This window comes from Psychrobacter sp. S1-30-MNA-CIBAN-0213, from assembly GCF_040309845.1.
In the GTDB taxonomy this organism is placed as follows: Bacteria; Pseudomonadota; Gammaproteobacteria; order Pseudomonadales; family Moraxellaceae; genus Psychrobacter.
The window spans coordinates 115,343-173,013 of the sequence record NZ_JBEOPE010000001.1; the positions used below are offsets into that span (position 1 = coordinate 115,343).

Here is a 57,671-nt window from a genome sequence, read left to right on the forward strand (position 1 = left end):
CATGCGCGCTGCAACGGTTGCTCATTGCGTTTATACGCTTCACGTTTATTTGTCAGTTCAATTAGCTGCGGACGCAATTCTTCTAGCACGTTTTGCTGCTCAACTTGCTCAGTTTCTAAACGCTCAATCTCATCGACTGCTTGCTCACGCTGCTGCTCTAAACTGGCTAGTTGCTGTTCAATAACGGTTAGCTGTGATTTGGCATCACTTAGCTGGTGCTCAGCTTGTTGATAGCTTAGCTGCTGCTGATAATGGCTGCTTTGGGCATCGTCTTTTAGCCACTGTTCTTGATTGATATGCGCTGCAAGCTTATCTTGTTTGGCTTTTAGAGTCTCATAGCTGGCTTGTAATGTGGCGACCTCATTAGCGCTACGCTCATGAGCTATTTTTTGCTGCTGCTGATTATGCTTGGCTTGATACAGTTGCTGAATGGCAAGTTGCTGCTTGATATCAGCAAGTGTTAACGCTAGCTCTTCGTAACGCTGAGCGCTTTCTGCTTGCTTAGATAACCGTTTTTGTTGGGTGACCAGCTCGCTTTGCATGTCGTGCAGGCGTGCTAAATTATCTTTAGTTTTCTCTAACTTTTTTTGCGTTTCTTCGCGGCGCGCTTGATAACGCGAAACCCCAGCCGCCTCTTCGATAAATTCACGCAGCTGCATGGGGCTAGATTCAACAATACGCCCAATCATACCCTGCTCGATGACTGCATAACTGCGTGCACCAAGCCCCGTTCCCAAGAATACATCGACCACATCACGGCGACGACAGCGCGTGCCATTGATAAAGTAGTCTGATCGTCCCTCTTTATTTACTTGACGGCGAACGGATAGCTCTTGATAAAGATTGAATTCATGGCGAATACCTGTCTGTTCATCTTGCGTATGCTCAAAAGTTAGCTCGACACTGGCGACACTTTTGGCAGATTTATCTTGCGTGCCGGCAAAGATGACATCACTCATAGCTCCGCCACGTAACTGCTTGGCAGAGGTCTCACCCAGCACCCAACGAATGGCATCAATCACGTTGGATTTGCCACAGCCGTTTGGCCCGACAATGGCGGTGATACCATGACGGAAGGTAAAAGTCGTTGGATTGGCAAAGGATTTGAATCCTGCCAGCTTTAGAGATTTCAAACGCATGAATAATCAATAAACTTAGCGAAAACAGGCGGCTATTCTACCTGAAATTGTGACGAGTTTTTAGAGTTTATGAGGAATGCTATAATATGGCTGAAAATCTATATAATTCATCTAAACACTAAAAATTAAGAACATTAATATGACTGATTATAATCCGCAAGAGATGCAACAAAAATATGAAGAATGGTGCGAGCTACATCGTAAACAGCTTGAGGCGCAACAGCAGTTCTTAAAAGCTGAAACATTACAAAACGAATTAAAAGACTACTATCTCAACCCGCAATGGATGACGGATCGTGAAGCGGATATGCCAATTGAATACTCAGGTAAAGAGTATTCAATCTTTAGTGAAGATGCGCTATGGAGTATGCTCAGCGACCATGATGAGTTAGCAAGAAAGTGGATGCGTTTAGGGCTGGATGCGATTGATAAGAAATAACTTAAATCACCCCAATCCCACTTAACAATAACTGCCCACCTGCAAATAATAACAACACCCCAAAAGCACGCTTAAGTGTTAGCGCAGGTAATACATGGGCAAGCTTGGCACCGACTTTTGCCATAGCGAAGCTGACAACGGAAATACATAAAAACCCACTAATATGTACAAAGCCTATTGTACCTTCAGGCAGGTTGACCACGTCTTGACCAAACCATGCAAAGCCTGCCGCGCCAGCCAATGCAATCGGTAGCCCGCAAGCCGCTGAAGTGCCAACCGACTGCTTCATTGGCAGTCCCGCCCAATTTAAAAACGGTACGGTCAAACTGCCGCCGCCAATGCCAAAAATAGATGACGCCATACCAATACCCGTACCCGCGCCAAACTGCACACCAGCTGACGGTAACGGCTTACCTATCTGCTCTTTATTAGAAAAGAACAACATCTTTAAAGCAACCAATAACGCGCCGACACCGATGATGGCTTGCAATACCTTACCGTCAATCATGTCAGCAACGCCTGCTCCAACGAGGCTACCGATGACCAAGCCCAACGCCATTTTTCGCCACACTTCCCAGCGTACACCGCCGCGCTTATTATGCGCCGTGAGTGAGCTAATAGAAGTCACTACAATGGTCGCAAGTGAGGTACCAACTGCCAAATGGGTGACCACTTCAGGAGGAAAATGATACGCAGTAAAAATCCATACCAGTGCTGGTACGATAATCATGCCGCCACCGACACCAAACAAACCTGCGCTGACCCCAGCAAATGCCCCTGCAATGACAAACCACACATATAACATTATAGCTCTACCTTTTATTATGGTTATTTTTAGTTGATAATAACCAGCGCCTGCGCGTCATTAGCATCTAAGTCGTGACAATTCTGCCGATGGCTGTCATTCTTAACAATGGCATTAGTATATCAAATGCTATCTCAAAGACTCTATCAAACATTATATGAACTACAGCGACTAAATTTATGCCGTTATCTATATCTATGCCGTCACCAGCCAATCCTTCCGTCCATTTAGCTGAGGTTACGCATCGTCATGTGACCAGCAGTGCCTCTACCAATAGTGAGCTGATAGACGCTGTGCAAGATGGTACGCTGGATGCTACTGAGTTGCATCTACTAACGGCTGAGACCCAGAGTGCAGGGCGCGGACAGCGAGGACGCTCATGGCAATCACCGCGCGGTAATGTTTATCTGTCGTTATACCATCCAGTACACATGCCTATTAGCGGTTTGTTATCGTTAATCATCGGCGTTGAGCTGGCAAAAACGCCTGTTATCCAAACATTGAATGAGCAATTACGCGCGCAAAGTTTAACCCCTATTGGCGTAAAATGGGCCAATGATTTAGGCTTTTATCAAAACTCACCCGAATCAGTTAAAGCTGAACTAGACACGCAAATTATTCAATTTAATAAGCTTGCTGGTATTTTAATTGAACCAGTATGGAAGGCAGGAAAATTGGTTGGTGTAGTCATGGGCGTTGGACTTAATGTACAAGCTGCGCCAAAGCTAACCGCGCAAACTTGTGAAGGCATGAGCTATCAAGCAGTTAGCTTGCAAGATATTTATGGAATGCTGGCGTCAGATAACGCGAACAGTCTACCAACCTTACAAACGCTTTATCAGCAAATTAGTGAAGCGTTACTGGCGGCTATGACCCGCTTTGAGCACTTTGATATCGAAAGGCCAACTGGACATACTTACTATCTGGACAGTTTTTTGCAAGAATTTGCGACGATGGACGCACTGGCAGGTCTGCGATTACGTGTCACCCAAGACCATGATGATAATTCGCATGTAATCACTGGTGACGCCTGCAGTATTGATACAAACGGCTGTTTGCAATTGCGTCAAGATAACGGTAAGATTTCTGCGCTTTTTACCGGTCGTATTGATGTGATTCATGAGGCTTAGACCGCCTACTTAACGAGCACTATATAAAGGGATTTTTATGCTCTGGTTAGATCTTGGAAATACTCGTCTTAAATACTGGCTCACTGATGATATCGGGCAGATAGTCGCGCACGATGCCAAGCAGCATTTACAAGCGCCTGCCGAATTACTCATGGGTCTAACCGATCGCTTTGAGCGTTATGCGCCCGACTTTATCGGTATCTCGTCAGTACTGGGTGACGAGCTGAACGTAAAAGTATCAGAGACTTTGAGTCGTCTAGATATTCCGTTTGAGTTTGTCCATGTTGATGCTGAACACCCATTGATGCGTAGCGCCTACAATGACGAGCAGCTCGGCTGCGATCGTTGGCTACAGATGCTGGGCGCAGTTGATAAGAAAAAGCGTCAATGCGTGATTGGTTGCGGTACAGCGGTGACGATTGATTTGATTGACCATGCTGAGCATTTAGGCGGTTATATTTTCCCAAGCATCTATCTGCAACGCGAGTCCCTATTCTCAGGTACCAAGCAAATCACCATCTCTAACGGTACTTTTGATAGTGTCAGTCAGGGTACCACCACGCAAGATGCGGTACATCGTGGGATATTATTATCCATCGTTGGTGCGATAAATGAGATTAGCCATCGTCATCCCAACTTTGAAGTCATTATGACGGGTGGTGATGCAGCCATTATTGCGCAACATGTCAATCGCCCTGTACGCCTGCGCGATGATTTATTGTTAAATGGTCTGGCACGCTATTTTGACCATAGTAAACTGTCATAGCAATTTTAATCTAAGATCTTTATAAGATATAAGATATAAAATAGAAATAAAAAAAGCAGTACGTTTTAAGCGTACTGCTTTTTTGTTATAGCCTGTTCGATTTCAAACCCATACAGAGTGCTAATGGGATGAGTTTTTCGTAGCCTCTGTCACGCCTGAGAACAGCAAGCAAGAAAAATTTAGCCCATTAGCACGAGGATATTAATGTATCGATTTTATTCTGAAATTAATATCTAACGAACATTCAATAATTTTTACTTAGTCTCGTTAAACAACTCACGACCAACCAGCATACGGCGAATCTCGCTGGTACCTGCGCCGATTTCATAGAGTTTGGCATCACGCCAGAAACGACCTAGCGGATACTCATTGGTATAGCCATTACCGCCAAAGATTTGAATGCCTTCACCTGCCATCCAAGTGGCTTTTTCGGCACACCATAAAATCACACTGGCGCAATCTTTACGCACTTCTCGACTATGACCTGCACCGCGTTGATCTAACATGTCGAGATTTTTACCAACGGTGTATAAGAAGCTACGCCCCGCCTGCAAGATGGTATACATGTCCGCGACTTTACCTTGGATAAGTTGGAACTCACCAATCGCTTGACCAAACTGCTTGCGATCATGAATGTAAGGAACGACATTATCCATCACCGCTTGCATGATGCCGATAGGACCTGCGGCTAATACCGCGCGCTCGTAATCGAGACCACTCATCAGTACCTTAACGCCTTCGTTTAAGCCGCCTAAAATGTTTTCTTTAGGGACTTCAACATTATTAAAAGTCATCTCACCGGTATGACTGCCGCGCATGCCTAATTTATCGAGCTTTTGTGCCGTACCAAAGCCTTCCATGCCTTTTTCAACGATAAATGCGGTCATGCCTTTAGCGCCCATTTCGGGATTGGTTTTAGCATACACCACCATTACATCAGCATCAGGACCATTGGTAATCCACATTTTGCTACCGTTTAAAATGTAGCCGCCGTCTTTTTCTTCGGCTTTTAGCTTCATACTGACCACATCTGAGCCAGCGCCGGTTTCACTCATCGCTAGCGCACCGATGAATTCACCGCTAATGAGTTTCGGCAGATATTTTTGCTTTTGTTCCTCTGAACCATTGCGTTTAATTTGGTTGATACAAAGATTAGAGTGCGCACCGTAGCTCAGCGCCACGGAGGCTGAAGCACGACTGATTTCTTCCATTGCGACCATATGAGCGACGTAGCCCATATCAGCACCACCGTACTCTTCAGGAACAGTGATACCATGTAGACCTAAATCACCCATCTTTTGCCACAAATCCATTGGGAATTCATCGCTGCTGTCAATCTCAGCCGCACGCGGGGCAATTTCTTTCGCTGCAAACTGCTGTACCACATCACGTAACGCGTCGATATCTTCGCCAAGCTGAAAATTCAATCCAGGTAAACTCATAACTATTCCTTGTATTTTGATGTTTTAAATATTAAATATTAATTCGTCTTTAAAGCCATTATATTTTCAGCGCATTTAATTAGGACTGACGCTTATTAATCAACGCACGCGCCACGCTTGACCCATTACGACGACCTAAAAAATCACTGATACGCTCGCCAGCGACGACCAGTTTATCCAAGTCAATACCAGTGCTAATACCCATACCGTGCAGCATATAGACTACATCTTCGGTTGCGACATTACCCGTTGCGCCTTTGGCATACGGACAACCGCCAAGCCCAGCCACTGAGGTATCGAATTCGCTGACGCCCATCTGTAGTGCGGCTAAGGTATTACTGACTGCTTGACCATAAGTATCATGGAAATGTCCTGATAGCATAGCGATGTCGGCATATTCTAATGCGGCTTGTAGCGCGCGCTGTACTTTCAGCGGCGTACCAACACCAATCGTATCAGCAATACCAATCTGTTCTGAACCAATCTCAACCAAGCGCTTAGTCACATAAGCCACTTGGCTAGGATCAATCTCGCCCTCGTAAGGGCAACCGACCGTGCAAGAGATAACACCGCGCACTTTGATGCCCTGTTCTTTAGCGGCAGCAGCAACGGGTGCAAAACGTTCAATACTTTCATCGATACTGCAATTGATGTTTTTTTGACTAAAGGTCTCACTAGCTGAGCCAAAGATAACGATTTCATCAGGACGATGTACGATGGCATTTTCAAAACCGCGCATATTTGGCACGAGTACTGAATAAATAATGTCATCACGCCTATTATCTGCAAGCGCGGTCATCAGCTCACTGTTGTCGCCCATTTGCGGTACCCACTTTGGCGAGACAAAGCTGGTCGCTTCAAGCTTTTTGACGCCTGCCGCGATTAAATCGTTGATAAGCGTTTGCTTAACGGCAGTCGGTACCGTCATCGATTCATTTTGTAAGCCATCACGTGGGCTGACATCCACGATGGTGACGTGCTCTGGATACGAATGGCTCATGGTTATTATCCTTTCATTGTTCTTATACTTCGGTTCTTAAGCTTCGCTAGCTTCCGTGTCAATACGCAGTAACTCATCACCATCTGCAACCGAATCACCCGCCGCAAACAATAATTCTGCCACCACGCCATCAGTCGGTGCGGTAATGGTATGTTCAATTTTCATCGCTTCGATAACGGCGAGTGGCTCGCCTTTCTTCACGCTATCGCCGACAGCTACTTTGAAGGCAACGACCTGCCCTGGCATTGGTGATTTCAAACTACCAACCGCTGCAGACTCTTCGCCCACATGTGCCATGATATCAATTAGCGTAATCTCGTCCCGACCGCTATCTGTGAACACATAAACGGTCTCATTATGTACCCAACTTTGAGCGCTAATACGTGCGCCTTCTAACCATAAAGTATGATTGTGTGCGTCACTGCTGGCGTAGCTAACTTCACCTTGATAAACAGTTTCCAACTCAGCAGCTACATTGATATTGCTATTATCCTGAGTGTTAGCGACCTCTTTTTCAATGACCAACGTAAAGCTGCTGAGAGTATCGCTACCCTTTTTGCTGTCAGCACCATTCGCATTGTGCCAATTACTAATACGGGCGCTATAAGCTTGCTCATCATATATCAAGCTAAACGATCTCGCATAAGCGTTATAAGCACGGAAACCAGTAGGCTTACTAAACGGATCTGTATCTTGTGCAATCCCTTCACTGGCAAGCTGCTGAGCAATGGCTGTCACAGCAAGCGTCGATAACTGCAGTGGATGCTGATTAAACAGCTCGTCCGCCTCACGCTCTATCAATGCCGTATCGAGATTGGCTTGGCTAAACGACTCAGTATTTAGAATATAGCGCAAAAACGCTACGTTAGTCGGCAAACCAACGATGCGTGTTTGTCCGAGTGCTCGATCGAGTTTAGCCAATGCTTGCTCGCGAGTGGGCGCATGAACGATAAGCTTGGCAATCATAGAGTCGTAGAACGGGCTAATCACATCGCCCTCGCGCACCCCATCATCGATACGCACGCCTGCGCTGTCGTTATTAATAACAAAGGTGCTATGCTCAGGTTTTTGATAAGTAAATAAAGTACCTGTCGCTGGCAAAAAGCCATTGTCAGGGTTTTCAGCACAGATACGCGCTTCAATCGCATGACCATTAATCGCCAGCTCATCTTGCTGCTTAGGTAATGGCTTACCCGCTGCGACCAAGAGTTGCCACTCGACCAAATCGACACCAGTAATGGCTTCACTGACTGGATGCTCAACTTGCAGACGAGTATTCATTTCCATGAAATAAAAGTTCATAGAGCCTTCGCGCTGCTCCACGATAAATTCAACCGTGCCTGCACCAAAATAACTAACCGCACGCGCGGCTTCGATTGCCGCTGTTCCCATCGCTTCACGCATTGTAGCGTCAACACCTGGAGCTGGCGCTTCCTCTAATACCTTTTGATGGCGACGTTGTACCGAGCAATCACGCTCAAACAGATGCACATAGTTACCATGCGTATCACCAAATACTTGAATTTCGATATGGCGTGGTTTTAGAGCGTACTTTTCAATCAATACTTGATCATTGCCAAAACTGGTTATCGCTTCGCGGCGACAGGAGTCTAACAGGTCAATAAAATCGCTGCTCTGCTCAACGATACGCATGCCTTTACCGCCACCGCCAGCACTGGCTTTAATCAGTACTGGATAGCCAATGCTATCTGCTTGCTGCTTTAAAAACTCTGCATCTTGATTGTCACCATGATAACCCGGTATCAATGGCACGCCAGCCGCTTCCATCAAACGCTTGGACTCAGATTTACCGCCCATCGCGCGAATAGCATCAGCTGATGGACCAATAAAGACCAGACCAGCATCCTGACAGGCCTGCGCAAAATCTGCATTCTCACTTAGAAAGCCGTAGCCTGGGTGGATCGCTTGTGCGCCTGTCTCTTTAGCAATCGCAATGATAGCATCGCCTTTAAGGTAGCTGTCTTTGGGAGACGATCCGCCCAAATAAACGGCTTCATCACAGACAGCGACATGCTTAGCTTCACGGTCAGCATCAGAATAAACAGCGACGGTATTTACACCCAGACGCTTAGCAGTTGCTGCAACACGGCAGGCAATTTCACCACGGTTGGCGATTAGAATTTTAGAAAACATAACTATCCCTGTGTCTTGTCGTTTTTATCGTTTTTAACATTCGTTTGTGACATTAATTAATAATGATAAATAATAAAATCTAGGTTGATGTTCACGTGTGACTGTTTTAAAAAAATGGCATCTGCTGTTAATTTATCGTCAATTTACCAAATATCTCTTCTATTATTAATCTGCTGTCAGCCAATCAGGCTTCCTTTTTTGCAGAAACGCTTGTACGCCTTCCTTACCTTGCTCTGATGAACGAATATCAGCGATGCCTTTTACCGTATCGGAAATCAACTCATCGCTAATGGGTGCGCCCGCCACTTCATGCAATAAACGTTTGCAAGTCTTAACCGCATCCGGGCTGTTTTTGACCACTTTGGCGCAGAACGTGGCTACCTCATCATTAAGCGCTTCTTCGCTGACGCGCTCATGGATAAAGCCCAGTTGCTGAGCTTTTTTGGCATCAAAAACTTCTGCACTTAAGAAATAGCGCTGTGATGCGCGAGCACCTAGCGCCTTAATAACATAAGGGCTAATCGTTGCAGGAGCCAATCCCAAACGTACTTCGCTTAGGCAAAAGTTCGCAATTTTAACCGCGATGGCTACATCGCAAACGGCAACTAAACCCATACCACCTGCATAGACATCCCCTTGAATAGCGGCAACCGTTGGTTTGGGGCATTCATAAATGGTCTTAAGCATTTGCGCGAGTTTATCAGCGTCTGCTAGGTTCTCTTCATAGCTATAATCTGCCATCGCACGCATCCAATTAAGATCCGCACCAGCACAAAACGCTTTACCAGCAGCAGCTAACACGATGACTCGGACGTTATCATCAGTGCCAAGCTTGTTAAATACATCCGTTAATTCGGCAATCATTTCATCATTAAAAGCATTACGTATTTCAGGGCGGTTTAATGTTACCGTAGCCACGTGCTGCTCAATATCGACCAATAGGCTTTTATAATTATTCATATAGGATTATCTCAATGTTTTGTAGTAACTTTTGCATGTCTTTTTTTACGGACAATTTTGTGTAATGTTTTTTTACTTCTAACACCATCATTCTATCTTCGAAAAAAAATGGGTGACTGGTAGAAATTTTTGCAGCCTCTGTCGGCGTAGGCACAGCACGCAAGAAAGTTTTTACCAGTCACGTGCTGACCTTAGTAACACAGTCTATTTTGTAAACTAAAGCACTCACTCATCAAAAGTAGAATACCAATCTACATTCTAAAGACACCATAGGTAGTCTCTTCAATCGGTGCGTTATAGGCAGCGCTCAAACCTAAGGCTAATACATTACGAGTATCGGCAGGATCAATGACCCCATCATCCCAGAGACGTGCCGTCGCATAATATGGATGGCCTTGTTTCTCGTACATATCAAGAATCGGTGCTTTAAATGCAGCCTCATCCTCGCTACTCCACTCCTCGCCTTTACGGTCAAAATTGTCACGCTTGACGGTCGCCAATACCGAGGCTGCTTGCTCACCGCCCATCACAGAGATACGCGCATTTGGCCACATCCATAAGAAGCGTGGACTATAAGCACGGCCACACATGCCGTAGTTACCGGCACCGAATGAGCCACCGACAATGACGGTAAACTTCGGCACTTTGGCGTTTGCAACCGCCATCACCATTTTGGCGCCATGACGGGCAATACCTTCGTTTTCATATTTACGCCCGACCATAAAGCCAGTGATATTTTGCAGGAATATCAATGGGATTTTACGCTTACAACACAGCTCAATAAAGTGCGTGCCTTTTTGCGCCGACTCACTAAACAAGATGCCGTTGTTGGCAATAATACCGACTGGCATACCTTCGATATGAGCGAAACCACAAACCAGCGTGGTACCAAAGCGCGCTTTAAATTCATCAAAGGCACTGTCATCGACGATACGAGCGATAATTTCTTTAATATCAAATGGCTTACGTTTGTCCGTTGGGATGACGCCGTATAGCTCTTTGGCATCGTAGCGCGGTGGGCGTGGTTTAATTTGATTCGGAACTTGCTTGGCAGGACGGTTGAGATGGCTGACGATATTACGCGCAATCGATAGCGCGTGAGTATCGTTCTGTGCTAAATGGTCGACGACCCCTGACAGACGGGTATGCACATCGCCGCCGCCCAAATCTTCAGCGGTGACCTCTTCGCCCGTTGCTGCTTTCACGAGTGGCGGACCACCCAAAAAGATGGTTCCTTGGTCTTTAACAATAATAGATTCATCACTCATAGCTGGTACATAAGCACCGCCCGCCGTACAGCTACCCATGACTACGGCAATCTGTGGAATGCCTGCAGCACTCATGTTGGCCTGATTAAAAAAGATGCGACCAAAGTGCTCTTTATCTGGGAATACGTCATCTTGGTTGGGTAAGTTAGCACCGCCTGAGTCCACTAAATATACACAAGGCAAGTTGTTTTCTTGGGCGATTTCTTGCGCACGTAGATGTTTTTTTACCGTCAATGGGTAATAAGTTCCGCCTTTTACCGTGGCATCATTACAGACAATCATACATTCAGTGCCGTTAATGCGACCGATACCAGCAATCACGCCAGCAGCTGGAATATCTTCGCCATACATATCGTGCGCTGCCATCGGAGCCACTTCTAAAAATGGCGTACCTACATCAAGCAAACGCTCGACACGCTCACGAGGCAGCAGCTTGCCACGCGCTAGATGCTTAGCACGCGCCCGCTCTGAACCACCTTGGACGACTTTACGCAAGTGCACATATAAGTCATCGACTACCGCTTGCATGGCGGCACTGTTTTGCTGAAATTCAGCAGCGTTTGGACTCAGTTTACTGGTTATGATAGCGCTCATGATATCCCTTTTCTTTTATGCGTAAATGCGAGTAGCTTTTTATATTATGCGAGTTATTTTAACTGTTGTTTATTTTAAGCGTTACTCACATGATTAATCCGTGATGTTTAAAACCTAAATGTTTCAGACCTAAGCAGCAAGCTTACTGTAAGCCCAGCTCATCTTTCATCATCTCAACGATTTTATACTTTTGAATTTTTCCCGTAATGGTCATCGGATATTCTTCGACGAAACGATAGTGAGTTGGTATTTTATAATGGGCAATGTTATTGCGACAGAACTCCTTAACCTCTTCTTCGCTTAAGCAATCAGGCTCTTTGGGAATAATCCAAGCCGCTAATACTTCACCGTACTTAGCGTCAGGTATACCAACGATTTGTACATCGCGAATCTTGGGATGGCGATACAGATAGTTTTCAATCTCTACTGGGTAGATATTCTCGCCACCGCGAATGACCATGTCTTTGCTACGACCGACCACTTTGACATAACCATCTTCATCCATGGTTGCCAAATCCCCGGTATGCATCCAATTATCTTGAATGGACGCGCGGGTTTTGAAGCGGTCGCCCCAATAGCCTTTCATCACCGAATAGCCGCGCGTGAGTAGCTCGCCTTTTTCTCCTAGCGGTACAGTCTCGCCCGTTTCTGTATCGATAATTTTGACTTCAAGCGCTGGCTGCACCAGTCCTACAGTGGAAACCTGCTTTTCAAGCGGTGTATGCTTGTTCGTCTGACAAGATACTGGACTGGTCTCGGTCATGCCATAAGCAATGGTGACTTCACTCATGTGCATCTCATCAATGACGCGGCGCATGACTTCAATCGGACAGCTAGAGCCTGCCATAATACCAGTGCGCAAAGTGGATAAATCGTATTGGTCAAAGTCTGGATGATCAAGCATCGCGATAAACATCGTTGGCACGCCATGCAAACCAGTACATTTTTCTTCTTCGACCGCTTGCAGGACACTTAATGGCTCAAAACCATCGTTGGGATATACGATACAACCGCCATGGGTCAAAATGGCTAAATTCCCGAGTACCATACCAAAACAGTGATAAAGCGGCACAGGAATACACAATATGTCTTCTTCAGTGAGATTCATGGCCTCACCAATGAAGTAGCCATTATTGAGGATATTACGATGGCTTAACGTGGCACCTTTTGGCGTGCCAGTCGTACCGCTAGTGAACTGCACATTAATAGCGTCAGTGTTTTTGAGTTGTGCTTGCCGTTCAGCAACGCGTGGGTCGTTCGGGTCACCCTCACTTATCCAGTCAGAGAACTTTTGCATATAACTAAAGGTTTCATCATTACCTGGTTCATCAATCCAAATAATACGCTCAATCGTCGGTATTTCGACCAAATCCAGCTGATTATAAGTTTTATGATAAATCTCTGGACACAGCTCACGCACCATTTGCGTATAATCGCTGGTCTTGAAGTGGCGCATTAACACCAAAGCCGAGCAGCCAAGTTTATTCAAGGCATACTGCAACTCAAAGGTACGATAGGCAGGATTGATATTGACGAGGATAACGCCGACTTTAGCAGTCGCTAATTGCATTAGCAACCATTCGGCATTGTTATGCGACCAGATACCGACGCGATCACCAATCTCAAGTCCCATCTCAATCATACTGCTCGCCAGTTGATTGACCTTTTCTTGTAGCTGTTTATAAGTCCAGCGGATATTTTGGTGACATGAAACCAACGCTTCGTGCTCTGGACATCTTGCGACAATGGCGTCAAAAAAGTCGCCGATAGTCGCTTCAATCAGCGGCACATCGGGGCCTTTATCATAACTTTGAGAAAGTGGCGCATTTGCTGAGCGTGCACCCATATTGATGCTGGGAATGTTAGCTAAGATAGTATCGAAATCAATATTTTGAGTCATAACGAGTCCTTTCGTTTTACTTTTTTATTCTATATAAAAACAGCCCGTAAGCTAATTTTTCGTCCTTGAATATATATCATATATTATTATCTACTATACCGCTTCAAATGAAAGACTGTCAATGATAGCGATACAATATGTATCATTTAAAAGCATAGCATAAGTTAAATAAATTTTTCATAGATAAATAATGAATATTTAATATAACCTAAAATACAAAAGTCAGCTTTATAGTATAGTAGTATAAAACTGACTTTATCAGTGTTTAACACTTCTGTCTTTAGGCCTTTAGCATTCAGTTGTAAGCCTTTATAATACTAGCGATTATAAATTAATGACTTATGTTTGTTAGCGTCTATCTACTACAGCCTAATCCAAGCTCAATTCCTCTATCATTTGCTCAACGATTTTATATTTCTGAATTTTACCAGTCACGGTCATTGGATATTCAGTCACGAAGCGAAAGTAAGTCGGCACTTTATAATGTGCAATGTGGTCACGACAGAACTGCCTTACCTCATCTTCGGTCAAACTTCCTGGCTCTTTTGGAATAATCCAAGCAGCCAGCACTTCGCCATACTTTTTATCAGGAACCCCGATGATTTGTACATCACGGATTTTAGGATGACGATAGAGATAGTTTTCGACTTCTACTGGATAAATATTTTCGCCACCGCGAATGATCATATCTTTACTACGCCCAACCACCGTGATATAACCATCTTCGTCCATCGTTGCCAAATCACCCGTATGCATCCAGCCATCAGTGATTGCCGCACGTGTTTTAAATCGGCTACCCCAATAGCCTTTCATGACCGCATAGCCGTATATAAGTAATTCGCCTGTCTCTCCAATCGGGACGATATCACCAGTTTCGGTATCGACGATTTTAACTTCAAGCGCTGGCAGTACCATCCCCACTGTGGACACTCTCTTTTCAAGTGGCGTTTGCGAGCTAGTCTGACAAGAAGCTGGACTGGTCTCGGTCATGCCATAAGCAATGGTCACCTCGCTCATGTGCATCTTATCCATGACACGGCGCATAACCTCGATAGGACAGCTTGAACCGCCCATGATACCCGTGCGCAAACTGGACAAATCAAAGCTATTAAATTCTGGATGATCGAGTTCCGCGATAAACATCGTCGGGACGCCAAGTAGAGCAGTACATTTTTCTTCTTCCACTGTTTGCAATACCGTTAGCGGATCAAAACCATCATTGGGATACACCGCGCAACCACCATGGGTTAAAATGGCTAAATTGCCACCCACCATGCCAAAGCAGTGATAAAGCGGCAATGGGATACATAGCCTATCCTCCTCTGTCAGCCTCATTCCTTCGCCCATAAAATAGCCGTTATTTAGGATATTGCGATGCGTTAAGGTAGCGCCTTTCGGTGTGCCGGTCGTGCCACTGGTAAACTGCACACTAATAGCGTCAGTATTCTTAAGCTGAGCTTGGCGTTCCGCTACGCGAGGGTCGTTTGCATCACCCTCTGCCATCCACGTAGAGAACTTTTGCATAAAATTAAAATCCTCATCGCTCTCTGGTTCATCAATCCAAATAATGCGCTCAATCGTTGGAATTTCGACCAAATCAAGCTGATTATAGCTTTTATGATAAATTTCAGGACATAGCTCGCGAATCATTTGCGTATAATCACTGGTTTTAAAATGACGCATCAATACCAAGGCCGAGCAGCCCAGTTTATTCAGCGCATATTGCAGCTCAAAAGTTCGATAAGCAGGATTGATATTGACTAAGATGACGCCGATTTTTGCTGTCGCTAATTGCATCAACAGCCATTCCGCATTGTTATGCGACCAAATAGCGATACGATCACCTATCTCAAGCCCCATCTCAATCATGGTACTGGCTAACTGATTGACTTTCTCCTGTAGCTCGCGATAAGTCCAACGGATATTTTGATGGCGAGAAACCAAGGCTTCACGCTCAGGATATTTATTGACAATGGCATCGAAAAAGTCACCGATGGTCGCTTCAATTAGCGGCACATCAAGTCCTTTATCATGGCTTTGGGTGAGTGGTGCATTCGCTGAGCGCGCGCCTATATTGACTTTGGGAACATTATTAAGAATATTGTCGAAATTGGTGAGCTGAGTCATAACGAGTCCTTTCGTTTTGCTGTTAGTTTTATTATTGCCTTATGAGCATTTGATGCGCTGCTAAGGTAAAAACAATATTCCTCCTTGAATATTCTTTATAACTAGACAGTATAGTTAAATCATGCCCTAACCAATATAGCGCCTTAAACGAAAGACTGTCAATCATAACTGATACAGCACGTATCGATTAGGATTGATGCGACGTATTATCATGTTAACGAGTGATATAAAAGATGCGATAGACATAAAAAAAGCCAATGCTGCATTAGAATTGCAGCACTGGCTATGGTATAGAGATTTTTTAATAATTAAGCTTTGGGCATGACAGGCGCTTTAATAGTAACTGTTGCGCTAACCGCATCGTTATCATCTAGCAAATCCATGATTAACTCATCCTCAGTTTCAGTCTTTACCTGCCAATTGCCAGCAGCTTGCGGCACCCCAGTAACCATCACAGAAATGGCTTTATTTTTTAGACGAATCATCGGCGGCTTATGCTCATAGCCGTCATGCTCATGACCTAAAACATCATCAGCAATGGTCGCTGCCTGCGCCCGCAGCGGTGCAACATAACGACACGCTACCCCATTAATTGACATGCAATCGCCAATGGCATAAATACTAGAAGCATTAGTACGCAACGTTGTCGCATCGACCACGATACCGGTACGTCGATTGAATTCAACCCCAGCAGCAGCAGGCAATTTATCATCAACGAGCAAGCCTGTACTGGCAATCACATGATCGACAATGAGCGGCTCGAGTTGCTGAGCAGTAGCACTGTCAGCGGCTGACGCTAGTGGCTCATAACTGACCTGCAATTTACCATTATCTTTACGAGTAACATCAGACACTTGGCAACTGCCCAAAAAATTAATCCCTTGTGATTTGACCGCTTGAGCAATACGAGCCGTGGCTTTTGGCGGTAGCATTTGTGAAAGTGGTGCATCATTTAAATCGATCAGCGTCACTTCATGACCAGCCTTCAGCAAGTCCTCTGCTATTTCTGTCCCAACCATGCCAGCCCCAACAATGGCAACATGCTGACTACCGGTTGCCAGCTTCTCTTGCAGTTGACCAAAGCGCTCAATATGATTGACATGCCAAACCAAATCCTCTGGCAAGCTTTGCGGAAAGATAGGGTGAGCACCCATTGCTAGCACTAGCTTGTCATAGCTGATCGTTGCGTAACTCGTGTTAGCTGGATCTGAGCGATTAGCAGAGACAAGATATAACTGCTGACTGGCAGCATCAATATCACTAACTTGCGTATTGGCAAGTAAATTGATATTCGCAGCCTCTGCTGCATCATTACCCGTAGCTCTCACTAAATCTGATGCGCTTTTGTTTTGGCTAATTGCCATTGTTAGCATTGGCTTATGATAACGATCGCCACTATCAGCGGTAATCAAGGTAATTGGAATGTCTTTATCTTTTGCCCGAATCGCATCGATGACATGCCAGCCGGCCAATCCTGCACCAATAATGACCACACCTCTCGATGTAGATGAACGTTCTGCACTCATACAAGCTCCTATTAACTTAATTACTGTGTGTATCAGATTTTGCCAAATATAATTACCCTTATTGTATCAGTAAACAGCCATTCACTCATCTATTCTCCTGTATAGCCCTTTATATCAACATCGATATTAATGACATAAACCTACTCCCACAAAAAAGCGCCTATTTATAGACGCTTTAAAAATGACTCACAGGGCTACATGCTAATGATTAAGAATCTTCGATAAGAACATTTGCGCGCGCTCACTTTTCGCACCTTCAAAGAATTCATCTTTACTACAGTTTTCAACGATATAGCCTTCATCCATAAAGATAATACGATTAGCTACCTGACTAGCAAAGCCCATCTCATGAGTGACACACATCATCGTCATACCATCGCGGGTCAGCTCTACCATGACATCCAGCACCTCTTGAATCATCTCCGGATCAAGTGCTGAGGTTGGCTCATCAAACAGCATTGCAACTGGATCCATCGCCAGCGCACGTGCAATCGCTACCCGCTGCTGCTGACCACCGGACAATTCGGCCGGATACTTCGCTGCTTGTACGGTCAGTCCTACGCGATCCAGATACGCCATCGCTTTTTGTTTAGCCTCACTTTCTTTACGGCCTAATACTTTAATTTGCGCGACCATTAAGTTATCAATAATAGTCAAATGCGGGAACAATTCGAAATGTTGAAACACCATGCCAACGCTACTGCGCAGCTTAGGTAAATCGGTCTTTGGCGCACCGACTGAGATGCCATTGACCATAATCTGACCTTTTTGAAAAGGCTCAAGTCCATTGACGGTCTTAATCAAAGTAGATTTACCACTACCCGATGGCCCACAGACCACCACCACATCGCCCTTGTGCACGTGGGCAGAACAGTCGCTCAAAACTTGAAAGTCACCATACCATTTGCTGACGTCAGTCATTTGAATGACCATCTCATCACTAGCATGGCCGTTATTGGTAACCAGTCCGCCAAAGTCATTTGTATACGTATCAGCACTACTCATCACTGGCTCCTAACCGTCGTATTTTGGATAATTTTATTAAATATCTTATGAAATATAGTTATATTTCATAAGATATTTATTGGTTACTCTCATAAATTCTAGGTAATAGCTTTTTATTAAAATTTATTCATAAATAGCTATTACTAGAACCTGTAATTAAAATCTCAGAAATTCAAACTTCAGTTATTAGAACCTCAAACGTTTTTGCACTTGTTGTACGCCAATAGAAGCGCTTAAGCTGATGATAAAATACACCGCTCCTGCCCCTAAAATATAAGGCGTTAATAAGCCCATCAGCTCACCACGTACGTAGGCTGCACGGAAAAAGTCTGTCAAACCGATAGCAAATACCAATGTCGTATCTTGGAATAAAATAATACATTGCTGCAAAATAAGTGGCAGCATCTTCCGAAAGGCTTGTGGTAGCACGACTAAGCGCATGGTCTGCCCATAAGTCATACCCAAAGCTTTTGCGGCATTTACTTGCCCACTACCGATAGACTGAATACCCGCACGCACCACTTCTGAAAAATAGGCGGCTTCGAACATCATAAAGGCAACGACGCACGAGGCAAAGGCTGCATCAAGTTGTAAGTATTTACCAGCTACCCAAAAGTAGATCATCGGTACGGCAAAATAAAACCATAGCAATACTAATAGCAACGGTACAGAACGAAAGTAATTGACGTACAGCTTGGCTGGTACTTCTAATATCTTAATACCAGATAGCCGCATCAAAGCGAGTACCGTTCCTAAACTGATACCACCGATGATGGCTAAGAATAATACTTTTAAGGTGGTCAGCATTCCACCCATTAGACCTGGATAGGCCGTTGCAAGTTCGGTCATCATACTCATTTCTGACTCCCTGCAATAAGCCCTGGTACACGCAGTTTGCGCTCAATCAAACCCATGATAGCTATCAAAGACAGGTTAAACACCAAATAAATCACGGTCGCGTAAGTATAAATTTCAAGGTTATTTTGCGTATATTCGCTAATGGTTTTGGTCTGGCTAATCAGCTCCATTACGCCAACCAAAGATGCCACTGAAGCATTCTTGAAGCAGTTTGTCAGCTCAGAGCTAAGTGGCGGTAGAATGACGCGAAATGCCTGTGGTAACAAGACTTCTTTATAAGCTTGCGGGACGCTAAAGCCTAATGCATAAGCGGCGTTGATTTGACCTTGTGGCAATGACTGTATACCCGTACGCACTTGCTCAACGATACGCGCAGCGGTAAATAAGCCAAGACCAATACTCGCTGAGAGCATAGCTGAGGTATTTGGAGATAAGTCTTTATACCACCATTCTTGTAAGGCAGGTGTTAGCCAGCCGGGAGCGACATAGAACCAAAAGAATAATTGAACTAATAGAGGGATATTACGAAAAAAAGTCACATAGGCGGTGCCGATACTGCGAGCCGTCTTGCTTGGCAAAGTGCGCATGATACCAAAGATGGTACCAATAACCATGGCAATCGCCCATGCAATACTACCAATCAATAACAACCAGCCAAGGCCGGTAATCATCCAATGTATGTACAGCTCATTACCAATACCAGTGTGCTCAAAGAGCACACCCCAGTTCCAGCTATAATTCATTTTTGTCTCTCCGAGCAACGGAAGATAGACTCATGCGCTAGGTTGAACTTAATGACTACCTAATACCTAAGCGCATGAGTCGGCTATATTGAGGGACAAAATGTCGTTATTGTGCAGCGTCTTTTGGCTGGGCACTATCATGTGGATTAGAAATTAAAGCTTTTAAGTTATCTGACATCTCAAAGTTTAGATTGACGTTCTTCGGTGGAATAGGGTTCAAGAACCACTTGTCATAAATGCTATTAATCTCACCTGAACTAAAGGTATTAGCCAATGCTTCATCGACCACAGCTTTAAACTCAGGATCGTCTTTACGCATCATACAGCCATAGATTTCAAACGATTGCGGCGTACCAACGATTACCCATTCATCAGGATTTTTTGCTTTGGCTTTTTCGCCTGCAAGCAGTACATCATCCATCATAAACGCATCAGCACGACCATTCTCTAACATCAAGAAGCCTTCGCCATGATCTTTGGCAGAGATGATATCGGTATCCATCTTCTTCTCGTCGTTATATTGGCGAATATAACGCTCTGAGGTCGTACCTGCAGTCGTGACGAGCGTTTTACCTTTTAAGTCTTCAAAGTCTTGAATGCCAGAGTCGGTCTTGGTTAATAAGCGCGTCCCAATCTCAAAAAAGCCATTAGAGAAAGCCACTTGTTTTTGGCGCTCTTCATTATTAGTCGTTGAGCCACACTCAAAATCTACCGTACCGTTTTGTACTAATGGAATACGAGTCTGCGAGGTAATTAGGTTATAGCGAATGTTTAGGTCTGGCATGTTTAGCTTTTGCTTAACCGCTTCGACCACTTTCATCTCTAAATCATGCGCATAACCCATCGGCTGGTTAGGGTCATCTGCGATGTAAGAAAATGGAATAGAGGAGTCACGATAACCGACGACAATAGTGCCCGAATCTTTTATTTTTTGTAGGGTGCCGTTAGGATTTGCTGCGGCCTCTGTAGTCGCTGCATCGTCTGCTGGAGCAGCATCATCGGCAGTTTGGTTACTGTTATTACAGCCAGCCAAGCCAAGTGCCATAAAAGCAGCTAACGTTAGAGGTTTTGAGATTGAATAAGCCATAAGATACATCCTTTTATCAAACTATTACAAATCGGTGAAAAGCTTGGACATTTTCTACATCACTGCCCAGCATCCTTGCTGTTACTTTCAGTTATCATAGAGCAACTTAATGTTACTGTACAACACTTTTACCGACCTTAGTAAACTTTCTTACATATATCCATAATATCTCATATTCAATAAGAAAATTTAAATGGAATGGGTAAACTACTATCAACTCTAGAACTTCGAATCAATATTAGCGCTTTCTCTATCGTTGATAAATTATGGATAATCCCCATAAAGCTAGCAACTTCTTAACCATACTAATGACTTATGACTCAAGCCAATCAAAACTTTCAGATAGCAAAAACTGACACCGTATCTACCGATAATGATGTGCGTCAGCGCTTTTTTATTCAAGATTCGCCTGTGCGTGGCGACGTCGTACGCCTATCACGTAGTTACGCCAGCACTATCGCTCAAAAGCCCTACCCTGAAGCCATCAAACGCTTATTGGGTGAGATGTTGACGGCTGCCAGCTTACTTATCGGTACTGTTAAAATTGATGGCCACCTGTCCATTCAATTGCAGTCGTCAGACAGTGACAGCTTACTGAATTGGGCAATGGCTGAATGCGATCAAGACGGTATTATTCGCGCCCTTGCTAGCTGGAAAGCGGATACTGATGAGCAAGTACAAGCATGGGAAGATATGACCAGTGCTAATGAAGCTTTTGCTGAGCTTGGCGCTATGGGTCAAGGCGTGTTATTTATTAACATTCAGCCTAATGGCGGTGAAGCATACCAAGGTATCGTTGAGCGTAGCCATGACAATTTAGCTGACTGCTTAGCACATTATCAAAAGCAATCTGCACAGATTCCAACGCTAATTAATTTGGCTTCTGACGGCTTGCAAGCAGGTGGTATATTGGTACAGATGCTGCCTCGTACCGCTGAGGAAACCTATGAAGTAGAGCAAAACGAAGATGCGGGTATCGATGACGACTTGTGGACGCGTTTAAGCGTTTTGACTCGTACTGTCAAAGCCGAAGAGCTAACCACACTTGATACTAATGAAGTTTTGTATCGCTTATATAACGAAGAAAATGTCGTTGCACCCGACCCAGTTGCCTTATCATTTGGCTGTACATGCTCACGTGAAAAATGCGAAATGGCAATTGAGCAAATCGGCGAAGCGGAAGCGTTGGATATCATCGAGGAACAAGGCGGTACATTCGAGATGGATTGCGGATTTTGCGGTGAAGTCTATAAATTTAATAAAGACGATGTTGCCACAATATTTGCTGAGTAGTTTTTATTAAATTGATTTGTTTAATTTGCAATGATAATCAAAACCCTCAAGTGTGATGCTTGGGGGTTTTTTGTTTTACTGGATAAATCTAGGTGCTGTAATAGATAAAAGCGAATGTTAGGACAAGCCACCCTAACTATATAAGCATAAAAATATAAAATAAGCACAAAAGTATAAGCAAAAAGGCTAAAAAACTAGACCACCACCTCAACATTTTCAGGATAAGAATGTATGCAAGCACCAAATGCATCACCTTCTTGATTAGAGCTACTTTGCCCATTGTCCAACAGCCATGCAACGACTTGCTTATGTACCCTATCGTTGTAAAGTAAATTGTAATGACTTACGCCATAAAAAATGGCCTTGTGCCCTTCAGGTACCGACAAAGCATGCTCGCCATCATACTCCCCTAGCGCAGATTCTATTGTTACCAGACCATCGCCCAATAAGCTTGTGGCTTTGGAGTCGTAATGAGCCTCAACCAGCGTGGCCGCGATAAAGTAAGTATTCACATGTAGCGGCAGACGAGCAGGATGATGAAAGTCTTGCGGTAGCACACTGCGGCCTTCTAAAGACTTCCAATCATCGTCACGAATACTACCATGTCGCAAATCGATAATGCCTGTACTACGTAAATCACCCAGTTTGGCAAGCGACCCTGCAAAAAGCAGCTTGGCGATCATATCTTGCACAAAATAACCGATACGCTCTAGGCTTGCACCATGATGCGGTGAGCCAAGAGTAATGAGGTTACTAACTCGTTTCACCCAGTTAAAACCTTGTTGTTTGCCATAGAACAGCGCACTGCGAGCGACCAATCCACCCATGCTATGCCCAACCAAATCTATCTGACTGATATTTGGGTTATTATCTACTAACTGTTGTAGCACTTTAGAGAAGTTGCGACCATTGAGTGAGATGCGCCGTCCAGTATTGTAATCAAGGTATAGAACGGTAGATTTTGGCAGACTGCGACTAATACACGCGCCAAGACTATTACCTGCAGTTGGTTGCCAGCTCAAGTGACTCATACAAAGACCATGGCATAAAACAATAACGCGCCCTGATATCTCTTTGTTTTTTAGATGTCCATATCTTGGGCGTAAAGAGCTGTCGTATAAAATCATCGGGATAGCGAGAGGGTTATTATGTGTGACAAGATGGTCGCCCATTACGCCATTTAGAACGTTGATAAGCTGTTTTAGTGTTTCAGGTAGCGGGCGCGAGTCTTTTTGATTGAGCAGGCTTTTATATATTCGCAGCGCTGAGGCTAGATTGTTGCCTACTAGCCGTGTTACTTGGCGTACTGCCCCATAGATTCGCCCGGTAAGACCACGTTGCCATTTACTGACATTGCCTTCGTTAAAACGTCCCAAAGGACGTAGAATAATCTCACGATGGATGGCTTCTACAATGTCAGTAACCTCAACCACACCCATTGTCGCAAGCTGTGCCAATCCTTCAAAGAAATCACTCAAAGAGATAGGTTTGTGCGAGGTCATGGTTTTACTGTCTTCGGTATTTAATCCAATTTCATCATCGACATAGATATATTCAAGCTGTGCCAACTCTTCATACACGTCACCCTGAAATTTCGCGCTAGCTTCAGAGTTAGAATTAGCATTAACATTAAACTTAGGCTGATTTTTAGCAAATAAATCGTGAATGCTATCGATAGAATCTGGATTGTTCATAGTTTTGATGTATTTAGTGATAAGGATACTCTTACATATTATCCTGTAAATGCGGTAAACAAAACATTTATACTGTCACGCTAGCTTTCTAAAATATCGCTTAGTGAAAATACCTAATAAAAAATCCCAAGTCATGGCTTGAGATTATTTATTAGGTATTTACTAAATACGAACAGCTTAACTTCTATGTCGTTTTTATATCCGTTGCAAACGATTCTGCTAGTATGACATCTCCATCCTCGCGAGTAATCATGACTGTAGCTGAGCGCGGAGTACTGCCACCAGCGACTGCGCCCCAATTATTACCAGGATGCTGAATGTTAATGAATAACGTTTTAAAGTCTGGGGTCATGGTAATACCGGTCACCTCACAGCCTTCAGGACCGACAAAAAATCGTTTAATATTGTCATTATTTGCTTTCATACCGACACGAGTTTGCTGTCCTGCCGAAGTAGTTTTGAGCGTGCCATCGCTGACATTACCCGGTAGTGCTGCGAGCAACATGCAACTGCTGGTATCGGTATAAGCGCCGTCATCAGTCTGAATCCACAATACCCCACGTGGGTCGAAATACAAACCATCTGGCGAAGAAAAATCGTTATTATCATTTAATTGCGATAAGTTTTCTGCTGACAAAGCACTCGGTGCAGCAAATAGATAAATATCCCACTCAAAGCTCGTTGCCGCATGCTCGCCTCCTGCTTCTGCCCAGCGAATAATATGACCATTGTCATTGCCGCGCGCTTTACCACGAGCCTGATAACTGCGCGGGTTGGTTGCAGACACTGGTTGATCATCACGTTCACCGCGATATTTATTATTGGTCAAAGTCACATAAACTTCACCAGTAATGGGACTGACCGATACCCATTCAGGACGATCCATCTTGGTTGCCCCTAACGTGTCAGCAGCAGCACGCGCAAACACTAAAACGTCATCTTGTCCATTGAAGGGCAGCACGCTATTAGAGGCATCTAGTCCGTTTTGACCATGAACTAGCGGCTGCCACTCACCACTACCATCGTCATGGAAGATTGCAACGTATAGCGTGCCCTCATTCATATACTTGTCACCAGCTTTTAAGCCCGCTCCTATGTCTTTATTTGACCACAGGGCTTTAGAGACAAACTTATAGATATACTCACCGCGGGCATCATCACCCATATAAAAAACCACTGGTTTGCCTTGCTCAACAGGCGCATAGGCGCAGTTTTCGTGAGCAAAACGACCCAGCGCTGTACGTTTTTGTGGCATAGAATGTTGGTCAAAAGGGTCAATTTCGGTGATATAACCAAAGGTGTTAAAACCATTGCGGTAATCGTCAGTCGCGGTTGCACCGACAGCAGTCATGTCCCAGCGGGAAAATTCATCAGAGATTTTGGCGTCTTTGGCTTCTGGGGTATGCCATAAGTACCCTGAGCTGGCAAAATTTTCTGTTGCACCGTAACGCTCACGACCGTAATTCTGTGCGACAGTTAATTGACTGGCATCTTGACCACGGGCAAAAACTCCTAAAAAATTCTCTTCGGTCGTCAAATACGTGCCCCAAGGCGATAGTCCTGCACCGCAATTATTATTGATTCCACGAGTCTGAAAGCCTGTCGGATCAAACTTGGTCTTGACCAAATCAGAGCCAGCAACTGGCCCTGCCAACTGCGATTGAGTACTGCTAGTAATGCGGCGATTGTATTTTGAATTGAGCACCATCTCATAACCTATGCCATTGGCGCGGCGAGTCATCTCAACCACAGCCACGCCATGACAATTGGCTTCACGGCGCACATCACTGGCGAGGCGACGATTTTTAAATATGGGTGCAGCATTATTATTTTGGATTACATGGTAGCCAAACGGGCTTAGCTCGCTACTATTCACGTACTCATGGTTCATGACCAGCAGACCATTCTCTGACGCTTTAGCATCGTATCCATGGCCCTTTTTGCCAAAGAACCACATGCCATCATGGTTGTCACCCATACGCCAATCAAACGACTCAGCAGACTGCTCACGATTGTCTTTCCAATCATCAATGCCAGAAATTAATGGCGTGCCGAGTGGCAATATAATCTCAGCCTGATAACCTTCCGCCACGCTCATTGTTTCGGCAGTGGAATGCGCGCCTGCTTTAAACTTTAAAATCTCAGGACGCTTTAAATCACCTTGCGCAGGAATAGCAGCATTATTATCATTATTGACAAGGGGGCTTCCAGCACTACTTTCATCATTGTCAGCACATCCGACTAAAGGAAGTGCGCCAAAGAAAGCAGCAGCTGTCAATCCTGTACCACCTTTTAGAATACTACGGCGGTTCAGACGACGATTGATAATGCTTTGAAAGTCAGTATTATGAGTAGGATTGGAGTCTTCAACAACTTCGTGGGCAAGATTTTGCTTATCATTCAGTAATGTCATTTTATTCAATAATGTCATAGTCAATCACCTTGCTGTTAGGCTAGATTAGCATAAAGGGTTCAGTCGCAGCTTTGTAATTACCACTACGAAAATGCGGATTACGCTTGAGTCTATTGAACTTTCATGACGATAAGATGACATTTAAATAACAGGCTTTATTTAAACAAAAAAAATCCTAAGTATTGGCTCAGGATTTTGTATTTTCAGACATCAAATTTTTATTTAAGCCTATATTTAAAGTAACGCTATTGCACCCGCGTCTGCCACTCATGCGCGCCCAATACCAATTTTAACTCATCGCCTGCATGCAGTATACCAACGCCGCTTGGGGTGCCAGTCATAATCACATCACCTGCTTGCAAACTAAAAGCATGACTAATCTCAGCAAGTAATTCATACACAGGGAAAAGCATCAACGTACTGTCACCATCTTGCTTAAGCTCATCATTAATATAAAGCTGATAATGCACATTGCTAAAATCACCAAATGCTTGTGGGTCAACCCAATCAGCGAGTACGCACGCGCCATCAAAGCACTTCGCACGCTCCCAAGGATGACCTTTTTGTTTAAGCTCAGTCTGTAAATCGCGTAAGGTCAAGTCAAGCCCTATAGTGACGCTACCGATTGCTTGCTGTGCTTGCGCTACCGTTGCATTGCTCAAGTCAGCAGATAACTGAATACAAAGCTCTGCTTCATAATGAGTATCACCATAGCGATCTGAATCTGGTCGTATGATATCGTTGCGCATAGAAGCCACTGATGATGCAGGCTTCATAAATAAAATTGGCGACTTTGGTATCTCGTTGCCTAACTCCTGCGCATGGGCAGCATAGTTACGACCGACGCAGACAACTTTACCAATCGAGATACGGCCAGTTTTGACTTTAACATCTCCCTCGTCAGCATGAGCGAAAACGTCATTAATCAAAGACACATGGGGTGATTCACTCATAGTAGGTTCTCACAAACAGGGGAAGTCATAGGGTCATTTATAGTACGCTATCTTTTACCGCTTCGATTGCGACTACTTGATAAACTTATCATAATTCACAATCATCATAGCTCGTACTGATACATTTAGCAGAAATGTATTTTCTGACTATGGAATAGTACGCGTCACGACATCTGGCGGTACATAACTGGCATGGCGGTTCATTCTTTTTTCAAACATGCCAAAAGTGAATAAAATAACCCATGACAATAGCAAGTAGACGATACCAGCAGCAAAAAACAGCTCCATTAAGGTATAGGTACGCGCGCTGATCGTACGTGCCACTCCAGTGATATCCATCAGTGCAATAGTTGATGCCAAGGCACTACCTTTAAGCATAAAGATAACTTCGTTACTATAAGCTGGAATCACAATACCAAATGCTCGCGGTAAGGTAATACGGGTAAGCTTCTGCCATTTTGACATACCGACAGCATCGGCAGCCTCAAGCTCACCAACTGGGATGGTTTGAATAGCACCACGAATAATCTCAGCGAGGTAGGCGCTAGTATTCATGGTAAAGGCAATAATAGCGCACCAATAAGCTTGGCTCAGTACTGGCTCCCATAAGAATGAATCACGTACGGCTTCAAACTGCCCGAGACCATAGTAGATCAAAAATATCTGTACTAGCAGCGGTGTGCCACGGAAGAAGAAGATATAAAGAAAGGGTATTATTTGTACTACCCAGCTTTTGGACAGTCGCAATAACGCCAAAATCAAACCAAAAAATAGTCCAATAATGCCTGAGATTACGACTAGCTGTACAGTTAATACTGCGCCGCCTAGTAAATCTGGGATATGATCAAAAATAACCTGCCAATTCCAATCCATGAGTATCTCTCCTCTACCCTGTGGTCGATTGACGGGGATTTGGTTGACGGCTAAGCTTTTTGGCATAGCGCGCTGCTGGATTAGCACGCCATTCAAGCCACATCATAAAGCCTGTAATAAGCATCGTCAGCCCTAAATAAATAATCGCTGCTGCCATATAAAAGGTAAATGGCTGCTGCGTCGACTGGGCGGCGCGCGATGACTGATACATAATATCTTTAAGACCGATGACCGATACTAGCGCAGTATCTTTTAGCAATACCAAGAATAAGTTACCTAGACCAGGTAAGGCAATTTGCCATACTTGCGGTAAAGTAATACGGTAAAAGGTCTGAAAAGGACGCATACCAATCGCTTGCGCAGCCTCACTCTGCCCTATAGGAATCTCTTGAATAGACATCCGAAAGATTTCAGTCGCATAAGCACCAAAGGCAATGGATAGCGCCATGACCCCACCCCAAAACGCACTAATCTCGACATAGTCGTTGTAACCGAATTTTTTGAGGATGCTCATCAGCAGAATAGAGCCGCCATAATAAATGAACAGTACCAATAGCAACTCAGGAATACCACGCATTGTCGCTGTATAAACAGTCGCAATTTTACGTAGTATCCAGACATTGGACAGCTTGGCTGTGGCACCTAAAAGCCCTAAGACCATACCTATAATTAAGCTGGTCATAGCAAGCTTGATAGTGACGGTTGCGCCGCTCAGTAATAGCGCGCCAAATCCTTGTAAGTCAAACACAGTTGTCCACTCAGTCTCTTTATATCAGCAAATTAGCAGAATATTAGTTGAACGAATCAGTACCAATAGCCTTGCACCATGTATGGCAACACCGCGTTTGAGCTCGCGTATAGACTATGATTCATTGACTCGGCAAAAATGAGCCGTGATTTTATCATAATCGGCAAGCTCTATGTTACTGCTCATACGCAAAACCTGTATCTAGACGGATGCTAATCGTGCCAAAACGACACTGCTAAGACCAATCTAGCGATACTGTGCAGTCAGTTTTATCAGAGCAGTTGCTCTTTATAGATAAAAACAAAAAATTCATAAATAAAAAAGGATATCACCAATATGGCAATATCCTTCTGACTAATAAAATAAGTATTTCGTGACTAGCTAGTAAATTACTACTGACCAGCGGTATCCGTTGCGGGCTCAGCAGCTACCGTTGTTTCGGTCGCTGGCATCGCGAAGTATTTTTGATTAAGTTCATCATAAGTCCCATTAGCTTTTATATTAGCCAATGATTGATTAATCTTAGCTTGCAAAGCATCACCAGGACGAACAGCTATTGCGAAGTTATCATTAATATCAATCTCATCACCTTTAATCATATAAGGACTACCTGATGGTGAGCTTAACCATTCCAGCGCTGGTACTTTGTCAGAGATCATCGCATCAACGCGACCGGATCCTAAATCCAGAAACGCATTGCTCAACGTATCATATAACTTCATGTTGGCTTTTGGATATTCGCCTTCTAACCACTGTGAGGAGATTGTTGAGCGTTGGGCGGCGATAGAATGGGCATCAATATCGCTACTTTTACTTGGATCAAAGCTACTCTCTTTTTTAGCTAAAAACACCAAAGTATTACTAAAATAGGGATCGGTAAAGCTGACTTGTTGTGCACGTTCTGGTGTTATAGACATCGCAGCTACAATCGCATCATACTTGCCAGCTTTAAGTCCAGGAATGATACCATCCCAATCTTGCGCCGTAATCTCACAAGTGACTTGCATATCGGCACAGATAGCGTTGGCCATATCGACATCGAAGCCGCCAAGTGTCCCATCTGCATTGGTATAGTTAAAAGGCGCATAGGCACCTTCGGTACCAATCCGTAGCACATCACCTGTTTCAGAAACTGTCGTCGTCTCAGTAGCGCTCTGATTAACATCATCAGTGCTATCTTGGCTGTTGCTGCAACCAGCTAATGTAAAGACAGCAGCCATGGCCAGCAAAGATGCTGAAAAACGACTCATCCTAACCGATTTGATGACTGATGCACGAGTCATGACGATGACTGGGACAAAATAGTTGCTCATAATCATCCTTGATGTTTACTTAGTAAAAAACAATATCTACCTTTATAAGGTAGACGCTGTATTAGTTGGTCGCCGCTTCTGTCTGTTCTTCTTTAGCAATCATGGCATTAGCATCGACATCACCATCATCGACGACAACTACTTTCTCAACACCACCAGTTGTAACTGCTTTCTGGGCAGCAGCTGTAGTGCTAGTACCAAAGTAGCTACCAGTGATTTGATCATAGACGCCATTAGCTTTTAACTCAGTCAAAGCCTGATTGAATTTAGCAACTAAAGGATCACCTTTACGAAAGGCAATACCCATTGCGTCTTCTTCAGTACTGATCTCTTGCCCTTTGACTTCATAGTCCTTGCCAGCTTCTGTCTTTAGCCAATCAATACCCGTCACTTTATCTGACATCATCGCACGTACGCGACCTGAAGTTAGATCTAAATAAGCATTATCTTGGGTATCATAAAGCTTTATATCAGCGTCTGGATATTCATCTTGCAAGTACTGTGATGAAACCGTTGAGCGCTGTGAAGCAACAGGCTGCCCTTTTAGATCTGCAACACTAATAGCGTCACCTTTTTTACCGATCAAAATAATACCAGTATGAAAGTACGGATCAGTAAATTCCACCACTTCTTTACGTTCAGGCGTAATCGACATACCAGCAATAATGGCATCGAATTTTTGTGCGTTGAGACCAGGAATGAGGCCATCCCAGTCTTGTGATATTAGCTCACATTCTGCTTTCATTTGCGCACATAGCGCATCGACCAGTTCTACCTCATAACCGATAAGCTTGCCATCAGCGTCAGTATAACTAAATGGCTTGTAGCTTGATTCCGTAGCAATTTTTATATTGATAGGAGTGTCAGTAGTCGCTGTATCAGATGCGGTACTTTCCTCTGGTGCAGAGCTATTATTACAGCCAGCCAGCATTAGCATCGCTGCACTAAGCGGTGCCAACCATTTGGCTCTATTTACGAATGATGATGTCATAGATATTGTCATAATTGCTATTCTCTTATTTCTAAATCAGAAGATTATTGACCAAAATTCTCTTGCTCAAGACGGGCAAGCTCACCGTTACTACGGATTTCGCTTAATGCCTTATTGAAGTCATCTCTGAGAGAATCGTTTTTACGCACAGCAATAGCAATATTGTCATCATTGTCTATTTCATCACCAACAATACCAAAGCCTTCAGTATTATCCGCTAACCAAGATTTGGCAGAGACTTTTTCAGCCAATACTGCATCGCTACGGCCTGATTTTAAATCTAAGTAGGCGTTGTCATAATTGTCGTATAACTGAACGGTATTACCATCTTTACCTTCGTAATTCTCTTGCAGATAAGCGCCTGGAGTCGTTGAACGCTGGCCACCTAAAGTCAGGTTTTTCATAGCCATTGGATTAAAGCTACTGTTAGTATCGGTCAGCCATACCATCGTATTAGCAAAGTAAGGTTCAGTAAAATCGACTTTTTCTTGACGTTCAGGAGTAATTGACATACCAGCGACTACGGCATCGTATTTTTGTGCTAGTAGACCTGGAATAATACCGTCCCAATCTTGAGCGACAATCTCACACTTTGCTTGCATTTGCGTACATAAAGCATTAGCAACATCGATATCAAAACCTGCCAGGCTACCATCAGCATTAGTATAGTTAAAAGGAGGATAAGCGCCCTCAGTCGCGATGCGAATGGTCTTACCAGCCGCGTCCGCCGCAGGTGCATCAGCATTAGTATCAGTGGCTTCATTAGCAGGTTGGCTACAAGCACTAAGCGCAATGGCTGCAGTGATGGTCATTGACGACCACAATAGACGAGAGTTCGACATCATACGTTCCTCATTTTTTAATAGGGTTTCTGATAGATAATTATGTTGTTTTAACTTTTGACATCCTTGCCAAATAATAAATGTAATAACAAATATTGACATTTTATAGACTACTCGATAATACCTGACTAAAATATCAAAAACAAACGTTTTGCATATTGACTGTCATTATTGAGTAATAAAGTATTAAGCAAGGACGGATAGCATGATGAATAACTATTTGATGCCATCGATATTTGGCGATATCAAATAGTTATTTAATGATTTAATGCTTGAAGGTGTTGAGTATTGAACAAATTATTATGACTGGTTTTAACTATGCGATGCCATAAACTCTTTAACTCGCTCTGAGGTTGGATTGTCAAAGACTTGCTCAGGCGTGCCAATCTCTTCAATAACGCCTTGATGCAAAAACACCACTTTGCTTGACACTTCACGGGCAAAGCGCATTTCATGGGTGACAATTAGCATCGTACGTCCCTCTTCTGCCAAATCTCGCATGACAGCGAGTACCTCATTAACCAGCTCAGGATCGAGCGCAGAAGTTGGCTCATCAAATAATAATACACGCGGCTGCATAGCTAGCGCACGAGCGATAGCAACACGCTGACGTTGACCGCCTGATAAGTTGGCAGGATAAGCGTCTTTTTTGTCCAGTAAGCCGACTTTATCTAGTAGCTTTTCAGCATCACTGATGGCCTGATCTTTTTTAATTTTTAAGACCTGCGTTGGCCCTTCAATAATGTTTTGAAGGATGGTTTTATGCGGCCATAGATTGAAGTTTTGAAATACAAAACCCACGCGTGCACGTAAACTCTCAAGCTGTTTGTTGTCTACTGCTTGCATCTCACCGGACTTTGTTGGTTTTAGCATGAGCTCATCATTGCCGATAATAATACGGCCTTGATTTGGCTTTTCGAGCAAATTAACACAACGTAATAAAGTAGATTTTCCAGAGCCAGAAGACCCCAAGATAGAGATCACATCACCATCATAGGCAGTCAGTGATACACCTTTGAGCACAGCCAATGAGCCGAAGCTTTTATGAAGATCTTGTAACTCTAAGGCGATAGGGCGAGTCGAGTTTGCGGCAGTCTCAAGCATGGGTTAGCGGATTTCCATTAAAAATGATTAAAAAGAGAAGCGTAATAACAAAGTTATGATAACTTAAAAAAATAGGGACTGGTAGCGTATCAATATAATGACAAGTCTCATCAGTCGTTTGCGCCACATTGTCGCTTAAAACAGGGCTAAAAGGCAAACTTTCTATCTTTTTTCGTGCTTAATATTTCCAATTACGTCATCCATAAAAATAGCTCAGATCGCATTAACGTGTCTGAGCTTTTTTTATATTATCAGCTTTATTTTATGAAAAATACTAATAGGTAGAAACATGCTCTTCTGATTCGCTACCATCTAGCATCTCGGAGTCATCAACACCTACCGCTACGCCATCATTAGCTTCGGCAACCGCGACATCGTCGTTCATCATATCGGTATTGGCATCATTAGCCATATCCATATCTTCAGAGGCTACTGCAACATCTTCATTTGCCATATGATTATCATTAGCCACACCAGTTGCACCCTGCTCTACTTCTGCCTGAGCATCCATAGCGGTTTCGTCTTCACTCATAGGTGCTTCTTTATCTGCACAAGCACTCAATGTTAAAGCCGCTGCTGCTAGTGATGCATACAACCATTTTTTATGCATAGATTTATGAGTGGTCTTCTCTATCATTTTCATGTTTTTAGTGGTATTCATCTCAACTCTCCGTCGCTCAATCAGCAGTAATGGGATTTAAAAGTTTTATAAACACACTCAATCAATATTGAGCCTAGTGCATACTTAACGATTTAGTGTTCAACTATACTGACAACTTCCGATTACTACCTTAGTAGTTACAGCATAGTTGTGTTAAAAATGCGTAACTGTATAAGTATCAAATGTTTATCATAAAATATTATTAATGAAAATTTCTTTGATAAGGGCCTCTTTAATAAAAGCACTTTATAACCCAACTTCAATACAAAGCTAAATACATGCCTTTAAAAGCCAGTAACTATAGGTTAGAAGCAGATATTGTTCACAAATTCGTCTTTACTATCGACTGTAACTCCTCTATGTTAAATAGCATAACGCTGTAACAGTGATAAAACTTACCTTTTCACCCATTATTAGCGCTTCTTTGTGCACTTTTGCCTTCTTTGGCATGTTTATTTTGTATAACCTATTATTATGACGAACAATAACTTCTATCCACAGATATAAGGAAAATGATCTATGAGTCAACCAAATACCACAGATATCACCGCTTACATGCAACAAGTTGGCAAACAAGCCCGTGCAGCATCTCGTGCTCTTGCCGCTGCTAATACTGGCGATAAAAATTCAGCACTTATGGCGATTCATGATGTATTAGTTGATGCCAAACAAGATATTTTATCCGCCAATCAAATTGATATGGACAATGGTCAAAAAAATGACCTTGATGCTGCCCTACTGGATCGTTTAGAGCTAAACGACGCTCGGTTTGAGGGTATGCTACAAGGTCTTAAAGACGTCTCTACCCTACCTGACCCTATTGGCGAAGTGACTGACATGACCTTTCGTCCATCAGGTATTCACTTAGGTAAAATGCGTGTGCCACTTGGCGTAGTCGGCATGATTTATGAATCACGTCCAAACGTTACTTTAGAAGCGGCATCTCTTGCCCTAAAATCTGGCAACGCTATTATTTTGCGTGGTGGCTCAGAGGCATTCGAATCTAATCAAGCAATTGCTAAGTGTATTTACCAAGGCCTAAAAAATGTGGGTCTATCTGAACATAGTGTCCAAGTACTACAAACGACAGATCGCGCTGCGGTTGGCGAGCTTATCACCATGACAGAGTATGTAGATGTAATTGTACCGCGTGGTGGTAAAAGTTTGATTGCACGTATCAGTAATGACGCTAAAGTTCCAGTTATCAAACATTTAGACGGTAACTGTCATACCTTTATTGATAGCGATGCCAAGCCTAATATCGCCATCGAAGTCAGCGTCAACGCTAAAACCCATCGTTACGGTACTTGCAATACGATGGAGACATTGCTGGTCGATGAAGCAGTTGCAGATGAGCTACTACCACAGATCGCTGAAGCTATTATCCAAGCTGATGACGCTATGCAACTGCGTCTTGATGATAAGTCGCAAGCTATCTTAAATGACAACGCTAAGCTTGATGGACATTTATCAGCAGCGACAGATGAGGATTGGGATACCGAATATCTAGCACCTATTTTAGCGATTAAAATCGTGGCAGGCCTTGATGAAGCGATTGAACATATCAACACCCATGGCAGCCATCATACCGATGTCATTATCACTGATAACTATACTAAGTCGCAGCGCTTTATCCGTGAAGTAGACTCAGCTAGCGTGATGATTAATGCCTCTAGCCGATTTGCTGATGGCTTTGAATATGGTTTGGGTGCAGAGATTGGCATCTCAACCGACAAGATTCATGCGCGTGGTCCTGTAGGTCTTGAAGGTTTGACCTCACAAAAATGGATCGTCTATGGACATGGTGAGACCCGCGCCTAACTTATTATGCTTTAACCTACCATTTGTAGCTTAACCTAAAGTATAATCCACAAAAAACGTCAGCCTAATTGCTGGCGTTTTTTATTAGTTATAAAAACAGGAAGCTTACAGGACGACATACGCATGCAAAGTGGCGAAATCAAACACTGGAAACAAGATAAAGGCTATGGCTTTATCGACGTAGATAATCAAAGTGAAGACGTGTTTTTTCATGTTAGTAAAGTGAAGTTGTCGCAACCAATCACCGTAGGTCAAAGAGTCTATTTCAATAGTGAACGTAACGATAAAAATCAATTACGTGCCACTGAAGTCACTGATGTTTCATTAAGCCTTAAGGAAAGCGCAGATTCAGATTACCCCACGCGCTCGTCAAGTAATATCGGTCAAAATAATGGCTTTCACAATAGTCAGAATAATCGAAACAATCATAGCAATCGCAACCACCATCGTAGTAGCCAAGATAAGAAAAGCTCGCTATCTACCCTATTTAGTTTGATAACTATCATTGCAATCGCTGTTTATTTCTTTGCAGATTTAAAGTCTACTTTCTTTACAGATAGCGTCCAACCGACCTCTATATCACAAACCTCATCGGAAACGAGCCAATCAAAGGCACGTGGCATAACTGGCGACCCTCAGATAGACCAAACCATCGCGCTTATTCAACAAGGTGGACCTTTTCCATATCCTAATAAGGACGGTACTACTTTTTATAATCGAGAAGGCAGACTACCCGCGCAGTCCCAAGGCTACTACCGTGAATATACCGTACCTACGCCTGGGGTTTCTCATCGCGGGGCGCGGCGCATTGTCACTGGTGGTAATCCTCCAACCATATATTATTTGACCGTCGACCACTACGATAGCTTTCGAAAATTGGAGGTAAATTAATATGAGCCAAGCCATTTATTATATTAACCAAAACGGTACAACACTTAGTGACAGCATTCCTGAGCAGGCTGTTAACATCCCCATCGGTAAAGTGCTTGATAAAGAAAATCTCTTAACCAGCTTAGACAAAGCGTGCGATTTTCCTAGCTACTTTGCCCATAATTGGGACAGTGCTTGGGACTGCTTGACGGATAGTGATGTCACTCATTTACAGCTCAGTTTAACTAAGACAGAAACCATCAATACTGAAGACTTTAACGTTTTTAAAAGCATTATTGAAGATGCCTACAAAGATTTTGGTAAGCCGCAATTGTGGGTGATTGTTTCGTCCGAAATTATGTCGTCCGAAGATAAGGACTAGTCGCTAATTATCACAAAAACCTGATTTCGAGATAAAGCCATATTTATCCCGGATTCAGGTTAATTAATATTTAGAGAAAGGATTAACGTATGGAAATTACTTTAAACGGCTATTACACATTGATATTAGCCACCTTAGTGCTACTGCTGGGACGCTTTTTGGTTAAGAGAATTAAGTTTTTAGAAGACTTTAACATTCCAGAGCCAGTTGCTGGTGGCTTGGTTGCTGCAATTGTTGTCTATATTTTGAATATCTTTTGGGGATATACCTTTAACTTTCATCAAGGTTTGCAGACGGCAACTATGCTCATGTTCTTTGCCTCTATTGGACTCAGTGCTGACTTTGGTAGGCTTAAAGCGGGTGGTTCGCCGTTATTAATTTTCACTATTGTGGTATCAGTTTTTATTGTCTTGCAAGATGTCGTTGGCGTGGCCATGGCAAGCGCATTGGGACTTGATCCTCTACTCGGATTAGTAACAGGTTCTATTGCTCTTACCGGAGGACACGGCACAGCAGGTGCTTGGGGCATTACTTTAGAAGAAGATTATGGCGTGGTTGGAGCGACGACGCTTGGTATCGCGGTTGCAACCTATGGTTTGGTAGCAGGTGGTATCGTTGGTGGTCCTGTTGCGCGGCGCTTGATTCAAAGGCTTGGTCTAAAACCAACACCAGCCAATCCAAATCCTAGCGACATCGAAAAGGTCGCTGGTGCGCAGTCATTGTACAGTACCAAACATGATGAAGATTCAGCGCATAGCAATAAAGAAATCTTTGAAAGACCTGACAGTATGCGCTTTATTACTGCCTCCTCTACCATTGAGACCTTGGCGCTATTTGCTGGTGCATTGGCATTTGCAGATGCCATGACACTCGTTGCAGCAGATACTTGGTTTGAGTTACCCACCTTCGTTTGGGCACTGGCAGGCGGTGTCATTATCCGTAATGTGTTAACGATGGTGTTTGATTTTGATATGTTCGACCGCTCCATTGATGTGTTTGGTAACGCTTCTTTGAGTCTATTCTTAGCGATGGCATTGCTGTCATTAAAACTTTGGCAGTTGACTGATCTAGCGGGTCCTGTATTAATTATCTTGCTGGTGCAGACAGCGATTATGATTGTGTATGTCTACTTTATAACGTTCAAAGTAATGGGCAAAAACTATGATGCAGCTGTGTTATCAGCAGGACATTGTGGTTTTGGTATGGGCGCAACGCCGACTGCGATTGCCAATATGCAGGCAGTCACCGATCGCTACTTGCCATCACCTAAAGCGTTTTTGATTGTGCCAATGGTTGGTGCTTTCTTCGTTGATATCGTCAACGCTACGATATTGCAGATATTTACGAAGTTGCCGTTTATGTAAGTTAAGAGTGTAATAGCATCAGATCTAATTGCTTAAGAAAACAAAAAAACCGCCTAGCAAAAGCTAAGCGGTTTTTATATTATCTGATTTTATTTATTTAAAGTTTACTGGTTTTTTTCGTAAACTGGCAGCTCTTTACAGATAGCTTCTACTTTGCCACGTATTTCAGCAAGGACTTTTTCATCACCACGGCTGTCTAGGACATCGCAGATCCAACCAGCTAAATCACTAGCTTGTGCTTCGTTAAAGCCGCGAGTAGTAATTGCTGGAGTACCAATACGGATACCAGAAGTGACGAACGGAGATTTTGGATCATTTGGTACGGCGTTTTTATTCACAGTGATATGTGCATCGCCAAGCCATTTGTCCGCTTCTTTACCAGTCATTTCTTGCTTAACTAAGCTGATAAGCATCAGATGGTTTTCAGTACCACCAGAGATGATTTCATAACCACGCTCTTGGATGACTTTAGCCATTGCTTGGGCGTTTTTAACGACTTGCTGCTGGTAAGTTTTGAAGTTATCTTCCAAGGCTTCTTTAAAGCAGATCGCTTTAGCAGCGATTACATGCATCAACGGGCCACCTTGGTTGCCTGGGAATACAGCAGAATTGAGCTTTTTCGCAAGCTTCTCATCACGTGCCAAGATCATACCTGAACGCGGGCCACGTAAGGTTTTGTGGGTTGTAGTAGTCACTACATCAGCAAACGGTACTGGGCTTGGGTAAACGCCACCAGCGATAAGACCTGCAACGTGTGCCATATCTACCAGTAAGTACGCACCTACTTCGTCGGCGATTTCACGGAAACGCGCCCAATCAACCACTTGTGAATACGCTGAAAAACCAGCAATAATCATTTTAGGCTTATGCTCTTTTGCCAAACGCTCAACTTCGTCATAATCGATCAGACCTGTTTCTTCAACTAGGCCATATTGTACGGCATTATAGTTAAGGCCTGAGAAGTTGATATGCGCGCCATGAGTCAAGTGACCACCCGCATCTAGACTCATTCCTAGTACCGTATCGTTGGCATCAAGTAATGCTAAAAATACCGCTGAGTTTGCTTGGCTACCTGAATGCGGCTGTACGTTTACATACTCGGCACCGAACAATTCTTTTGCGCGATCAATAGCCAATTGCTCAACGATATCAACGTGCTCACAGCCACCATAATAACGCTTGCCTGGATAGCCTTCAGCATATTTGTTGGTTAGATCTGTGCCTTGTGCTTCCATCACTGCTTGCGAGCAATAGTTCTCTGATGCAATAAGCTCAATGTGGTTTTCTTGACGCACGCTTTCAGCTTCCATGGCTTTAGAAAGTTCTGGATCATAATCCTTGATAGATATATCTTTAAACATATTAATGTCCTATATATTGACTATTTTTAGAGGGGAGCTAGTAGAAGGAAGACGCCTAGAATCGGCGTCTCGGTATCAGCAATAGTTTTGATGTGCTTCTGCATTCAGAGTATCGCTATGACCAAGTGTAACATGAAATTTCACGTTATGAGCGCAAAAAAACCTTGCCTTAAGCTGAATGAATTAAACGCCTTTATAACGGGCATAAATTGCCAACGAAATAACTGTTTTACTTATTTTTCTAGATACTAAATGGTTAATAATTCTTGATAAACAAAAAAAGCAATCATCCGAAGATGACTGCTTTTAATCTATGGATAAACATTATCCCTGAAGAAATTTTTTTAATAATCTACTTTGTTACTGCATGCTGACTAACGGCTTTGACACCCAACCTTCGCCTTTATCACTCTGTACATGATAATAGCCATTTTGCTCAGCACCCATGTATATCATAATATCCTGCTGAGATAAAATAGCGACCGAGTTTGAAGCTTTATTTGCTTGCGAATGTAGTTTAGTCGTTTTTAATTTACCAGATAAAACTGTGCCAGAGCTGAGTTGCCCTATGCTGTTTTGGTTATTCTGGCTATATTGATCGTTTTGAGCCCCTTGATCATTGAAACCGACCTCTTCACCTAGGTCAGTAACCGCCTGCTTACTCCCTCTGAGCATGTCAGCCGTCTTTCCGATTGAATTAATAGTTTGCTGCACTTCATAAATACTATCTAAAAATCCAGCATTAGCACTAATAGATAAACCAAGCATGGATGTACCTACTGTTAATAGGATAATAGATTTTGAAAAAAAAGATAACGACGTGTTTGATGAGGGCGCCATAAAAAGTTCCTAATGTTAAGATAAGTATAAAATGTTACTGAATTGTATTTATAACATAACTATAAATTACCAAACAAGTGTTATTTACCCTATATCTAAAAACTAACGACTTTTGTTCAAAATATACACTATATAGATTATTTTTGCTTATCTTAGAATAAGACATTTCCCATTGGGCAAAATAGTTTGTACTAAAAAAATTAAGCATCACCGGACAAAAATGCTGGTAAAAAGGTCTCGCTGATAAGTAACTTGCGTCCATACCAATTATAACGTGTTTGGCGTTGCCAACCATCTTCGGTGAAGCAGACAAAACGCTTATTAGGTAAGGTTCGACTACGTTTGAATAGAACGTAGCCGATAGGAGTACCTTTTAGTTGCTGTAGACGGCGCGCGTGTCCTTTTAGACTTGATAAAGGAAAGACACTTTGCGCCTGTACCCAAGGCCTGTCATCATTACCATACAGCTGAACTTCACGTACCCATGCTAGCATCGGACGATTAAGTGCTGAGCGATGTAGACCTAGTTGCTGCTTTTGACGTAACGTAAGCTGACGATAGCCTTCAAAACTACGCTCTACGCGTAATGGCTGTCCTGCCCTTTCTTCGAGCATTGCAGTCAAAGAGCCTTCGGCATTGAGCCACGATAGTAGCTCAATTGGTGGTATCAAAGTATTGGAATAATCAAAGGAGTGACTGGGCATAAGTGACTAAATGTGAGAGGTTAGAAAAGAAAAACCAATATTGATCATGATTATCAAACCTTATTGATCATGATCAATAAACTTGGGCATATTATCAATATTAAATGGTAATGCATCATGTGCTTGCTGGCGATATCGCGTCATTTGTAGTCGATCTTTTGTACAGAAGTCTGCAATCGCTGGTACAAAACGCGGATCATAAATACGGTGCAAAGAATGCGTTTTGGTTGGAATAAAACCCCGTATTAATTTGTGCTCGCCTTGAGTACCTGGATCAAAATTTTTCAGACCCTGCTCAATGGCAAACTCAATGCCTTGATAATAGCACAGCTCAAAATGCAAGCTATCATACTCGCCAAGCGCTCCCCAATAACGACCATATAAAGTCGCATTTTCGCTATGAGGTTTGTCATATAAGAACAAACTACTGGCAATAATCTTATCATTACTATCATAAGCTTGCGCCAAAAAAAGATACTCCGACATCTCTTTTGCTAATGCCATAAAAAACGCTTCTTTTAGATATGGCTGCTGTCCGCGAACGGCATAGGTCATCACATAGCAATGATAAAACGCCTTCCAATCCGCATCAGTAATCTCATCTCCGCACTTACGAACACAGTAAATTTCTTGTGCAGCAACCTTCCTACGCTCAGCGCGAATATTTTTACGTTTTTTAGCAGTCAATGTCATTAAGAACGCATCGAAGTCCGCAAAGGGCTGACCATCTTGCAGTAAGTCCTCATTTTGCCATAGGAACTGACAGCCTTGGCGCTCAAGGATAGGATTGTTTGCAGTAAGCTCTACTATTTCAGTATTGGTTACTTGCGCTGGATCAACCATATGATTGGCAGGCATTGATGACGTCGCAAGTTTGGCTAATTCTGGCTTCACAAACAACCCATGCCAGCCTGATGCTCCTACTTGCTGCGCGATATCATCCACCCCTGCTATCGCAGTTTTTACAATATCGGCATTAAGGGTTTCACCAGCTGCCAACCACAATCGCTGACCGGTAATCGGTGTATAAGGCGAGCTTGTCACCAGACGCGGGTAATAATCGATGCCGTAATGCGCATAAGCCTGTGCCCATGCGTGATCAAAGACGAATTCGCCACGATGATGGTCTTTTACAAAGACTGGCATGACAGCGACAGGCTGAGAGATGTCCACTGGTGCTGTGGTTGTTGTGGTTGGATCATCTAACGCTTCACTCTCAGCACCATCTGTACGATAGACCAAAATGAAGATAGGCAACCATCCTGCCCGCTCACCAATCGCACCGGTGTCTATCAATGCCTGCCAAAAGGCAAACGACATAAAAGGGGTATCAGGCAGTTGCCAATCGGCTCGACTCTGCCAACTGGTATCGTTAAGTAGCGCATACTGTAGATTCATAAGGCTCACACTGTTTTCTCTTTATCGTCTAGCCTACCAAACGTCAGATATTTTGCTGTCACAATTTGCAAAAAATGCAGATAAAATAAACATCGCAAATAGATAATTTATCATAATGGTTTACAACCAAGCATAAAAAAGCCACCTACAAAAATGCAGATGACTTTACTTGACGTTTTATTATTTAATAACAATATTAAGTGCTGTTTGTCTGTCAATTGTATTTGCAATGTGTATATATATACCGGTTTTATCGCTTTTACTTTAAAAAACAGGGTTAAAGAGCGGTACTTGAATGGAAAAGATGATATCGAGGCTGATGACTGGTAGAATAACGTTGTTATTAGCTTAATATAATTCCGATACATAGGATATGAGCGAAAACGGTACACTTAGTTCATTATATAAGATTGACATCGTATCGTATTTATAGTGGATTCACTATGATATGCCGTCAACAGTTCACTTTCAAACAGTTTAGAGCGTATGTTCTAAGTCTTATTTTAGTGAATGTTAGCGACTGAAGATTTTCAGAAGTTTCCAAGTGTTTTAAGACTACCTACGATTTGTTCAAATTAACCGCATAATCATTATTGCATAGACTTGTTAAGTCATATTTAAGCTCTATTATTCACTACAGACTAGAGGAACAATTATAAATGTCAAAGATTATTTATACCAAAACTGATGAGGCCCCTGCTCTAGCAACCCTATCCTTCTTACCTATTGTTGAAGCTTTTACAAAAACAGCAGGGATTGCTGTTGAAACCAGTGATATCTCTGTTGCCGCGCGAGTATTGGCTGAATTCCCTGAATACCTAACAGAAGAACAACGCGTTCCAGATAATTTAGCTGAGCTTGGTCGTCTAACACAAGACCCTAACACCAATATTATCAAGCTGCCAAACATTAGTGCTTCTGTGCAGCAGCTTAAAGCTGCTATCAAAGAGCTGCAAAGCAAAGGCTTCGCGTTACCTGATTTTCCTGAAGATCCACAATCTGACGAAGAAAAAGAGCTACGTAAGCGTTATGGTAAAAGCCTAGGCAGTTCGGTTAACCCCGTATTGCGTGAGGGTAACTCAGACCGCCGCGCTCCTAAAGCCGTCAAGAACTATGCTCGCAAACATCCGCATTCTATGGGTGAATGGAAACAGTGGTCAAGCACGCACGTTTCGCACATGCATGGCGGCGACTTCTATGATGGCGAACAATCGATGACCTTGGACAAAGCCCGTAATGTACGTATGGACTTGTTACTTGATGATGGCACCAGTAAGGTCTTGAAGCCTAAAATTGCGCTACAAGATAAAGAAGTCATTGATTTGATGGTCATGAGCAAAAAATCATTATTAGAGTTTTATGAGCAAGAAATGGAAGATTGCCGCGAAGCTGGCATCTTGTTTTCACTGCACGTAAAAGCAACTATGATGAAAGTGTCACACCCTATCGTGTTTGGACATGCCGTCAGAATTTATTATAAAGATGCATTTGACAAGCATGGTGCTTTCTTCGATGAGTTAGGCATTAACGTCAACAACGGTATGGCTGACCTATACGACAAAATCTCAACATTGCCAGCATCAAAGCGTGAAGAGATTGAGCAAGATTTGCATGCTTGTCAAGAGCATCGCCCACGTCTGGCCATGGTTGATTCTGCAAAAGGTATCACCAACTTCCATTCACCAAGCGACATTATTGTCGATGCATCTATGCCTGCTATGATTCGCAATGGTGGTAAAATGTGGGGCGCTGATGGCAAACTATATGATTGTAAAGCCGTTATGCCTGAATCTACCTTTGCCCGTATTTATCAAGAGATGATCAACTTCTGTAAATGGCATGGTAACTTTGACCCAACTACTATGGGTACTGTTCCTAACGTAGGCCTCATGGCACAAAAAGCCGAAGAGTATGGCTCGCACGATAAGACCTTTGAATCTAGCGATGCAGGTATTGCACGTATTGTTGACGTTGATACTGATGAAGTATTGCTTGAAAAACGTGTTGAGAAAGGCGATATCTGGCGCATGTGTCAAGTCAAAGACTTACCTATCCAAGATTGGGTTAAGCTTGCCGTACGCCGCGCACGTGAATCAGACACCCCAGTCATCTTTTGGTTAGACCCATACCGTCCACATGAGAATGAGCTGATCAAAAAAGTTAACACTTATTTGAAAGATCATGACACTGACGGCCTGCATATTGAAATCATGTCACAGGTTCGCGCCATGCGTTATACCTTAGAGCGCGTTGCTCGTGGTCTTGATACCATCTCTGCGACAGGTAACATTTTACGTGACTATCTAACTGATTTATTCCCAATTTTAGAGTTGGGAACCAGTGCCAAGATGCTATCCGTCGTACCGTTGATGAAAGGCGGTGGTTTGTTTGAAACGGGCGCAGGTGGTTCTGCTCCGAAGCACGTTGAGCAGCTAGTAGAAGAAAACCACTTACGTTGGGATTCACTAGGTGAGTTTTTAGCATTGACGGTATCTTTAGAACACTTGGCTAGCAACGATGACAATGCTAAAGCTAAGGTATTGGCAGATACGCTAGATAAAGCGACAGAAAAACTGTTGCTAAATGACAAGTCACCATCACGTAAAACTGGTGAAATAGATAACCGTGGCAGCCACTTCTATCTAGCCATGTACTGGGCCGAAGAGCTAGCGGCACAAGAGCAAGATAGCGAACTAAAAGCGCAATTTACGCCATTTGCGCAAAAGCTTAAAGACAATGAAGACGCAATTGTTAAAGAGCTTAGTAAGGTTCAAGGCAAGTCTGTAGACATCAAAGGCTACTACTATGCAGATGAAGAATTAGCCAAGCAAGTAATGCGTCCAAGTGCTTTATTCAATGACACTTTAGCATCGTTATAATTTATTGTTAGAGTTATTAGTCTTATGTAGGTAAGGTTAGGTAGATTTGCACCTTAACTTATCAAGCCTGTAGAACGCCCCAAAGGTCTTAGATCTTTGGGGCGTTTTTTTGTGCTAGTTATAAAACTTTCGTAAAAACTAATTGTGAAAAAACAGCATTAAAAACGACGATAAAAAAAGCCACCTACATTATTGTAGATGGCTTTTTTAACAGCTGATATTAAATTGCTTTTAGCTCATGATTAAGCGATGATTATGCATCCATGTGCTTAATTATCGCCTTACCAAACTCAGAAGTACTAAGCAAGATAGCATCTGGCATCAAGCGTTCAAAGTCGTAAGTGACCGTCTTATTAGCGATAGCACCTTGAATGCCTTCGATAATGAGGTCTGCTGCTTCGACCCAGCCCATATCACGTAACATCATCTCAGCTGATAGAATTAATGACCCTGGGTTTACTTTGTTCTGGCCAGCATACTTAGGCGCAGTACCATGAGTCGCTTCATAGACAGAGACAGCTCCACCTTTATTAGCTCCCGGTGCGATACCAATACCACCAACCTCAGCTGCTAGTGCATCCGAGATATAGTCACCGTTCAGGTTCAATGTTGCGACTACTGAGTAATCAGCAGGGCGCATCAAAATCTGTTGTAAGAACGCATCAGCGATCACGTCTTTGATGATAATATCATTACCCGTTTTTGGGTTTTTCATCGTCATCCAAGGACCACCATCTAATAGCTCAGCACCGAAACGCTCTGCGGCTATCTCATAGCCCCACTCTTTAAACGCACCTTCGGTGAACTTCATAATATTACCTTTGTGAACCAGCGTCACACTTGGCAAATCATTATCGATAGCATGTTGAATGGCCTTACGCACTAGGCGCTGAGAGCCTTCTTTTGATACTGGCTTGATACCGATACCACAGTCATCAGAGAAGCGAATCTTCGTGACACCCATTTCTTCTTTTAAGAATTTGATGATTTTCTTGGCTTCATCACTGCCCGCTTTCCACTCAATACCTGCATAGATATCTTCTGAGTTTTCGCGGAAGATAACCATATCAGTTAGCTCCGGATGGTGAACTGGGCTTGGTACGCCTTCAAACCAACGTACTGGACGCTGACAGACATATAAATCAAGCTCTTGACGTACCGCCACGTTCAACGAGCGAAAGCCGCCGCCAACAGGCGTAGTCAATGGGCCTTTAATACTGATAACATAGTCTTTTAAAATCTCTAGCGTTTCACTTGGCAGGTAATCACCATCGTAAATTTTGGCTGCTTTTTCACCTAAGTAAGCCTCCATCCAGATGATTGATTTTTTGCCATGATATGCCTTATCTACTGCAGCATTAACTACTTTTATCATGACAGGAGTGATATCTACACCGATACCATCACCTTCAACGAATGGGATGATTGGATTATTAGGGACATTCAACGACAAATCAGCGTTTACGGTGATTTTTTCTCCGTCTCTTGGTACGATAACCTTATCATAGGACATGAATAAAACTCCTTGGTTGTATGTTATAGGTCGCAAGCACGCTTATCACTCTGTTATGCTAGCTAATTTCCTACTGCACAAATTTAACAATGGTTGGTTTTTTTAGTTGTGAGTTATATAAAAATCTGTAAAAAATGTTATAAATCATCAGGATCATAGTACTAAAATAAGGTGCTAGATGATAATTTCTCTGATACATAGGCCATATACGAATATCAATATTGCAAACACCACTATTTTAGTATGGTTTTAATCTTACCTCTTTATTGTATGATAGTAATAGATTAATTAACACAGTCTGTAAGTATTAAATACCTAATTAAGTACACCCTAACACCTATCGTTTGATTGCTTGGTTTCAAAATGTCAGACAATAGTATTTACCCCTGTTTCTCTTTCTCATCTGTTCTCCTTTTTTATTTTATTAAACTTTCTTAATTTACTCTTCTGTTTGGATATATCTGCTCTATGTCGACATCAAGCCTCATTTTATTCAATAAGCCTTACGGGGTGCAAAGTCAGTTTCGGGACGATAGTAATAACGACCATACCACTTTATCGCAATACTTCACTGACAAGTCCTTAAGAGTCGCCGGTCGACTTGATGCGACCTCAGAAGGTTTACTGATTTTGACAAGTGATGGTCGGGTAAATAAAGCCATTACACATCCGCCAAAAGCCAATGATGGGCACAAACAAGGTAAAACTTATTTAGTGCAAGTTGAGGGTATCCCTACTCCTCAGCAACTAAGTCAGCTTGAAAAAGGCGTTGTTCTTAAAGATGGAAAAACCCTACCTGCCAAAGTCAAACAGTTGAGTGAAGATGAGTTACCAATGTCCCTATGGCAACGTGACCCACCGATACGCGAGCGTAAAAGCGTGCCAGACTCATGGCTGATGATGACTATCTATGAAGGTAAAAACCGTCAAGTAAGACGAATGTCGGCGCATGTTGGCTTACCTTGCTTACGCCTCATTCGCTGGTCTGTAGCAGGATTTGAATTAGGCGATCTAGAAGTTGGTGAATTTGTACGTATTCACCTAAATAGCGAGCGTTGCCAACAACTGGGTATTATGATGTAACCGAATGTATATTAGCGCAAATTTGGCAACGACATTTAAAACGGTAGCGTCTCGAATTGGTAAGGTTAATCTGCTAAGATTCATTATTTGTTGTGTTTCAGCTCTATAATTCGTCAAACTGTTAATCTGTTTGACTGTTTGACTTGCTTGTTTATGTTAAGGATATGTCATGACCTCTTCTTATCACTATCGTTTCGCTATTCTCGCTGCTAGCGTAGCATCGGTACTCGCGCTGAGTGCCTGTCAGCCAGCGACTGAAAATACTGAATCTACCAAAATAGAAGAGGTGGTAGCACCCTCAATCGAGACATCTAAAACAGACGACGCTCAAACGATAGAGGCACATGCAGGCCATGACATGTCAAATGTCGACATGAGCGCTGATGATATACAAATGAGCGATATGCTCAAAGACTACACCAAGTCGATGACTAGAATGCATGATGAGATGATGATTGGGATGAACTATAACGATCCAGATACTGCATTTGCTAAGGGAATGCTGGGACATCATCGTGGTGCGGTGGAAATGGCAAAAATTGAGCTGAAATACGGTACTAATCAGGCGATGCGTAAGCTGGCGCAAGAAATCATTGATTCGCAGCAAACTGAAATCGATATCATGAACAAATGGCTTGCCAGCCACCCTGATGCGGCTAAACCTAAACCTGATACTCAGGCAATGCAGCAAGCGTATGCCAAGGGTATGGATGCAATGCATGGCGAGATGACACTGGGTATCGCAAACCCTGTACCTGATATGGCGTTCGCTCGCGGCATGTTACCACATCATATAGGCGCAGTAGATATGGCAATGGTTCAGCTAAAATACGGTACTGATGCAGAAATGCGTAAGCTGGCACAGCAAATTATTGATGAACAGCAGCCTGAGATTGAAATCATGCAAGACTGGATTGCTAAGCATGATACCAACGATGTTCTTGTTAAGGATGGCACTATTGATCATGAAGCTGATACGCAAGAACAAGTTAAGCAACCTACTAGCTAAAGCCCATTAAACTCATTGAAGGTTTAATAATATGTTTCGTTACTTTGTTTAAACATCTACTAATATAAACCCTTGCTAGGCATCGTTGCTTAGCAAGGGTTTTTTAATTCCTCTCATTACCATAGATAGATAATTGCTATTTTATTAATCGCTATCAGCTTAGTAGGTTTATTGCTGATAGCGCTTCATCCCGTCAAGCCATCCTTGCCAAGCTGGAGCGATGTCAGTACTGTCTACGCCCTCTTCTAAAAATTTATCCATTCTTGCCAAACTCAGATTTACTTTATGTGGCAACGCTTTTTCTATATTATCTTGCGCTTGCACAGCAGCTTTAGGTAATACGGAGACACGCATCAGCTCATCACGGCGAAACAAATGACAGCGAACCTCATGCTGAGCGTTGCTTAGAGACGCTAGTTGCTTGTTATCAGCCTTGATACCATCAATAGCGACAATAACATCATGAGCAGATATTCCAGACTTTGCAGCGGCACTACCGCGTTGTACTCGATTGACCTTTAGACCGGCTGGCGTCTCGCTACAGCGCATGCCCCAAGGTACTTTTTTATCTGCGGTATCTTTGATGTCAACATGGATTTTAATGCCATTGGCTGTCAGTAGTTGCTCAAGAGGTAACTCTTCTACGCCATTGATATAGCGGTGCTCAAAATCTTCCCAATCTGCTACTGGCATAAACTGACCAATCACCGTACTCATATCGGCACTGCTGATACCAATACGCTTATTGTCGTTTTTCTTTGCTTGATTATAAAACGCCTTCACCACATCGAATAGACGATAGCGACCAGCACTTTTTTGCTGCAACGTCAGATCTAAGCATAACGCGACCAATGCGCCTTTATTGTAATAACTGATACCTGCATTACCGGTGTTTTCATCGCTACGATAAAGCTTAATCCAAGCATCAAAGCTTGATTCTGCGACACTTTGGTGCGCGCGACCATCAGTCTGATAATAGCGATTAATTTGTTCGGCTAATAATTTGAGGTAACTTGCTTTATCAATTACCCCTGAGGCTTGCAACATAAAGTCGTCAATATAAGAAGTAAAGCCTTCAAACACCCATAGCAATGGCGTAAAGGCTTCCTTACGCAGATCTACGTCTAGCATGACATCTGGACGCACGGTCTTGACCCACCACGAATGAAAGTACTCATGACTACATAAACCTAAAAAGCGCTGATAGTCGGTACTTGGTATTTTAGGTTCATCAACACTTGGCAAGTCACGACGCGGCGTGATTAGGCTGGTTGAATTAATATGCTCAAGGCCACCATAATCTTGACCACTGGCATAAGTCATAAAGGTATAGTCGTCAAATGGCGCATCGCCTAGCCAATTCACATAAGCCTGACAAATCTGAGTCACATCTTGCTGCAACCGGCCCATGTTTGCATGGTGTTTGCCAGAGATAAAAAAGCGATGACTCAATGTCTGATGCCCATCATCCTGAATAATAAAACTAAACGACTCTTGAGCTGCAATCTCAAACGGATGATCTATTAGCTCATGGTAGCTGTCTGCCTGTAGACTGTAGCCATGCTTACTACTCCCATCCTGCGCATCAATGTGTAGATGAGTGGCTTCAAGACCACATGCCAGCACCACATCACTATTATCCTTGCCTTTCAAATCATCGTCCATTACCTGTTGACCGGCTGTAAATGCTGTGGGCACAATAAGACTCACTTGTACTGGTTTAAGCTCCTGTCCTTCAACGGCTAATGCGAGCGAAGTAAAGTTACCATACAAACGCTGCTGATCGACATAAGCGGTGCGTACCGATAAGTCGTAGCAGTAGACTTCATAATGCACCCTCAACGTCTGCCCTACTTCAACCTGCGGTAATTGCCAAGTATTTTTATCAATTTTATGGGCGCGATGTTTAGGATGACTATCCTTACTATTAGCTACGTTTTCTATTTGATAATGAACTGCCGTAATATTGCGAGCGAATTCACGCATCAAATAACTGCCGGGTATCCATGCTGGCAGCCATAAACACGGCGATGTCGTCTCTGCGATAAAGCTAAGCGTAATATCGACTAAATGCTCAGAAAAGCGAGTGAAATCGAGTCGATAACTGATGTCAGCTGCCGATTTACGCGAATCATGCTGATTTGATTGGTTGTCTAAAGAACTAGATACTGAAGTCATAGTAAATTCTTATTATGGTGTTTAAGGTTATGGTAGAAGCCTCGATAAGAAAACGCAACTGATAAGAAAAGAGTCATATAGTCAATACACTTTGAAAAGAATACAGAGTTATTGGGATAAATTTTTTCAAGCCTCTGTCTGGCAAAGCGCACAGCAAGCGAGGAAAATTTATACCAGTAACAAGTTAACAGAGCCGTATTTATATTATTCCGAACTGCCTATAAGTAACTTATATAGTAATAATTGGATTAATTTCATTAATATTTATATTTTTTATGTTTTTTGCCTTGAAAGTTATTACGACCATCTCTATTAAAGATGCTAACTGCTAAAGTTACTTTGATAAACTAAAATAAACTGATGATAATTGACTAATGATATGGCTTTGAGCTTACTGATTGGCTTTTTTAGGTTTATTGCAACCGCATTTAATTTTTTATATAGATATATTTAGGATAATTTATGACTACTATCGCAAAAGACACTGCCGTCAAATTCAATTACACCCTAAAAGACGACGAAGGCAACATTCTTGACCAATCTCCAGAAGGTCAACCACTTGCTTATTTGCATGGCCATAGCAACATTATTCCAGGCCTTGAGCAACAGCTAGAAGGTAAATCTGCTGGCGAACGAGTCAATGCAGTTGTTGAGCCTGCTGATGGCTATGGTGAGTATCAAGAACAAGCAGTGCAGCATGTGCCACGTGATAACTTCCAAGGCGTTGATGATATTCAGCCTGGTATGCAGTTCCAGTCAGAAGCTGGCGGCCAAGTAATGCTAGTGACGGTTACTGAAGTTACTGATGACGAAGTTACTGTTGATGCTAACCATCCACTAGCTGGCAAGCGTCTAACTTTTGATGTAGAAATTCAAGAAGTACGTGCAGCAACTGAAGATGAGCTAAACCACGGCCATGTACATGGTGCAGGTGGCGTTGAGCATTAATCTATCGTAAGTTGTATAGAGAATTAAACGACGGGTAAATTAATTTACTTGTTGTTTAAATGAGAAAAGCCAGTAGATATTGCTACTGGCTTTTTTAATGGGCTCATTTTACTAAATAAAAAACTTTTAGTAAGACTCAACTACAATAATTGAAAACGTTTGTTTCACCTAGATTATGCTTTCTTAAACGTAATAAAACCGCATAACGGCAAGCGCTACGCGGTTTCTGTTACTAACCATCCTTGTTAATGCTATGCCATATCCAATCCCAAGATACAGTATAACTGACAGGCATCCAGCCTTATCATCCGTAATCAGCAAACCATCCCTGAAACAATTTATAGACAACCTATAAATACCAATCCCTAGTATCAAAAATAGTATCGTCAAACTGTGCAGTAGGTCTATAATCGCAGATTACCCTATCTGTGGTAAGAGGCTATAGCGTCATTGCGTGTAAGCATATACTTACATTACTTTTTATTTAAGGTTTTATAGCCGTTTGCAGCTTCTCTTCAGGGCTAGCTGTCAGTTTAGGATCAGCACTAAGCATCAAATAAGCCGCTTCATTGATGAAAGCTTCATCCTCAGGTAACTGCGGACGTTTATCAGCTTTCATCTGACTACGTTCTTCAAATTTTGCATCCATTGCTGCCTGATAAGTGTTCCAATTGGCATACGGACGCTCACCAGTAGCTTTTAGACGCTTGTTTTCAGCTTGTAGTGAGCGCTCTTCGATTAGTCTCATTTTCGCACGGCGACTGTCGATATCAAGTTCAATAGGTTTTTTCTCATCTTCCATATCACGAATGTCGTTCAAGGTCGATAGATAGACAAACTGCGGATTTTGTTGCTGACGAATTTTAGATTGCTGATTTAATGTTGCAAGCGTGTTTGAGCTGAACTTACCCTCAGGCTTGTATGCAGCCGTTCTGATAGTATCCCATGGCAATGCTTTTTTCTGTGCGCGCTCACCAAAGGTAGCATCATCATAGATATTGACCAACTCTATATCAGGTACGACGCCCTTATTTTGTGTACTACCACCAGTGATACGGTAGAACTTACGCTGGGTCAAAGTCGCAGAACCCAAAGCCAGATTATCTAGCTGAATTTGTGCGGAACCTTTACCAGTTGTGGTACTACCAACAACTAGGCCTCGGCCATAATCTTGAATCGCTGCGGCAAATATCTCACTAGCAGAAGCCGAGGCTAAGTTAGTAAGGACAACTATCTTGCCATCATATAGCTGTTTGCCGCCATCGTCATCGCGATACACTTGAATATTGCCACGGTTATCACGAATCTGTACTAATGGCCCACTCTTAATAAATAGCCCTAACATCTTCGCAACTTCATCTAACGAGCCACCAGGGTTATTACGTAGGTCGACTACGAGGCCATCGATATTTTCTTTGTTTAATTCTTTTAAAGCCTTTTCAGTATCGACACTGACACTACGATAATCTTCACCATTACGACGGGCACGATAATTTAGATAAAAACTTGGTATTTCAAGCACACCAATACGTTTTGGTGTCGCATCAATATTAGGACGCTGTACTTCTACGACACGCTGGGTTACGCCCGATTCTTCTTGCTGAATAATATCGCGAACCACAGTGACGGTACGGGCGCTTGCCTCCGGCGCACTAGGTTGACGCAACTTGAGCGTTACTGACGTTCCACGCTTACCGCGAATCAAGCCTACAATCTCACGTGTCGACCAGCCGACCACATCGGTCATGGTCTTGCCATCTTCAGCAATACCAACAATCAAATCGTTAGGCTTTATTTGCCCAGTTTTGGCTGCAGGTCCGCCATCGACTAAAGTAACGATACGCGTATAGTCTGGATTTTTGCGATCTGGACGAATAGAAACACCGATGCCTTCTAACTGCAAGCTCGATTGAATCTGTAGTTCGGTTGCTTGAATGGGTGCATAATAATTACTATGTGGATCATAGGTAAGCATAGCGGTATTTAGTACCGTTTCCATGATTTCGTTATCTTTAAGACGTTTCATCTGCCCTTGCTGACGTGACAAGCGGTTCAGTAAAATCTCGCTTGGCGTACGCTGATCATCACGAACTAAATCTTGACCACGCGTAATGTCTGGATTATCTAAGAATATTTGCTCTTTACCTTTTTCGCTTTCTTGACCCAACGTAATACTCATCAACTGGAATTTTAGCTGACGCGCCCAATAATCGCGTTGGTCTTTTTTGGTTTTAAAATGACTAAGCTTTTCACGGTCGAGAATAATGGTTTCATCACTGGTCAAATCAAGGTCGGTTTTGAGCATTCTTGTGGCCATCTCAAAATACTCATTTGAGCGTTTGCGATAGCGTTCAAAGATATCTACGCCGGCAGATAAATCACCACGCTTGAGCCGATTACCAAATTCACTAGCATATTTTTCTTTAAATTCATCAACATCAGACTGCAAAAACAACGTATGGTTGGGATCAAGATTATCAATATACATAGATAAAATTTCACTGCCCATCTTGCTATCAAGCGGCTGGTTCAGATAATGACTGCGATCTAGTAGTGCAGCGACTTGTCTAGTTGTAATTTTCTGTTCAGGAGTTTGGGCAAAGCCTGCGGTATCAGTGTTTGCCACTGCTGTGCCATAGCTTTGCGTCAAAATAAGACCCGCGACGCCAACTGACGCTACGCTGAGTAACCACTGTGCTGGTTGTTTTTTCATTATATGTACCTAGTTGTCTTAAGTGATAAAATACCTAAAGTATATCTTTTCTTGATTTAGCTTATTAGTAGAGAGCATTGAAGCCAATTCGCATCCAATACAATTGAACAATAATAAAAACGAATTTCATCATATTTTTAAGATTGTAATATCAATCAAGCTAGCATTAAAAGCTAGCAAACGCACTACCGTTGTTTTTATTTTTTCTGTACGAGCCAGTATAATTTACTAACAACGCCTAATTAAAAAGCATTTAATATTATCATGGTCATTAGTTTACAACTGTCTCAAACTGTATAAACAATCTTACACGCTACGCCTGCACATACCAAACTTTCTGTCATCTTTATTGTGCTTGCCATCATATTTATTATAGTCATCTAAGGTACTGTGTAGCCAAGGTTCAATACTTGAACGGTAATCAAGTTAAATCTATTGGCTACCTCAAACACTACCTGCAAGATCAAGATAGGTCTTAGGATTGATAACTGGCATAATATGTTGATAACTAAAGAGTAGTGCTTATTCATTTTGATCAATTGACTCAATAACACAATCAATAACAGAAACTAGTATCAGACAACAACAGAAATTAGCATTAAAAACTAACAATATAAGTGCACAGCACTCTAAGGATTTTGCAATGTATGGTGTATTAATGATCGATATCGATAGCACCGCACTGACGAATGAAGACGTCAGTTTGCTCAAACAAGCACAAGTTGGCGGAGTAATATTGTTCGCTCGCAATGTAGCAAATGCGGCTCAAGTTCGCACGCTTTGCGATAATATTCGTTGTCATAATCCTGACATTCTAATCGGGGTCGATCAAGAAGGCGGACGCGTCGCACGATTACGTGATGGGTTCACACCGCTACCGGCTATGGGTAAGCTTGGCGAGTTATTCGATCACAATCCTACTCAAGCCTTAAGTTGCGCCTATGATTGTGGTTATCTGATGGCAGCTGAGGTATTGGCGGTAGGTATCGATTTAAGCTTTGCTCCTGTGCTTGATAGAGACGGTATTAGCCAAGTAATCGGTGATCGCAGTTTTCATGAAGATCCACAGGTAATCGTTGCCTTAGCGACTCAGTTTATGCGTGGTATGAGGGCGGCTGGTATGGCGACTACGGGTAAGCATTTCCCTGGACATGGCGCTATCGCTCCTGATTCTCATGTAGCGGAAGCCATTGATAACCGCAGCCTTGATGAAATTTTAGCCAGTGATATGCAGCCTTTTGCTCAGACCCTACCGTGGCTCGATGCGTTGATGCCAGCACACGTGATATTTTCGCAGGTAGATGACAAGCCAGCAGGGTTTTCTAAAGTTTGGCTAAAAGACATTATTCGCGATCAACTTAAGTTCGATGGCGTTTTATTCTCTGATGACTTATGTATGGCAGGAGCGCAAGCAGCTGGTGATATCAGTGCACGTGTGCGTGCAGCTATTGAAGCAGGCTGTGATATTGCACTCGTATGTAATGATCGTGTTGCAGCCCATGAAGCGGCCAAAGCTGCTCAAGAGCTGCCCTATCCTAATCAAAGCCGAATCAAAACCATGTGCGGGCAGGTGCCTTCATGGCAAGGTGATCTTGAGTCTACTTGTCGCCAATTTGAATACTGGCAGCAAGCTAAAGACAATGTGCTGAACACGTTCTTTAATGCTCAGTCTGACAGTTCACTGTTTGAAACTGAGAATAGCGAAACTCTAGATCCGACGGCTTATAGATAATCGGCTTTTTGCCCATGTAGCCATATTATATACAGTATAAAAAACCGCATCTTAATTATAAGTGCGGTTTTTCTTTCTTAAAATTTAATGACGTAGTTAGTTTTACTGAGCATTTGGATCTAATGCAGTACCTTTACTTGGATCATCACCATCAGGTAATAAATCATCGTTGTTACTATCTAATGGATTCAAATCTGGATCGATAGAATTATTAGTGATTGTACTATTAGTTCCAGCCACTCCATCATTATTCAAGGCAGCTTCATCGTACACAGTAAACTCAATGCGACGGTTGCGGAAGCGCCCTTGTTCGGTTGAGTTATCAGCGATAGGATCGCTCTCACCCATACCTTTAGTCGTAAGCTTGGTCGCATCAACACCTTTAGATATAAGATATTCTTTTACCGCTTCAGCACGATCACGAGACAATTTCATGTTATAAGCGTTAGAAGCCTGATTATCCGTATGGCCGATAATCATCAGCTCCATATCAGGTACTTCTTGGATAAGAGTGGCGGCACGATCAAGGAATGGTTTATTTGCTTCTGGAATAAGTGCCGCATCAAGCTCAAAATTAACCACCTGTATACTCAAAGCACGAGCAACGTCGCGGGGATTTGGATTTTCACCAAGGTTGTCAATGGCGGCATCTGCTGCCACTAGGCTGTCATCAACCTCACCTTGTAAATCTAACGGTCCTTCGGCTCTTACTGTCATCGCTGGAGCAGCGGCTTGCAAGTCAGCAACTAGCTTATCGAGTATGCTTGCATCAGCAGAGTTAACAACAATCTCATTACCTTTAATAATCATACTAGCGTTTGGTACACTTTTAATGATTGGTAAGATAGAAGCCAATTGAGCAGCAGCTGGCATATCAGTTGCAAAGCCATCATCTACATCCGCTCGGCACTTATCAGCTTCATTCCCAAAAGTGCTACTCATCGCATTCATAACTGTTGTTTGTAACGCTTCATCACCGACATTCATACGGCAAGCATATAAGGTATTTGCTTCACCAGTAGAGATATGCAGCGCGGCTGGCTCAACA

At 43.0% G+C, this 57,671-nt stretch carries 45 protein-coding genes (2 of these 45 running past the window's edge); 13 read left to right on the plus strand and 32 right to left on the minus strand.

Annotated elements, in window-relative coordinates:
* Positions 1-1,139, minus strand: the 5' end (the start) of a protein-coding gene (locus tag AAEY87_RS00475; RefSeq protein ID WP_350655470.1) for an AAA family ATPase. It extends 2,809 nt beyond the left edge of the window; 1,139 of the gene's 3,948 nt are visible here — the first part of the coding sequence; its start codon is at positions 1,137-1,139; the stop codon falls past the left edge of the window.
* Positions 1,140-1,278: 139 nt separating this feature from the next.
* Between AAEY87_RS00475 and AAEY87_RS00480 the strand changes: the two genes are divergently transcribed.
* Entirely contained in the window at positions 1,279-1,578 is a 300-nt protein-coding gene (locus AAEY87_RS00480) for a DUF4298 domain-containing protein (RefSeq protein WP_350655471.1), read from the plus strand.
* A gap of 1 nt (position 1,579) precedes the next feature.
* On the opposite strand, the gene AAEY87_RS00485 is transcribed toward AAEY87_RS00480, so the two are convergent.
* Positions 1,580-2,383, minus strand: a complete 804-nt coding sequence (locus tag AAEY87_RS00485; RefSeq protein WP_350655472.1) for a sulfite exporter TauE/SafE family protein — start codon at positions 2,381-2,383, stop codon at positions 1,580-1,582.
* 179 nt (positions 2,384-2,562) lie between these two features.
* Between AAEY87_RS00485 and AAEY87_RS00490 the strand changes: the two genes are divergently transcribed.
* Together AAEY87_RS00490 and AAEY87_RS00495 are read left to right on the plus strand one after the other, a co-directional pair.
* Positions 2,563-3,513, plus strand: a complete 951-nt coding sequence (locus AAEY87_RS00490; RefSeq protein WP_068034299.1) for a biotin--[acetyl-CoA-carboxylase] ligase — start codon at positions 2,563-2,565, stop codon at positions 3,511-3,513.
* Between the two features lie 37 nt (positions 3,514-3,550).
* A complete protein-coding gene (locus AAEY87_RS00495) occupies positions 3,551-4,279 on the plus strand; it encodes a pantothenate kinase (RefSeq protein ID WP_068034296.1) in 729 nt (242 codons plus the stop codon).
* 254 nt (positions 4,280-4,533) lie between these two features.
* Here the strand turns inward: AAEY87_RS00495 and AAEY87_RS00500 are convergent, their stop codons facing one another.
* The 12 genes from AAEY87_RS00500 to AAEY87_RS00555 all read right to left on the minus strand — a co-directional run bounded on the left by AAEY87_RS00500 (position 4,534) and on the right by AAEY87_RS00555 (position 20,943).
* The gene (locus AAEY87_RS00500) at positions 4,534-5,721 is read right to left on the minus strand and encodes an isovaleryl-CoA dehydrogenase (RefSeq protein WP_350655473.1); all 1,188 of its coding nucleotides are present in this window, start codon (positions 5,719-5,721) and stop codon (positions 4,534-4,536) included.
* A gap of 79 nt (positions 5,722-5,800) precedes the next feature.
* The gene (locus tag AAEY87_RS00505) at positions 5,801-6,721 is read right to left on the minus strand and encodes a hydroxymethylglutaryl-CoA lyase (RefSeq protein ID WP_350655474.1); all 921 of its coding nucleotides are present in this window, start codon (positions 6,719-6,721) and stop codon (positions 5,801-5,803) included.
* Positions 6,722-6,757: 36 nt separating this feature from the next.
* Positions 6,758-8,875 (minus strand): acetyl-CoA carboxylase biotin carboxylase subunit, encoded by a 2,118-nt coding sequence (locus AAEY87_RS00510; protein ID WP_350655475.1) that lies wholly within the window; start codon positions 8,873-8,875, stop codon positions 6,758-6,760.
* A gap of 165 nt (positions 8,876-9,040) precedes the next feature.
* Positions 9,041-9,835 carry an enoyl-CoA hydratase/isomerase family protein gene (locus AAEY87_RS00515; RefSeq protein ID WP_350655476.1) on the minus strand — a complete coding sequence of 265 codons (795 nt, stop codon included), beginning with the start codon at positions 9,833-9,835 and terminating at the stop codon, positions 9,041-9,043.
* A gap of 251 nt (positions 9,836-10,086) precedes the next feature.
* Complete coding sequence (locus tag AAEY87_RS00520; RefSeq protein WP_350655477.1) at positions 10,087-11,697, minus strand: carboxyl transferase domain-containing protein; 1,611 nt, start codon at positions 11,695-11,697, stop codon at positions 10,087-10,089.
* Positions 11,698-11,839: 142 nt separating this feature from the next.
* Positions 11,840-13,597 carry an AMP-binding protein gene (locus tag AAEY87_RS00525; protein ID WP_350655478.1) on the minus strand — a complete coding sequence of 586 codons (1,758 nt, stop codon included), beginning with the start codon at positions 13,595-13,597 and terminating at the stop codon, positions 11,840-11,842.
* A 369-nt stretch (positions 13,598-13,966) separates the two neighbouring features.
* The gene (locus tag AAEY87_RS00530) at positions 13,967-15,724 is read right to left on the minus strand and encodes an AMP-binding protein (protein WP_350655479.1); all 1,758 of its coding nucleotides are present in this window, start codon (positions 15,722-15,724) and stop codon (positions 13,967-13,969) included.
* Positions 15,725-16,032: 308 nt separating this feature from the next.
* The gene (locus AAEY87_RS00535) at positions 16,033-17,250 is read right to left on the minus strand and encodes an FAD-dependent oxidoreductase (RefSeq protein WP_350655480.1); all 1,218 of its coding nucleotides are present in this window, start codon (positions 17,248-17,250) and stop codon (positions 16,033-16,035) included.
* Between the two features lie 201 nt (positions 17,251-17,451).
* Positions 17,452-18,183 (minus strand): amino acid ABC transporter ATP-binding protein, encoded by a 732-nt coding sequence (locus AAEY87_RS00540; protein ID WP_068038908.1) that lies wholly within the window; start codon positions 18,181-18,183, stop codon positions 17,452-17,454.
* Positions 18,184-18,441: 258 nt separating this feature from the next.
* On the minus strand, positions 18,442-19,113 hold the full coding sequence (locus AAEY87_RS00545; RefSeq protein ID WP_068034276.1) for an ABC transporter permease subunit: 672 nt from the start codon (positions 19,111-19,113) through the stop codon (positions 18,442-18,444).
* Positions 19,110-19,856, minus strand: coding sequence for an amino acid ABC transporter permease (locus tag AAEY87_RS00550; protein ID WP_068325779.1), 747 nt, complete (start codon positions 19,854-19,856; stop codon positions 19,110-19,112). Before AAEY87_RS00550 ends, AAEY87_RS00545 begins: the two co-directional genes overlap by 4 nt.
* A gap of 106 nt (positions 19,857-19,962) precedes the next feature.
* A complete protein-coding gene (locus tag AAEY87_RS00555; RefSeq protein ID WP_350655481.1) occupies positions 19,963-20,943 on the minus strand; it encodes a glutamate/aspartate ABC transporter substrate-binding protein in 981 nt (326 codons plus the stop codon).
* A gap of 315 nt (positions 20,944-21,258) precedes the next feature.
* Here AAEY87_RS00555 and hslO point away from each other — a divergent pair, with 315 nt between their 5' ends.
* On the plus strand, positions 21,259-22,236 hold the full coding sequence (gene hslO / locus AAEY87_RS00560; RefSeq protein WP_350655482.1) for an Hsp33 family molecular chaperone HslO: 978 nt from the start codon (positions 21,259-21,261) through the stop codon (positions 22,234-22,236).
* Between the two features lie 194 nt (positions 22,237-22,430).
* Here the strand turns inward: hslO and AAEY87_RS00565 are convergent, their stop codons facing one another.
* From AAEY87_RS00565 to AAEY87_RS00610, 10 genes are all read right to left on the minus strand, one after another.
* Positions 22,431-23,930 (minus strand): alpha/beta fold hydrolase, encoded by a 1,500-nt coding sequence (locus AAEY87_RS00565; RefSeq protein WP_350655483.1) that lies wholly within the window; start codon positions 23,928-23,930, stop codon positions 22,431-22,433.
* A 184-nt stretch (positions 23,931-24,114) separates the two neighbouring features.
* Positions 24,115-26,343: a PhoX family protein gene (locus tag AAEY87_RS00570; RefSeq protein WP_350655701.1), complete on the minus strand. Its 2,229-nt coding sequence runs from the start codon at positions 26,341-26,343 to the stop codon at positions 24,115-24,117.
* Between the two features lie 245 nt (positions 26,344-26,588).
* Positions 26,589-27,296, minus strand: coding sequence for a fumarylacetoacetate hydrolase family protein (locus AAEY87_RS00575; protein WP_350655484.1), 708 nt, complete (start codon positions 27,294-27,296; stop codon positions 26,589-26,591).
* A 147-nt stretch (positions 27,297-27,443) separates the two neighbouring features.
* Positions 27,444-28,169 (minus strand): ABC transporter permease, encoded by a 726-nt coding sequence (locus AAEY87_RS00580; RefSeq protein ID WP_350655702.1) that lies wholly within the window; start codon positions 28,167-28,169, stop codon positions 27,444-27,446.
* 13 nt (positions 28,170-28,182) lie between these two features.
* The gene (locus tag AAEY87_RS00585) at positions 28,183-28,917 is read right to left on the minus strand and encodes an ABC transporter permease (RefSeq protein ID WP_068034264.1); all 735 of its coding nucleotides are present in this window, start codon (positions 28,915-28,917) and stop codon (positions 28,183-28,185) included.
* A gap of 392 nt (positions 28,918-29,309) precedes the next feature.
* On the minus strand, positions 29,310-30,200 hold the full coding sequence (locus AAEY87_RS00590) for an ABC transporter substrate-binding protein (protein WP_068038899.1): 891 nt from the start codon (positions 30,198-30,200) through the stop codon (positions 29,310-29,312).
* A gap of 91 nt (positions 30,201-30,291) precedes the next feature.
* On the minus strand, positions 30,292-31,221 hold the full coding sequence (locus AAEY87_RS00595) for a transporter substrate-binding domain-containing protein (RefSeq protein ID WP_502945432.1): 930 nt from the start codon (positions 31,219-31,221) through the stop codon (positions 30,292-30,294).
* A 44-nt stretch (positions 31,222-31,265) separates the two neighbouring features.
* Positions 31,266-32,066 (minus strand): transporter substrate-binding domain-containing protein, encoded by an 801-nt coding sequence (locus AAEY87_RS00600; protein WP_350655485.1) that lies wholly within the window; start codon positions 32,064-32,066, stop codon positions 31,266-31,268.
* 309 nt (positions 32,067-32,375) lie between these two features.
* Positions 32,376-33,167 (minus strand): ABC transporter ATP-binding protein, encoded by a 792-nt coding sequence (locus AAEY87_RS00605; RefSeq protein ID WP_350655486.1) that lies wholly within the window; start codon positions 33,165-33,167, stop codon positions 32,376-32,378.
* Positions 33,168-33,441: 274 nt separating this feature from the next.
* Complete coding sequence (locus tag AAEY87_RS00610) at positions 33,442-33,828, minus strand: hypothetical protein (protein ID WP_350655487.1); 387 nt, start codon at positions 33,826-33,828, stop codon at positions 33,442-33,444.
* A 519-nt stretch (positions 33,829-34,347) separates the two neighbouring features.
* Here AAEY87_RS00610 and AAEY87_RS00615 point away from each other — a divergent pair.
* From AAEY87_RS00615 to gltS, 4 genes are all read left to right on the plus strand, one after another.
* Positions 34,348-35,649 carry a glutamate-5-semialdehyde dehydrogenase gene (locus tag AAEY87_RS00615; protein ID WP_350655488.1) on the plus strand — a complete coding sequence of 434 codons (1,302 nt, stop codon included), beginning with the start codon at positions 34,348-34,350 and terminating at the stop codon, positions 35,647-35,649.
* A gap of 123 nt (positions 35,650-35,772) precedes the next feature.
* Positions 35,773-36,540, plus strand: a complete 768-nt coding sequence (locus AAEY87_RS00620) for a ribonuclease domain-containing protein (RefSeq protein ID WP_350655489.1) — start codon at positions 35,773-35,775, stop codon at positions 36,538-36,540.
* A gap of 1 nt (position 36,541) precedes the next feature.
* Entirely contained in the window at positions 36,542-36,901 is a 360-nt protein-coding gene (locus AAEY87_RS00625; RefSeq protein WP_350655490.1) for a barstar family protein, read from the plus strand.
* Between the two features lie 89 nt (positions 36,902-36,990).
* On the plus strand, positions 36,991-38,265 hold the full coding sequence (gene gltS, locus AAEY87_RS00630; RefSeq protein WP_068034247.1) for a sodium/glutamate symporter: 1,275 nt from the start codon (positions 36,991-36,993) through the stop codon (positions 38,263-38,265).
* A 104-nt stretch (positions 38,266-38,369) separates the two neighbouring features.
* On the opposite strand, the gene glyA is transcribed toward gltS, so the two are convergent.
* The 4 genes from glyA to AAEY87_RS00650 form a co-directional block, all read right to left on the minus strand.
* On the minus strand, positions 38,370-39,626 hold the full coding sequence (gene glyA / locus AAEY87_RS00635; protein WP_068325766.1) for a serine hydroxymethyltransferase: 1,257 nt from the start codon (positions 39,624-39,626) through the stop codon (positions 38,370-38,372).
* Positions 39,627-39,986: 360 nt separating this feature from the next.
* Positions 39,987-40,466, minus strand: a complete 480-nt coding sequence (locus AAEY87_RS00640) for a hypothetical protein (RefSeq protein WP_350655492.1) — start codon at positions 40,464-40,466, stop codon at positions 39,987-39,989.
* A 200-nt stretch (positions 40,467-40,666) separates the two neighbouring features.
* The gene (locus AAEY87_RS00645; RefSeq protein ID WP_350655494.1) at positions 40,667-41,170 is read right to left on the minus strand and encodes a chorismate--pyruvate lyase family protein; all 504 of its coding nucleotides are present in this window, start codon (positions 41,168-41,170) and stop codon (positions 40,667-40,669) included.
* 60 nt (positions 41,171-41,230) lie between these two features.
* Positions 41,231-42,568 (minus strand): GNAT family N-acetyltransferase, encoded by a 1,338-nt coding sequence (locus AAEY87_RS00650; protein ID WP_350655703.1) that lies wholly within the window; start codon positions 42,566-42,568, stop codon positions 41,231-41,233.
* A gap of 659 nt (positions 42,569-43,227) precedes the next feature.
* On the opposite strand from AAEY87_RS00650, the gene AAEY87_RS00655 reads away from it, so the two are divergent.
* On the plus strand, positions 43,228-45,447 hold the full coding sequence (locus AAEY87_RS00655) for an NADP-dependent isocitrate dehydrogenase (protein ID WP_068034240.1): 2,220 nt from the start codon (positions 43,228-43,230) through the stop codon (positions 45,445-45,447).
* Between the two features lie 253 nt (positions 45,448-45,700).
* Here AAEY87_RS00655 and icd read toward each other — a convergent pair whose 3' ends face one another.
* A complete protein-coding gene (gene icd, locus AAEY87_RS00660) occupies positions 45,701-46,960 on the minus strand; it encodes an NADP-dependent isocitrate dehydrogenase (RefSeq protein WP_068034238.1) in 1,260 nt (419 codons plus the stop codon).
* A gap of 468 nt (positions 46,961-47,428) precedes the next feature.
* On the opposite strand from icd, the gene AAEY87_RS00665 reads away from it, so the two are divergent.
* Entirely contained in the window at positions 47,429-48,043 is a 615-nt protein-coding gene (locus tag AAEY87_RS00665; RefSeq protein ID WP_350655495.1) for a pseudouridine synthase, read from the plus strand.
* 169 nt (positions 48,044-48,212) lie between these two features.
* Positions 48,213-49,052, plus strand: a complete 840-nt coding sequence (copM, locus tag AAEY87_RS00670) for a CopM family metallochaperone (protein ID WP_350655496.1) — start codon at positions 48,213-48,215, stop codon at positions 49,050-49,052.
* Between the two features lie 168 nt (positions 49,053-49,220).
* On the opposite strand, the gene AAEY87_RS00675 is transcribed toward copM, so the two are convergent.
* Entirely contained in the window at positions 49,221-51,230 is a 2,010-nt protein-coding gene (locus AAEY87_RS00675; RefSeq protein WP_350655497.1) for a M61 family metallopeptidase, read from the minus strand.
* Between the two features lie 462 nt (positions 51,231-51,692).
* Here AAEY87_RS00675 and AAEY87_RS00680 point away from each other — a divergent pair, with 462 nt between their 5' ends.
* Complete coding sequence (locus AAEY87_RS00680; protein WP_068034232.1) at positions 51,693-52,178, plus strand: FKBP-type peptidyl-prolyl cis-trans isomerase; 486 nt, start codon at positions 51,693-51,695, stop codon at positions 52,176-52,178.
* 484 nt (positions 52,179-52,662) lie between these two features.
* Here the strand turns inward: AAEY87_RS00680 and AAEY87_RS00685 are convergent, their stop codons facing one another.
* A complete protein-coding gene (locus AAEY87_RS00685; protein ID WP_350655498.1) occupies positions 52,663-54,891 on the minus strand; it encodes a carboxy terminal-processing peptidase in 2,229 nt (742 codons plus the stop codon).
* A 643-nt stretch (positions 54,892-55,534) separates the two neighbouring features.
* On the opposite strand from AAEY87_RS00685, the gene nagZ reads away from it, so the two are divergent.
* Entirely contained in the window at positions 55,535-56,623 is a 1,089-nt protein-coding gene (gene nagZ / locus AAEY87_RS00690) for a beta-N-acetylhexosaminidase (protein WP_350655499.1), read from the plus strand.
* 102 nt (positions 56,624-56,725) lie between these two features.
* Here the strand turns inward: nagZ and AAEY87_RS00695 are convergent, their stop codons facing one another.
* Positions 56,726-57,671: the 3' portion of an OmpA family protein gene (locus tag AAEY87_RS00695; RefSeq protein WP_350655500.1), read on the minus strand. 662 nt of this gene lie beyond the right edge of the window; only the last 946 of its 1,608 coding nucleotides appear in the window; its start codon lies beyond the right edge, outside the window; it ends in the stop codon at positions 56,726-56,728.

Excerpts from the sequence above, each read along its gene's own strand:
- AAEY87_RS00675 (WP_350655497.1), bottom strand. The coding sequence starts at position 51,230 with ATGACTTCAGTATCTAGTTCTTTAGACAACCAATCAAATCAGCATGAT.
- AAEY87_RS00620 (WP_350655489.1), top strand. The coding sequence starts at position 35,773 with ATGCAAAGTGGCGAAATCAAACACTGGAAACAAGATAAAGGCTATGGC.
- AAEY87_RS00505 (WP_350655474.1), bottom strand. The coding sequence starts at position 6,721 with ATGAGCCATTCGTATCCAGAGCACGTCACCATCGTGGATGTCAGCCCA.
- AAEY87_RS00615 (WP_350655488.1), top strand. The coding sequence starts at position 34,348 with ATGAGTCAACCAAATACCACAGATATCACCGCTTACATGCAACAAGTT.
- AAEY87_RS00520 (WP_350655477.1), bottom strand. The coding sequence starts at position 11,697 with ATGAGCGCTATCATAACCAGTAAACTGAGTCCAAACGCTGCTGAATTT.
- AAEY87_RS00480 (WP_350655471.1), top strand. The coding sequence starts at position 1,279 with ATGACTGATTATAATCCGCAAGAGATGCAACAAAAATATGAAGAATGG.
- AAEY87_RS00575 (WP_350655484.1), bottom strand. The coding sequence starts at position 27,296 with ATGAGTGAATCACCCCATGTGTCTTTGATTAATGACGTTTTCGCTCAT.
- nagZ (WP_350655499.1), top strand. The coding sequence starts at position 55,535 with ATGTATGGTGTATTAATGATCGATATCGATAGCACCGCACTGACGAAT.
- AAEY87_RS00495 (WP_068034296.1), top strand. The coding sequence starts at position 3,551 with ATGCTCTGGTTAGATCTTGGAAATACTCGTCTTAAATACTGGCTCACT.
- AAEY87_RS00610 (WP_350655487.1), bottom strand. The coding sequence starts at position 33,828 with ATGAATACCACTAAAAACATGAAAATGATAGAGAAGACCACTCATAAA.
- AAEY87_RS00500 (WP_350655473.1), bottom strand. The coding sequence starts at position 5,721 with ATGAGTTTACCTGGATTGAATTTTCAGCTTGGCGAAGATATCGACGCG.
- AAEY87_RS00655 (WP_068034240.1), top strand. The coding sequence starts at position 43,228 with ATGTCAAAGATTATTTATACCAAAACTGATGAGGCCCCTGCTCTAGCA.
- AAEY87_RS00625 (WP_350655490.1), top strand. The coding sequence starts at position 36,542 with ATGAGCCAAGCCATTTATTATATTAACCAAAACGGTACAACACTTAGT.
- AAEY87_RS00540 (WP_068038908.1), bottom strand. The coding sequence starts at position 18,183 with ATGGTCATTCAAATGACTGACGTCAGCAAATGGTATGGTGACTTTCAA.
- AAEY87_RS00545 (WP_068034276.1), bottom strand. The coding sequence starts at position 19,113 with ATGAGTATGATGACCGAACTTGCAACGGCCTATCCAGGTCTAATGGGT.
- AAEY87_RS00645 (WP_350655494.1), bottom strand. The coding sequence starts at position 41,170 with ATGCCCAGTCACTCCTTTGATTATTCCAATACTTTGATACCACCAATT.
- glyA (WP_068325766.1), bottom strand. The coding sequence starts at position 39,626 with ATGTTTAAAGATATATCTATCAAGGATTATGATCCAGAACTTTCTAAA.
- AAEY87_RS00490 (WP_068034299.1), top strand. The coding sequence starts at position 2,563 with ATGCCGTTATCTATATCTATGCCGTCACCAGCCAATCCTTCCGTCCAT.
- AAEY87_RS00565 (WP_350655483.1), bottom strand. The coding sequence starts at position 23,930 with ATGAACAATCCAGATTCTATCGATAGCATTCACGATTTATTTGCTAAA.
- hslO (WP_350655482.1), top strand. The coding sequence starts at position 21,259 with ATGACTCAAGCCAATCAAAACTTTCAGATAGCAAAAACTGACACCGTA.
- AAEY87_RS00515 (WP_350655476.1), bottom strand. The coding sequence starts at position 9,835 with ATGAATAATTATAAAAGCCTATTGGTCGATATTGAGCAGCACGTGGCT.
- AAEY87_RS00680 (WP_068034232.1), top strand. The coding sequence starts at position 51,693 with ATGACTACTATCGCAAAAGACACTGCCGTCAAATTCAATTACACCCTA.
- AAEY87_RS00570 (WP_350655701.1), bottom strand. The coding sequence starts at position 26,343 with ATGACATTACTGAATGATAAGCAAAATCTTGCCCACGAAGTTGTTGAA.
- AAEY87_RS00595 (WP_502945432.1), bottom strand. The coding sequence starts at position 31,221 with ATGACATCATCATTCGTAAATAGAGCCAAATGGTTGGCACCGCTTAGT.
- AAEY87_RS00535 (WP_350655480.1), bottom strand. The coding sequence starts at position 17,250 with ATGAGTGCAGAACGTTCATCTACATCGAGAGGTGTGGTCATTATTGGT.
- copM (WP_350655496.1), top strand. The coding sequence starts at position 48,213 with ATGACCTCTTCTTATCACTATCGTTTCGCTATTCTCGCTGCTAGCGTA.
- AAEY87_RS00510 (WP_350655475.1), bottom strand. The coding sequence starts at position 8,875 with ATGTTTTCTAAAATTCTAATCGCCAACCGTGGTGAAATTGCCTGCCGT.
- AAEY87_RS00600 (WP_350655485.1), bottom strand. The coding sequence starts at position 32,066 with ATGATGTCGAACTCTCGTCTATTGTGGTCGTCAATGACCATCACTGCA.
- AAEY87_RS00590 (WP_068038899.1), bottom strand. The coding sequence starts at position 30,200 with ATGACTCGTGCATCAGTCATCAAATCGGTTAGGATGAGTCGTTTTTCA.
- AAEY87_RS00550 (WP_068325779.1), bottom strand. The coding sequence starts at position 19,856 with ATGAATTATAGCTGGAACTGGGGTGTGCTCTTTGAGCACACTGGTATT.
- AAEY87_RS00555 (WP_350655481.1), bottom strand. The coding sequence starts at position 20,943 with ATGGCTTATTCAATCTCAAAACCTCTAACGTTAGCTGCTTTTATGGCA.
- AAEY87_RS00530 (WP_350655479.1), bottom strand. The coding sequence starts at position 15,724 with ATGACTCAGCTCACCAATTTCGACAATATTCTTAATAATGTTCCCAAA.
- AAEY87_RS00580 (WP_350655702.1), bottom strand. The coding sequence starts at position 28,169 with ATGGATTGGAATTGGCAGGTTATTTTTGATCATATCCCAGATTTACTA.
- AAEY87_RS00665 (WP_350655495.1), top strand. The coding sequence starts at position 47,429 with ATGTCGACATCAAGCCTCATTTTATTCAATAAGCCTTACGGGGTGCAA.
- icd (WP_068034238.1), bottom strand. The coding sequence starts at position 46,960 with ATGTCCTATGATAAGGTTATCGTACCAAGAGACGGAGAAAAAATCACC.
- gltS (WP_068034247.1), top strand. The coding sequence starts at position 36,991 with ATGGAAATTACTTTAAACGGCTATTACACATTGATATTAGCCACCTTA.
- AAEY87_RS00485 (WP_350655472.1), bottom strand. The coding sequence starts at position 2,383 with ATGTTATATGTGTGGTTTGTCATTGCAGGGGCATTTGCTGGGGTCAGC.
- AAEY87_RS00605 (WP_350655486.1), bottom strand. The coding sequence starts at position 33,167 with ATGCTTGAGACTGCCGCAAACTCGACTCGCCCTATCGCCTTAGAGTTA.
- AAEY87_RS00640 (WP_350655492.1), bottom strand. The coding sequence starts at position 40,466 with ATGGCGCCCTCATCAAACACGTCGTTATCTTTTTTTTCAAAATCTATT.
- AAEY87_RS00525 (WP_350655478.1), bottom strand. The coding sequence starts at position 13,597 with ATGACTCAAAATATTGATTTCGATACTATCTTAGCTAACATTCCCAGC.
- AAEY87_RS00685 (WP_350655498.1), bottom strand. The coding sequence starts at position 54,891 with ATGAAAAAACAACCAGCACAGTGGTTACTCAGCGTAGCGTCAGTTGGC.
- AAEY87_RS00650 (WP_350655703.1), bottom strand. The coding sequence starts at position 42,568 with ATGAATCTACAGTATGCGCTACTTAACGATACCAGTTGGCAGAGTCGA.